38 protein-coding genes, 4 tRNA genes and 2 pseudogenes are annotated in these 43,675 nt (G+C 45.6%); 12 read left to right on the top strand and 32 right to left on the bottom strand.

Annotated elements, in window-relative coordinates; genetic code table 11:
* Window positions 1-302 precede the first annotated feature (302 nt).
* The 8 genes from RH88_RS05390 to RH88_RS05355 all read right to left on the bottom strand — a co-directional run bounded on the left by RH88_RS05390 (window position 303) and on the right by RH88_RS05355 (window position 7,454).
* On the bottom strand, window positions 303-1,559 hold the full coding sequence (locus tag RH88_RS05390) for an HD-GYP domain-containing protein (protein WP_005594013.1): 1,257 nt from the start codon (window positions 1,557-1,559) through the stop codon (window positions 303-305).
* 109 nt (window positions 1,560-1,668) lie between these two features.
* Entirely contained in the window at window positions 1,669-2,076 is a 408-nt protein-coding gene (locus RH88_RS05385) for a VOC family protein (protein ID WP_005594012.1), read from the bottom strand.
* A 72-nt stretch (window positions 2,077-2,148) separates the two neighbouring features.
* Window positions 2,149-3,147 carry a LacI family DNA-binding transcriptional regulator gene (locus RH88_RS05380; protein WP_005594010.1) on the bottom strand — a complete coding sequence of 333 codons (999 nt, stop codon included), beginning with the start codon at window positions 3,145-3,147 and terminating at the stop codon, window positions 2,149-2,151.
* A 108-nt stretch (window positions 3,148-3,255) separates the two neighbouring features.
* Window positions 3,256-3,990, bottom strand: coding sequence for a chitin disaccharide deacetylase (chbG, locus tag RH88_RS05375; protein ID WP_005594008.1), 735 nt, complete (start codon window positions 3,988-3,990; stop codon window positions 3,256-3,258).
* 38 nt (window positions 3,991-4,028) lie between these two features.
* A complete protein-coding gene (locus RH88_RS05370; RefSeq protein ID WP_005594007.1) occupies window positions 4,029-5,351 on the bottom strand; it encodes a 6-phospho-beta-glucosidase in 1,323 nt (440 codons plus the stop codon).
* A 12-nt stretch (window positions 5,352-5,363) separates the two neighbouring features.
* Window positions 5,364-5,672 (bottom strand): PTS lactose/cellobiose transporter subunit IIA, encoded by a 309-nt coding sequence (locus RH88_RS05365; RefSeq protein WP_005594006.1) that lies wholly within the window; start codon window positions 5,670-5,672, stop codon window positions 5,364-5,366.
* A 44-nt stretch (window positions 5,673-5,716) separates the two neighbouring features.
* A complete protein-coding gene (locus RH88_RS05360) occupies window positions 5,717-7,048 on the bottom strand; it encodes a PTS sugar transporter subunit IIC (RefSeq protein ID WP_005594005.1) in 1,332 nt (443 codons plus the stop codon).
* A gap of 100 nt (window positions 7,049-7,148) precedes the next feature.
* On the bottom strand, window positions 7,149-7,454 hold the full coding sequence (locus tag RH88_RS05355) for a PTS sugar transporter subunit IIB (protein WP_005594004.1): 306 nt from the start codon (window positions 7,452-7,454) through the stop codon (window positions 7,149-7,151).
* Between the two features lie 464 nt (window positions 7,455-7,918).
* Here RH88_RS05355 and RH88_RS24085 point away from each other — a divergent pair.
* Window positions 7,919-8,664 (top strand): annotated as a pseudogene (locus RH88_RS24085) (inorganic diphosphatase).
* A 129-nt stretch (window positions 8,665-8,793) separates the two neighbouring features.
* Here RH88_RS24085 and RH88_RS05345 read toward each other — a convergent pair.
* Together RH88_RS05345 and RH88_RS05340 are read right to left on the bottom strand one after the other, a co-directional pair.
* On the bottom strand, window positions 8,794-9,687 hold the full coding sequence (locus RH88_RS05345; protein ID WP_005594001.1) for a DMT family transporter: 894 nt from the start codon (window positions 9,685-9,687) through the stop codon (window positions 8,794-8,796).
* 134 nt (window positions 9,688-9,821) lie between these two features.
* A tRNA-Leu gene (locus RH88_RS05340) sits at window positions 9,822-9,906 on the bottom strand.
* Window positions 9,907-10,099: 193 nt separating this feature from the next.
* On the opposite strand from RH88_RS05340, the gene RH88_RS05335 reads away from it, so the two are divergent.
* The gene (locus tag RH88_RS05335) at window positions 10,100-10,576 is read left to right on the top strand and encodes an RDD family protein (RefSeq protein WP_005593999.1); all 477 of its coding nucleotides are present in this window, start codon (window positions 10,100-10,102) and stop codon (window positions 10,574-10,576) included.
* Between the two features lie 92 nt (window positions 10,577-10,668).
* Here the strand turns inward: RH88_RS05335 and luxS are convergent, their stop codons facing one another.
* The 17 genes and pseudogenes from luxS to pncC all read right to left on the bottom strand — a co-directional run bounded on the left by luxS (window position 10,669) and on the right by pncC (window position 28,433).
* Window positions 10,669-11,187, bottom strand: coding sequence for an S-ribosylhomocysteine lyase (luxS, locus tag RH88_RS05330; RefSeq protein WP_005593998.1), 519 nt, complete (start codon window positions 11,185-11,187; stop codon window positions 10,669-10,671).
* A 17-nt stretch (window positions 11,188-11,204) separates the two neighbouring features.
* Window positions 11,205-11,816, bottom strand: a complete 612-nt coding sequence (locus RH88_RS05325; RefSeq protein ID WP_005593997.1) for a transglycosylase SLT domain-containing protein — start codon at window positions 11,814-11,816, stop codon at window positions 11,205-11,207.
* A gap of 16 nt (window positions 11,817-11,832) precedes the next feature.
* Complete coding sequence (gene gshA, locus RH88_RS05320; RefSeq protein WP_005593996.1) at window positions 11,833-13,398, bottom strand: glutamate--cysteine ligase; 1,566 nt, start codon at window positions 13,396-13,398, stop codon at window positions 11,833-11,835.
* A 108-nt stretch (window positions 13,399-13,506) separates the two neighbouring features.
* Window positions 13,507-16,367 (bottom strand): annotated as a pseudogene (locus RH88_RS05315) (M16 family metallopeptidase).
* A 9-nt stretch (window positions 16,368-16,376) separates the two neighbouring features.
* Window positions 16,377-16,838 (bottom strand): YqaA family protein, encoded by a 462-nt coding sequence (locus RH88_RS05310; RefSeq protein WP_005593995.1) that lies wholly within the window; start codon window positions 16,836-16,838, stop codon window positions 16,377-16,379.
* Window positions 16,832-17,782 carry an NADP-dependent oxidoreductase gene (locus RH88_RS05305; protein ID WP_005593993.1) on the bottom strand — a complete coding sequence of 317 codons (951 nt, stop codon included), beginning with the start codon at window positions 17,780-17,782 and terminating at the stop codon, window positions 16,832-16,834. The genes RH88_RS05310 and RH88_RS05305 overlap by 7 nt, the downstream gene beginning before the upstream one ends.
* A gap of 137 nt (window positions 17,783-17,919) precedes the next feature.
* A complete protein-coding gene (locus tag RH88_RS05300; RefSeq protein WP_005593992.1) occupies window positions 17,920-19,050 on the bottom strand; it encodes a sodium ion-translocating decarboxylase subunit beta in 1,131 nt (376 codons plus the stop codon).
* A gap of 9 nt (window positions 19,051-19,059) precedes the next feature.
* Window positions 19,060-20,838, bottom strand: coding sequence for a sodium-extruding oxaloacetate decarboxylase subunit alpha (gene oadA, locus RH88_RS05295; RefSeq protein ID WP_005593991.1), 1,779 nt, complete (start codon window positions 20,836-20,838; stop codon window positions 19,060-19,062).
* A gap of 31 nt (window positions 20,839-20,869) precedes the next feature.
* The gene (locus tag RH88_RS05290; protein WP_005593990.1) at window positions 20,870-21,124 is read right to left on the bottom strand and encodes an oxaloacetate decarboxylase subunit gamma; all 255 of its coding nucleotides are present in this window, start codon (window positions 21,122-21,124) and stop codon (window positions 20,870-20,872) included.
* 437 nt (window positions 21,125-21,561) lie between these two features.
* Window positions 21,562-21,638: transfer RNA gene (locus tag RH88_RS05285), tRNA-Arg, on the bottom strand.
* A 70-nt stretch (window positions 21,639-21,708) separates the two neighbouring features.
* Window positions 21,709-21,785 (bottom strand) — tRNA-Arg (locus RH88_RS05280).
* 69 nt (window positions 21,786-21,854) lie between these two features.
* Window positions 21,855-21,947: transfer RNA gene (locus RH88_RS05275), tRNA-Ser, on the bottom strand.
* A gap of 183 nt (window positions 21,948-22,130) precedes the next feature.
* Window positions 22,131-22,328: a carbon storage regulator CsrA gene (gene csrA / locus RH88_RS05270; protein WP_005593989.1), complete on the bottom strand. Its 198-nt coding sequence runs from the start codon at window positions 22,326-22,328 to the stop codon at window positions 22,131-22,133.
* 76 nt (window positions 22,329-22,404) lie between these two features.
* Entirely contained in the window at window positions 22,405-23,595 is a 1,191-nt protein-coding gene (locus RH88_RS05265) for an aspartate kinase (RefSeq protein ID WP_005593988.1), read from the bottom strand.
* A 151-nt stretch (window positions 23,596-23,746) separates the two neighbouring features.
* The gene (gene alaS / locus RH88_RS05260; RefSeq protein ID WP_005593987.1) at window positions 23,747-26,329 is read right to left on the bottom strand and encodes an alanine--tRNA ligase; all 2,583 of its coding nucleotides are present in this window, start codon (window positions 26,327-26,329) and stop codon (window positions 23,747-23,749) included.
* Between the two features lie 360 nt (window positions 26,330-26,689).
* Window positions 26,690-27,730, bottom strand: a complete 1,041-nt coding sequence (gene recA, locus RH88_RS05255; RefSeq protein WP_005593985.1) for a recombinase RecA — start codon at window positions 27,728-27,730, stop codon at window positions 26,690-26,692.
* A 214-nt stretch (window positions 27,731-27,944) separates the two neighbouring features.
* Window positions 27,945-28,433 (bottom strand): nicotinamide-nucleotide amidase, encoded by a 489-nt coding sequence (pncC, locus tag RH88_RS05250; RefSeq protein ID WP_005593984.1) that lies wholly within the window; start codon window positions 28,431-28,433, stop codon window positions 27,945-27,947.
* Window positions 28,434-28,517: 84 nt separating this feature from the next.
* Between pncC and mutS the strand changes: the two genes are divergently transcribed.
* From mutS to yacG, 8 genes are all read left to right on the top strand, one after another.
* Entirely contained in the window at window positions 28,518-31,085 is a 2,568-nt protein-coding gene (gene mutS / locus RH88_RS05245; RefSeq protein WP_005593983.1) for a DNA mismatch repair protein MutS, read from the top strand.
* A 262-nt stretch (window positions 31,086-31,347) separates the two neighbouring features.
* The gene (locus RH88_RS05240; protein ID WP_005593981.1) at window positions 31,348-31,806 is read left to right on the top strand and encodes a pilin; all 459 of its coding nucleotides are present in this window, start codon (window positions 31,348-31,350) and stop codon (window positions 31,804-31,806) included.
* On the top strand, window positions 31,806-33,488 hold the full coding sequence (gene pilB / locus RH88_RS05235) for a type IV-A pilus assembly ATPase PilB (RefSeq protein ID WP_005593980.1): 1,683 nt from the start codon (window positions 31,806-31,808) through the stop codon (window positions 33,486-33,488). Before RH88_RS05240 ends, pilB begins: the two co-directional genes overlap by 1 nt.
* Window positions 33,489-33,541: 53 nt before the next feature.
* A complete protein-coding gene (locus RH88_RS05230) occupies window positions 33,542-34,765 on the top strand; it encodes a type II secretion system F family protein (RefSeq protein ID WP_040757853.1) in 1,224 nt (407 codons plus the stop codon).
* Window positions 34,766-34,870: 105 nt separating this feature from the next.
* Complete coding sequence (locus RH88_RS05225; protein ID WP_005593978.1) at window positions 34,871-35,740, top strand: prepilin peptidase; 870 nt, start codon at window positions 34,871-34,873, stop codon at window positions 35,738-35,740.
* 4 nt (window positions 35,741-35,744) lie between these two features.
* Window positions 35,745-36,353: a dephospho-CoA kinase gene (coaE, locus tag RH88_RS05220; protein WP_005593977.1), complete on the top strand. Its 609-nt coding sequence runs from the start codon at window positions 35,745-35,747 to the stop codon at window positions 36,351-36,353.
* Window positions 36,354-36,387: 34 nt separating this feature from the next.
* Window positions 36,388-37,128 (top strand): cell division protein ZapD, encoded by a 741-nt coding sequence (gene zapD / locus RH88_RS05215; RefSeq protein ID WP_005593976.1) that lies wholly within the window; start codon window positions 36,388-36,390, stop codon window positions 37,126-37,128.
* Window positions 37,129-37,203: 75 nt separating this feature from the next.
* Window positions 37,204-37,398, top strand: a complete 195-nt coding sequence (gene yacG, locus RH88_RS05210) for a DNA gyrase inhibitor YacG (RefSeq protein ID WP_005593974.1) — start codon at window positions 37,204-37,206, stop codon at window positions 37,396-37,398.
* 225 nt (window positions 37,399-37,623) lie between these two features.
* Here the strand turns inward: yacG and rplS are convergent, their stop codons facing one another.
* The 5 genes from rplS to ffh all read right to left on the bottom strand — a co-directional run bounded on the left by rplS (window position 37,624) and on the right by ffh (window position 41,222).
* Window positions 37,624-37,977 carry a 50S ribosomal protein L19 gene (gene rplS, locus RH88_RS05205; protein WP_005593972.1) on the bottom strand — a complete coding sequence of 118 codons (354 nt, stop codon included), beginning with the start codon at window positions 37,975-37,977 and terminating at the stop codon, window positions 37,624-37,626.
* Between the two features lie 49 nt (window positions 37,978-38,026).
* Window positions 38,027-38,776, bottom strand: coding sequence for a tRNA (guanosine(37)-N1)-methyltransferase TrmD (gene trmD, locus RH88_RS05200; RefSeq protein WP_005593971.1), 750 nt, complete (start codon window positions 38,774-38,776; stop codon window positions 38,027-38,029).
* Between the two features lie 27 nt (window positions 38,777-38,803).
* On the bottom strand, window positions 38,804-39,358 hold the full coding sequence (rimM, locus tag RH88_RS05195) for a ribosome maturation factor RimM (protein ID WP_005593970.1): 555 nt from the start codon (window positions 39,356-39,358) through the stop codon (window positions 38,804-38,806).
* 24 nt (window positions 39,359-39,382) lie between these two features.
* Complete coding sequence (gene rpsP / locus RH88_RS05190) at window positions 39,383-39,631, bottom strand: 30S ribosomal protein S16 (protein ID WP_005593968.1); 249 nt, start codon at window positions 39,629-39,631, stop codon at window positions 39,383-39,385.
* Between the two features lie 211 nt (window positions 39,632-39,842).
* A complete protein-coding gene (ffh, locus tag RH88_RS05185) occupies window positions 39,843-41,222 on the bottom strand; it encodes a signal recognition particle protein (RefSeq protein ID WP_005593966.1) in 1,380 nt (459 codons plus the stop codon).
* Between the two features lie 182 nt (window positions 41,223-41,404).
* On the opposite strand from ffh, the gene RH88_RS05180 reads away from it, so the two are divergent.
* Together RH88_RS05180 and RH88_RS05175 are read left to right on the top strand one after the other, a co-directional pair.
* Window positions 41,405-42,199 carry a cytochrome C assembly family protein gene (locus RH88_RS05180; RefSeq protein WP_005593965.1) on the top strand — a complete coding sequence of 265 codons (795 nt, stop codon included), beginning with the start codon at window positions 41,405-41,407 and terminating at the stop codon, window positions 42,197-42,199.
* A 128-nt stretch (window positions 42,200-42,327) separates the two neighbouring features.
* Window positions 42,328-43,602 (top strand): HlyC/CorC family transporter, encoded by a 1,275-nt coding sequence (locus tag RH88_RS05175; RefSeq protein WP_005593964.1) that lies wholly within the window; start codon window positions 42,328-42,330, stop codon window positions 43,600-43,602.
* Window positions 43,603-43,675: the final 73 nt, after the last annotated feature.

Genomic DNA, 43,675 nt, shown 5'->3' with positions numbered 1-43,675 from the left:
AGCTTTGCTGCGAGAGTTTCTCTCGAAGCGGAGGTGAATTCTAACGAGATAACTGAAAGAGTCAAACACTTTTTCAATTTAATTTTCGTGGAACCTTTCACCTCTCTGACTAACGCTGAAGCCTTGCGGCGTCTGCCCTGTCAGTGGATGCGCATTATAGGCAGCTGAATTTTATTGGCAAGCACAAAATGCATTTTTTCTTATAAAAAGTGCTTAACTGCGCAATCATTAAACAGCTCCACATTTAACCTCAAGATACCCTCAGATTACCCACCAGTTACCCACAAAATCCTGTTGATAACCTAGTTATCCCCCTCTATAAAGTAAGAGATTCGCGCACGGGGATTTAAGTACTCTTTAATTTTCTCAGGAAGCTTATTTGGCAAGATAGCATTAACTATCTTTATATCCTTCTCTGCGAGATCAATGATCGGCGCTTGGCTTCTTGGCACCGCCGGATCATAAATGAGAACATTCGGATAAAGGATATGAGCAGAATTCACTGAGATCACTAATCCCACCATCTCATTCGACAATTGCACCACAGTTCCTGGAGGATACACGCCCATAAATTTAATTAAGATACTGAGGTTCTCGTTGTTGTAACGAGATTTACAGTTCTTATAAAGATGTGCCAATGCGACATAGGGGATTTTTTGCTGAGCAGCGACTGGGTTATGACAAAGAACATCGTAAGCATTCGCCACCGCAACAATCTGCGTTAATGTGTCTATTTGATCTGCTTTAAGCCCTAATGGGAAACCTTTGCCATCATTCGTCTCATGATGGTTCTCAATCACTCGTTTCGCAGAGTCTGGAAAGCCCTCTATATTATCGGCCAATTCCACTCCATATTTGGTGTGCAACTTAAGGTAGTTTTGCTCCGGCTCGGTTAAAGGTACGGTTTTTCTCAGAATCGCTGTCGGAATTTTAATTTTACCGATGTCATGAAATAGCGCCGCGAAAGCCAATTCTTTAATGGTTGCGGTCTCAAGCTTCTTCGCTTTACCGATCAACATCGATAACACAGCAACATTCAGTGAGTGAAAATAGATGTCTTCAAATTCACTCTTACCATTCATCAAATGTAGCGTAACATCGCCATCACTCATCAAGCGATCGACAATATCGTCAACTAAGACCATCGCTTCATCGACGGCTAATTCAGGACGGTTACGAATTTTCGTCATCACTGCACGCATACGAGCAAGAGAGCGTTCAAACTCTTTTTCACAATTAGCGACACGACGACGATAAGCACTCATGGTTTCAATACGCTGCTGCTTTTCTTGCCATAGTTGCTGGGCGCGTCTATCCATCGCCTCATTAACTGACTCTGTAGGAGCGTTGTCAATTTGCTGTACAGGTAATGGGGGGACGTCACTTTGGTCGACATTAACGTAGACATATTTAATGCCCAAATGACGAATAACTCGAATTTGGTCTTGGCTTTTAAGCTTAAAGCTATTCAGCAGGAAGGGATGTTCGTTCCACTTTACCGGTAAACGAATGTGCAGCCCGGGTTGAATTCGGTCTACCGTAATTTTGATATTTGCCACGTTCTAGATACAACTATGAAACCCAATAAAACGCGGCTAGTTTAGTGCTTATACTCTAATTTTCTAGATAAAAACGTCATTTGTGAGAAGTTAACAGGATTTCCGTCGTTTATTTCACCAACTCACAATGCAGCATCCAGCGAATACCGAACTTATCTTGCACCTTACCAAATCGCGCTCCCCAAAAGGTATCCGCTAGCGGCATCATCACCGCACCGTCACAAGCAAGTTTATCGAACAACTGTTCTTGTAAGTCGAGGTCATCCAATACCAGTGATAACGCAATATTGTTACCAGAAACGTCACTGACTACCATGCCATCAGATAACATCAGCTTCATACCAAAAGCCTCAAATTCAGCATGCATAATCCAATCCGGATTCGCCCCTTCAACCGATTGAGGGGCATCACGGAAATATTGTTTGGTTAGTACCACACCACGAAAGCAGCGTTGATAAAACTCGAGCGCCTCTTCACATTGGCCTGAAAAACACAGGTAAGGGGTAAGTTGATACATAGCTATTCTCCAAACTGACTGTTTTCATTAAAGAATAGCGAAGTATCAACAGATGTAATTAGTACTTTAGTCCTATATTAAGGCGCGATCGGCCTTGCGAATCACTAGCTTAGGCGTAAATTCATGCAGTTGACCGACCTCTTTACCCGCGATCAGATCCATTAGCACTTGCACCGCCGACTGAGCCATATCATTGATAGGAAAGCAGACCGAGGTAACCGCAGGGTATAATTCATTACATCGCTCTACGCTATCAAAGCTAACAATCGAGATATCCTCCGGTACTTTAAGTCCGTGCTCGTGCAAATATTGCATCGCACCAACCGTCATCTCTTCACTACAAGAGAAAATTGCCGTCAATTCTGGATGACGGGTTAATAGCGCTTTAGTCGCATCATAACCACTTTGCGAACCGTAGTTCCCTTCCTCACACCATGATTGAGGGACACTCACTTGTGCCGCAGCCATGGTATCAAGGTAACCTTGCTTACGCTGCAAGCTGTTTTCACGCCAAGTAGGGCCGGTGATACAACCAATTAAGCGGTGATTTTGCTGTAACAAGTGCTGTACCGCCATTGAACTTGCTTTATGGTGGTTGAAACGAATACAACGCTCTTCTAATGACGGAATAACGCGGTCTAGCAAGACAAAAGGTGGGTGCTGTTGTGCAAGTTGGCAGATATCTTCATCAGTCAAATGACGACTATGCAATATATAACCATCGCAACGTAACGCATGAAAACGCTCAACCGCGTCTCTTTCACCCTCTTTAGAGTGGTGGCCTTGAGCGGTAATTAAAAATTTAGCATGTGTATCAAGTTCATTTTGAACTTGTTCCATCATGGCGCCAAAAAAACCCCCAGTATAGTAGGTCACCAATAGACCCATCATGTTACTCGACGAAGTCGCGAGCGAACGTGCAATGGCACTTGGGCGATAGTTCAATTCCGCCATCGCTTGCTCTACTTTCTGCCTGGTTTCCTCTCTGAATTTACCTTCACCGTTAATGATCCTAGAAACCGTCGAACGGTTTACTCCTGCTAAGGCAGCAACATCTTTAATTCGTGCCATATGACCTTCAATAGTTAATACGATTAGAAAGAAAAAAGCTGTCAGTAACGAAAAATTAGGGGGAACTGAAACTGACAGCAGTTATGATACACAGAGATGTAAAAGCGGCTAAGTGAGTACAGAATAATCCGTGACTTGGATATCACGCTCTTGTAAGAAAGCGATGAATTCTGGTGAGGAAAGGGTTGCTAATTCTTGCTCTCGCTGGGCAAGATAGCTGCTCATCGAGCGCAGCTGCGTATCAACGACTGCGGGATGACACATTACTTCCAACACATCACAGTTATTCTCATGCTCTAACATCAATTGCTTAGCACTCGCAACTGAGGTGTGTTGATCGTAGAACTGCTCAGTAAAATGATAACGACAACCAAACTCCTCTTGCCCAGCAAGACCCACTCCACGCAGTGGCACTCGGTATTTTTTTGCCACTTCGTACACCGCTGGGGCGATCTGAGGATGTGTATGGGCATGATGATGGCCATCAATATGGCTCAATGTTAAGCCTAAGCTTAAAAAATGCTCCACTTGGGCCACCACTTCTTCATACACCTCAACCGGGTCAAAATCCTGCTTGCTCCAAAAGCCAGGAATAGCCGGAAAAAGACCGTGTTCACCCACAAGTGATTGATGACCTGTCAGTGGCTTACCAGCTGTAAAGCGCAGATGAAGCCCAACTTTCAATTCCGGCACTTGCGCAGCAAGCGCGACAGCATGGGATTCGCCGGGCATATCGACCATCAATGTCGTCGAACGAACAACACCATGACGGAAGGCTTGTACAATACCGTTATTGACACCGGCAGTAAGACCAAAATCGTCGGCATTAAAAATGACTTTCATCTTTTCCTCAGCTTATTGCTTTGCAGCAAGCACACTCGCTAGAGTGTGGTTAGTTTAAATTGTGGTAAATACTCCGCATTCTCACGAAGAATATCATTGAGGATCGCTTTGGCTCGCTTGATGTCAGGCACAAGAGGATTATTCGCCAGTGCCATCAATGCTTTGTCATAGTCACCAAACACAGCCGCTTCAATCGCCAACTGCTCGTAGGCTTTTACTTGATGCAAAAGACCTTTGATGTTCGCTGGTAGCTCGCCGACAGCAATCGGTTTGGCACCCCAATTACCGATAACAGCACTACATTCAATCACAGCATCGTCAGGAAGCGTATTGATGGCTCCATTATTTGGTACGTTCACCACATGAATGCCATTGCGGTTATTGTAAATACCATCAACCAAGTTAAGTGAAGCATCTGAATAATAGGCACCGCCCCTTTCTTCTAACTCCTTCGGTTTTACATCCAAATTGACGTCTTGATAGAGTTTGAATAGTGATGCTTCGGTTTTCATCACCTGCTCAGCTCGTGTTCCTTGCTCGCCAGCACTTTCTTTCTCTTCCTGCAGCATCGCATCCGTTTGATAGAAATAACGATGATATGGACATGGGATCGCCCCCAACGCTCTAAGAAAGTCAGGATCCCATGGTTCTTCAAAAATATTCTTCATGCTGAAGTTTGCGCCATCACCGACTTTTTCAATTACGGCTTCAGTAATGTCTTCACCATTCAGCCATGCCTTGAGCACCCACACTAAGTGGTTTAAGCCAGCAAATTCCAATTGCAGCTCTTCTGGCTGACAACCCATCATCTCTGCCACCATCATGCGCATCGAAACGGGAACGTTACACAGACCAATGCTCTTGACCTTGGTGTGTTTATTGACAGCTTCAGAAACGAGACCTGCTGGGTTGGTAAAATTCAGCATCCACGCTTGGGGCGCAAGTTCTTCAATATCACGACAGATATCAAGGATTACGGGGATGGTACGTAAAGCCTTAGCAAAACCACCTGGCCCCGTCGTTTCTTGACCAATCACATCATACTTGAGTGGGATGCGCTCATCACTTGCACGAGCCTTTAAGCCACCCACACGAAATTGCGTCATGACAAAATCAGCACCTTTGATCGCCTCACGACGATCGGTACTTGCGCTAATCTTGATATCAGCCCCCACTTTAGCCACCATTCTTGTGGCTAACGCATGGATGATGTCGAGTTTTTCTCTACCTTGATCAATATCCACTAAGTGAATTTCACTCACCGGTAAAAATTCTCGGCGTTTTAACACACCCTCAATAAGCTCAGGCGTGTAGCTACTGCCACCACCAATGATGGCAAGCTTCAAAGCACCTCTAGGCATATTTATTCTCCATTAAGCGACTAACTGCTGATGTAAAGCGACCATTTCTGTCGCCATTTCATGAGCAAGAATGGTTGTCATGAGGTGATCTTGGGCATGCACCATAACCAACGTCATTGGCACTTTGCCTTCTCCCTGATCCGCTTCGATAAGCTGAGTCTGAGTGAGGTGCGCCTTATTTAGGCACTCTTTACCTTGTGCCAACTTCTCTTGTGCTTGGTCAAAATCATTATTACGGGCTAACCTCAACGCTTCGTAACATAGACTGCGCGCTTCACCTGCATTACAAATGATTTCCATCACAACCATTTCCTGGTCCATAAATCCTCCCGATAAAACGTATTTGATACTTACAAAAATTTAAATTAAGCGGTCACACCTTGACCGTTACCTTGTTGCTCTGCTTTCTTTTCCGCGACAGGCAGTTCTTCTGCCAACACCTGCTTCTCAAACATTTTGAAGAATGGTAGGTATAAGAAGAGATCAAGAATCATCAAGCCAATGACCAGCAGTACTGGTGTAAATGTCCAACCACTACCCCAAGAAGCACCAATGATGGCAGGTGTTGTCCACGGTGTTGTCGCCACCCCCATTCCGACAAATCCGGAGTGAACTGCAAAATAAGCGATCGTCGCGTTAACCACTGGAACCAGTAAAAAGGGCAGGAACAAAGTAGGGTTCAACACAAGCGGTGTACCGAAGATCACCGGCTCATTAATTTGGAAGAAACCAGGTACCACACTCATACGGCCAATACTCTTGAGGTGCGCTGAACGGCTAAAGGCCATCAGCAGTACAAGTGCAAAGGTTGCACCTGAGCCGCCAAGGAAGATATAGAAGTCCCAAAACGGTTGAGTAAAGATATTTGGTATTGGCTCACCAGCAATAAAGGCTTCGGTGTTCGCGCCAATGTTGGTAAGAAAAATAGGAGACAGTAGGCCAACAACAATCGCCGCGCCGTGAATACCAGCAAACCATAATAATTGGCATAACAGCAATGCACCGATGATGGCAGGCAATGAGTTTGATGCGCTCACTAGTGGTTTAAACGCTTCAAGAATCAGATCCGGAATTAACATATCAAACTGGGCTTGAACGAAGATACTTAATGGATAAAGGGTCAAAAATACCGCTAATACTGGGATCATCACTTCAAATGAACGAGCAATTGCCGGTGGTACTTGTTCTGGCATACGAATCGTAACGTTGTGTTTTTTCAAAAAACGGTACAGCTCTACGGCGAAAAATGCCGATAGAACGCCCGTAAATACACCCGTCCCTCCCATATGTTGAGTGGGTAGACCTCCATTTGATAATGGTGAAGCCACCAAGAGATAAGACATCAACGCAAGCGCGGCACTGGTAATGCCATCCATTTTGTGGGCTTTCGCCAGACTATGCGCTACACCCAATGTAATGAAGATCGTCATAATCCCCATCGACATATTGAATGGCATCATAATGGTATCAAAGTGTGTCGTAGCAAAATCCAACCATGCGCGACCAAATGCATTTTTGGTATCAGGGTCAAATGGAGGGAAGGCAAAAATTAAAATAAAACTACCGACAATAATAAACGGTATTGAGACGATAAAGCCGTCTCTCATTGCTCTTACATGTGGTTGATTGCCCACTTTAACCGCGAGTGGTGCGATATATTTTTCGACAAAACCAAGTATCGAATCATAAAGATTCATAGTGTCCATCCTTATTTTTGGCGTAAAAAGTCCCACACCCTATATTTCAATAAGGTGTAATCACTTTTTATTTATATTTGTTTTTAACTTATATTGAGAATTAGTTAATTAAGCTCAGTGCTTGTGTGAGCACCTCATCGCCTTTCATCATTCCATAATCTTGCATTGAGATAGCGGCGATATTTTTACCGTGCTCATCAGCGGTTTTCTTCAAGTCTTCAAGTTGAAAACGCACTTGAGGACCAAGTAAGCAAACATCGTATTCTTTAATCGCTTCAGAGAACGCATTGACGGCGAGCGCTTCGATTTGGCACTCGATACCACGAGCTTGCGCCGCTTGTTCCATTTTCTTTACTAGCATGCTGGTCGACATACCAGCGCTACAACAAAGTAAAATCTTCTTCATCATCCAGCTCCTTTATTTGATTTAGAATCAACCCACAAAAACTGTAGCAAAAATGAACAGATCAAAAAAGCGCAACCGGTTGCATTAAGCGTGAACAAAATCCCATTTTATGAAGTTAGGCTTACTTTTTATCGTTGACATTAATTTAAAATCGACTCAAATGAGAATAAATATCAAATGAAAGATTAATTTAAATTTAAACCTTCATTAATTTATTTCGCATAGATTAAATTTAAAACATTCTCCCAGTCAGCAAATATTCACATTGCAGAACACCAACAGCAACCGCTCTATTTTTATCAAAATAGGCCGTAGCATTATCGAATTAACAACTAATTTGTAATTAAACATAAGCAATGACTAACAGTGCATCGCAAGCTTAAATATTACTATTCAATGGTATTGACCAATATTATGAATTCATCATTTAATGGTTTTACTGATTGATATTAAAGCTATTTAGAATGCGATTTTCTTCAAAACACAATAATTCTGTCATGTTAGCTTCATCAAATCAGTCGACTATTCATTCATCTTTTCAAATGGAAATGGCTATGAAAAAACACCTTTTACTTGCCGCGATGCTCATGAGCTCTGCATCAGCGATGGCAACGACCGATTTTGCCCAGATTGATACTTACACCATTAAAGCCAATCATGACTATCTATCGGGGATCCCGAGCACCAATAGTAATGGCACCGTGAATGCCATCATTGAAATTCCAACTGGTGACAATGAAAAGTGGGAAGTTAGCAAGCGCGACGGCTCTATCATTAACTGGGAATTTAAAAACGGTCAGCCGCGTGTTGTTCACTACCTAGGCTATCCTGGGAACTACGGCACGATTCCAAGCACTGCCCTACCTAAATCGCTCGGAGGGGATGGTGACCCATTGGATATCTTAGTGCTCGGTTCTGCAATGGAGAGAGGCAGTGTTGCACCTGTTCGCGTGATTGGTGGTCTAAAGATGCTAGATGGGGGCAGCAGGATGACAAACTGATTGCGGTTCCAGTAGTTGAGCAATCACCTTTTAAAGATGTTGAAACGATCGAAGCACTGCAAGAGCAATATCCCGGCGTCGTAGATATCGTCAAGATATGGTTTGATAACTACAAAGGCCCAGATGGCGAAATAGAAGTGCAAGGAATCATGTCGAGTAAAGAGGCAACTAAAGTACTTAATCAGGCCATTAGTCACTATAAGCCATAGTTCTTTGTCGTATCTCTTAGTCGTATTGACGTCAAAAGCTCACCATAACTGGTGAGCTTTTTCATTTAGAAAATTACTCGATCAAAAGAAATTACACGCCCCTCCCTGCCCCAAAGCACAATGAAAATATCAAGGGACTTTATTTCGTGGCAAGCTTGCTTTTTCATGACGACTAAGCCGCAACTCCCAAAGAGTATGCAATATCAGAGTGAACAGAATCAATCCTCCACCAACGATGTCATTGGTTGAAGGCTCATCGCCAATAATTAAGTACACAAATAGCGGACCAAACAGAATTTCCAATAATAAAATTAAGCCTGTTTGTGCCGCCGGTATGTATTTTGGCGATTGAGAGATACACAGATAGGAAGCCGGCACAATAAATCCGCCTAACACCATGACATAAACAAGATGCATCCCCTGAATATCTAAAGGCATCGCTCCCTTATATAGGGAAAATAACGCGATCATAATACCAGCACAGACCATATAACTCGCGGCATTTTGACCTTTAGTATAGCGCATAACCGTCAGATAAATTGCCGTAGAGATGGCAGTGACAATCGCATAAAGATCCCCTTCGATCTCCCCTGTCTTAGGCGCATAAGCAAAGATCAACCACACGCCGCCAACGGCCGAAATGATCGCAAGTAAGGTATGCAAAGGAAGTTTTTCTTTAAGCACCACAAAAGCGATGATGGCGGTAAATAAGGGAGCGGTATTGACGATCACTAACGTACTAGCGACTTGGGTGTGATCTAAAGAAAGCACAAAACAGACGGTGGAGGCTGTAAATAGTACCCCCATCCCAAGCGCGCTCGCAGGAGGGGGAAGCAACCTTTGCTTGAGTTCTTTCTGGTTAAAAATGAGTAGGACGGCCAGCAGACTGATGGCTTGCATAAGCCCACGCCAAAATAGCAGATTCCAGGGGGAAGAATCTGTCAAACGAACCAGTAAGCTATCGAAACTGAGGATGATGATACCAGCAAGCGCCAGAGTACTTCCTCGTTGCAACGGAGACATAAACACCCCACCACCGATTAACATATCATTATGTATATGGTGAGAGAGTCGATAATGCAAGAAGCTGAATCACGCTAGCCTATAGCCAGATACAACAAAGCCCCGACGTGAGTCGAGGCTTTATCGTTTAAATATGGTACCGGTAGGCGGACTTGAACCGCCACGCCCGAAGGCAACGGATTTTGAATCCGTCGTGTATACCAATTTCACCATACCGGCATTATCTTGGGGCATTGCCCTTTCGATGATTGGCATTATACGTAACAACGCGCGTCGTGCAAGTGTAAAAAACTGAATTACCAACCGTTTGATGATAATTTCGCCATAAAGCACCAAGCTGTGCGCAAGCTCTCTTTTCACAAGCGTTTTGAAACATTATCCTGACGCCTTATTTACCGTTTGAGAACCCATTATGAGCAACCACCAGCCACTTCCATCTGCAGGCTTAATGCGACGCCTAGGCGCGCTGTTTTACGATAGCTTGATTATTATCGCCATTGAGATGTTGGCCGCTGGCGTTGTCGTTGCCGTGTTGCAAGCCTTAATGGCGCTTAATCTGGTCAATATCGCCCCGTATGCTGATATTGGCGACTTCTTGTCGAATAACCCGATCTGGAGTCCTATCTTTACTTTCTACCTTGCGGCAGTTTGGGTGTACTTCTTTGTTTTCTTCTGGACTCGTGCAGGACAAACACTGGGTATGCGCGCTTGGAAACTGCAAGTGCGCAACTTGGATGGTGGTCGCATTACGGTCACTCAAGCATTAATCCGCCTAGCGACGTCTGGATTTGGTTTAGCTAACCTTGCCGTACCACTCGATCCACAAAAGCGGGGCTTTCATGATATTTGGGCCAAGACCCAAGTGGTCGTGCTGCCAAAGGCACAATAGTCGATCTCTGGTGCGAAACACCAATATAAAAAAGGAAGGCCTCGGCCTTCCTTTTTATTTTAAATCAAAACTTGGCGAATAAACGCTATCGATTAATCGACGCGAAGCTCATTGAGCATTTCAGCCGGTAGAGCAAGATCGTCATTCTTATTCACTGAAATGCCCGCGGCGATAATTGCTTGCGCAATCTGTTTCGCTTCTTCTAGTGAGTGCATCGCTGCAGTACCGCACTGGTATTCATTCAGCTCAGGGATTTTGTTCTGACTTTCAACCGTCAACACGTCAGCCATTGCAGCAAGCCATGCCGTCGCAACTTGTTGTTCACTCGGCGTACCAATCAAGCTCATGTAAAAACCCGTACGACACCCCATTGGCGAAATATCAATAATTTCTACCGCATCACCATTAAGGTGATTACGCATAAAGCCGGCGTATAGGTGCTCTAAGGTGTGAATACCTTTCTCTGACAAGATGTCTTTGTTTGGCGCAGTAAAACGCAAATCAAACACAGTAATGGTGTCGCCTTTTGGCGTTGTCATGGTTTTCGCAACACGCACAGCCGGTGCATGCATGCGGGTATGATCGACAGTAAAGCTATCTAGTAGTGGCATTGTCCTTCTCCTGCTGGCTAGAAAAACCAGCTTCTATTGTTTTCCAACTCTTGGCGGCACTGTTTAAGTTGCCAACCGTAATCCTTTGCTTGTTGCTCTACTCGACGAGCGACTTTTATCAATGAGGGCTTAGCTTGATAGGTTTTACGCTTATAACCACCACGACCTTCGTGATAAGCCAGATATTGATTGTAAGGGTCCCATTTTGAAATCCCCAATTGCTTTTGGGTTTCACTGGTATACCAACCAATAAACATCAATGCATCATCGAAACTGGTGCGTGAACCGCCATGACCAGTCGCTTTTTGAAAATCTTCCCATGCAGGATCTTGTGCCTGTGCATAGCCGTAGGCACTGCTCACTCGCCCCCATGGGATAAACCCTAACAGGTAATCTTTAGGGGGTCGAGCATCATGGCGGAAACTGCTTTCTTGCTTAACAAATGCCATCGCAATGTTAATTGGAGTGCCCCATTCTTCTTGCATGTCCACCGCATCATCGTACCAACTAGGGTTTTCACGGAAGATAGAACAGATATTACTTTGATTCGCTGGCGGCGGGGTGGCGCAACCAGCAAGGCTGGTTACGCCAATCAATAGCGCCAGTTTGAGAATCCTTTCTTTGTGCATAATGACAGCTTTATTTCTACTTTAGATAGGCGAAGTAGTCTTCTAGGAATTGTTCAAAGTCTTGAGTGTCTGACGCTTCTAATGCAGCTTGCGCTTCACGAGAGCGAGCGACCTCTTGTTCCATTTTCTCTTGATTGTAATAGCCGTATTGATGAGCAAGATGCTTCTCGCGGTATTGCTTACCAAAAGTACAACCTAGTCCACCAAGGCCACCTAAACGTTTAGTGTCTTCTAGCAATTGACCAGAAATCGTTAGCTCTGGGTTATCAATCCAAGCCATCAGTTTGTCGCATACTGCTTGATATTCATTACCACCGAGTGCTTTATCCATCTGCACAGCCACTTGTGTTAGCTCGGCAAATACGCGTTTCGCCCACTCTTGTAGGGTCAGTGTTTCACCTTTACAGCCGATTTGCAGTTCAAGGCCCACTTTACGACCTTCAACGATGACCTTATTCCAGTTCTCACGCCAGCATGCTTGCTCGCAGAAATCCATTGGGTCGGAATCGGTCAGTGCTGCCCAAGCGAGGAACAAATCAAGGAAGCGGATTTGGTCTTTGTCTAGGCCAATAGAACTGTATGGGTTAACGTCTAATGAACGTACTTCAATGTATTCCACACCGGCACGAGTAAGTGCTTCTGACGGCTTCTCGCCATCTTGGGCTACGCGCTTTGGTCGAATTGGTGCATAAAGCTCATTTTCGATTTGCAATACATTGCTATTTAGCTGACGGTATTCACCATCGACTTTTACGCCAATTTCAGCAAACTCTTGTGAAGGTGTGCGAATAGCACTGTTCAATCCTTCTAGATATTGCTCGATGCTATTAAAGCCGATTTTCAATACGCTTTGCGCACTGTTGGTATAACCCAAGTCGCTTAAACGCAGAGACGTCGCTTGCGGCAAAAACAGCGTTTGGCCGATATTTTCAAACGGTAGTTTGGTGTCACGACCTTTAATAAACGATGGGCACAATGCCGGTGACGCACCAAAGAAGAACGGAATTAACCAACCAAAGCGGTAGTAATTACGAATCAAAGCAAAATAGCCATCTGACTTGGTCGCTTGACGCGCCGCTTCATCTTGCTCGCCATACAACTGATCCCAGAATGTTTCTGGAAAAGAGAAGTTAAAATGCACACCTGAGATGATCTGCATTAAGCTACCATAGCGACGTTTAAGGCCTTCGCGGTATAACGTTTTCATTTTACCGGAATTCGAATCACCGTATTGGGCGAGATTGATATCTTGCTCGTCTCCAACATAACAAGGCATTGAAAGTGGCCACATCTTTTCTTCACCCAATTTGGTTTGAGTAAAGTGATGAATATCTTCAAGTTGTGCTACTAGAGTATCAATGTCACGTGAAACTGGGGTGATAAACTCAAGTAGCGACTCTGAAAAGTCCGTCGTAATCCATTTGTTTGCGTAAGCTGAACCCAATCCATCTGGGTGCTGAGTTGTAGAAAGTTTGCCATCTTGCTTGTAACGCAAGGTTTCTCTTTCCACGCCACGACCGAAAGTCTTAAACACTTCGGGATTACGGGACACTCGCTCTAATCGCGTAGCAAAATCTGTCAAAATGGGATCGCCTATGTTGATTGTTCTGCGTAAAAAACCAGAACTGGCTAGTTAACTTTGAAGAGCGGCAGGGTCTGCCGCTCTACGTATCCACTCTTAATGTGTCCTTTAATGGACAATTTCAAGCTCTTGGACTGGAATCTGTAATGATTCCAGTTGCGGCTTCAAGCGTGTTGCATCACCGACCACGATAATTTGGTAGTCACTTGGGTCAAACCATTTCTTCGCCAAAGCATCGAGGGTGGTTTTATCGACTCGCTCAACAATCTCATTACGTTGCTGTAAATAATCCTCATCTAAGCTATATGAGAGAATACTTCCCAACAAGTTGGTCTTCTGTGAGGGTGTTTCATATTTTAGTGCATCTTGTTGACCGACGGCCAAGCGTAAAAATTTCATTTCTTGCTCTGTCAGGCCTGATTGACTAAAACGCGTTAACTCACTCTGCATCTCTTTAATCGATGCAACCGTCGCGTCGGCACGCACTTGAGCCGAAAATACCACAGCCCCAACCTCACGGTTTGAAGCCAGATAGCCACTTGCACCATAAGTGTAGCCCTTGTCTTCACGTAAGTTTTGGTTCAAGCGGCTATTAAAGTTACCCGCTAGATTAAAATTAGCGAGTTGGGTGAGAAAAACTTCGCCCGTGGCATCAAAAGGTAGGCCCTGACGCACCATGCGTACGATACTTTGCGGTGCTCCCGGCTTATCCACTAGGTAGATTGATTGCCCTTTGAGTGGCTTCACCAATTGTGGTCTCAGCAATGGCGCAGGATCACCATGCCAACCATCAATAAAACGCAATTGTTCGGTGATGGCCTTTTGCTTCATATCACCAACCACGACAATCTGTGTACCTTGTGGCGTGTACTGTTTGCGATAAAACTGCTTCACATCATCCAAGCTCAGCCCTTGAATTGATGAAGCGGTGCCATCGCTAGCACGTTGATAGATCGAACCATCAAACAACACTTGACGTGTTGCTTGCGACGCTAACCAACTTGGCTTTTGATGTTGATAGACCACACCTTCAAGCATCTGTTTTTTAACTCGCGCGAAATCTTGTTCATTAAACGCTGGTTTTGACAGAACCTCTTCAACAACCGCCAACGTTTGTGGCAGGTATTTCTCTAAGCTCGAAATGGAAATTGTACTGGTGTAATTGCCCGCATTAATCGACACATGACTACCAATTTTATCCAAGCGCGTGCTTGTAGCTCTTCCAGACTGGAATCTATCGTTCCTTCTTGCAACATTGCCGCCGTCAGGTTCGCAAGGCCTTCTTTACCTCGTGGTACGTAGCGTTCACCCGCCGGGAAACGAATATCCATCTGCACCGTTGGCGTTTCATCACTAACCGTACCTAGCAGTTCAACACCATTATCGAAGTAGACTCGATACAAGGTTGGCATTTGCGCTTTCACCGGCTCAGCCACCGTTGGCATGATTGCGCGATCAAAATCATCGACTGCATGGCGATAATTGAGATCACCTTCGGTAATTTTTTGATACTCGGGTAGCTGACGCTCTGGAGTGACAAAGCTTGCCGGCGCAACAGCAAAATCAAGTTTACCTTGCGGTACGACACTCAAGGTCACTTTGTGATGACCATTGACGTATTGCTTGTAAGCCGCCATCACCGAGTCAGATGTCACCAGGCGAATATTAGCCAGTTGAGACTGCAAACGGTCCGGTTCACCATAGAAGGTCTCATTGGACGCGAGCTGGCTGACTTTGCCTTTTACGCTTTGCAGCGCAAAGACAGCATCCGCTTCGGCCATGCCTCTAATTTGTTCCAAGCGCTCTTGGCTAATGCCTTGTGCCTCAAACTGTGCCAGCACCTGCATCACTTCATTATATAGCGGTTGCAACTGGCCTTTTTTACCTGATGGCGCCATCGCATAGACATAAAAGTTACATGACAATTCAGCACAATCTTGGAATGCACCTGCATCGACCGCTTTTTGCGTTTTAACTAATTTCTGATAGAGCAGAGAGTTCGCGCCCTCACCCAACGCTGAAGCTAATGCGCTCAGTGCCATTTCATCTTGATGACCGCGATATTGCGTTGGCCAGCCAATCACCACCATTGGTTGCTGAATTTTGTCCTCTAAGGTGATGTATTTATCTTGGTTTAGCTGCGCAGGTTGCTTCGGCGCATTTTCAACCGCAGGGCCTTCTGGAATAGAACCAAAATACTTGTTTACCCACTCGAGTGTCTGATCGACATCAATATCACCACCGATGGTCAAAACGGCATTATTAGGCCCATACCAACGTAGGAAGAATGCTTTGAGATCGTTAACGTCCACACGGTCAAGATCCTCTACATAACCAATAGTTTGCCATGAATAAGGGTGGCCTTCCGCGTACATCGCCTCACCCATTTTTTCCCACATCAAACCATAAGGGCGGTTATCAAAGTTTTGTGCACGTTCGTTTTTAACCGTATCACGCTGAATTTCAAATTTTCGTTGTGAAACGGCATCAAGCAAAAAGCCCATGCGATCAGATTCAAGCCACAACATTTTTTCCAGTTGATTGGCTGGAACGGTTTCAAAATAGTTGGTTCTATCGCGGTTGGTGGTGCCATTTAAGCTGCCACCGGCTTCGGTGATCAGACGAAAATGTTCTTGATCACCAACGTGCTCGCTACCTTGGAACATCATATGTTCGAAAAAGTGTGCAAAGCCGGATTTACCAATCTCTTCACGTGCTGAACCAACATGGTAAGTCACATCAACATGAACCAGCGGATCGGAATGATCAGGGGTTAAGATCACCGTCAGTCCGTTATCCAGTTGGTATTTGCTGTATGGGATGGTTGCTTTACCAGCAACCGCATCAACCTCTTCGATTAAGGTGACACCTTGTGGCAGCGAGGAAAAAAACGGTACGGAATAATCGATATTGCTGGTGCAGCCAGCGAGAGTGGCCAGAGAAAATGCACCAAGTAAAAATTTCTTCATCGTATTTCCTTAGAAAAAACCGTAATAAAGCGCGGTAAGAAGTGTGTAACGGAATGCTTTGCCAATCAAAATAAGCCAAAACGATGGCCAAAATCGCATCCGTAACCACCCTGCCGCTAAACATAAAGGATCACCAATGATCGGTAACCAACTAAACAGCAATGACCAGTAGCCGTATTTCTGCAGCCAATGCATGGCTTTATGACCATGCTTTTCATTCTGAGTTCTATTAGGCAGCCACAGCCCTAACCAATAATTGGTTAAACCACCTAAAGTGTTGCCGATAGTCGCAACAGCAATAATCATAACGGCAGAATATTGGTTGAGGCTTAGCGTCGCAATCAACCCAGCCTCAGATCCACCGGGTAATAAGGTTGCACTAAGAAAACCACTAAAAAAGAGTACCCATAGGGCTGAATCTGAAAACCATAAAGCGAAAGATTGAAACGCGGTATTGAACGTTTCTAGCATTGCATATCCAACAAAATTTTTCCTCGTGTGTGCCCAGTTTCCATTTGTTTATGGGCCTCCACTACCTGATCCATTGGGTAGATATGATAAATTTCTGTTTTCAACAAACCGATACTCACCATATAAAGCATGGTATCTAATTGCTGAGGGTTGGGATCGACTAACATTCCCGTCGCATCGAAGCCGAGCAAGTGCGCTTTTTCACAGATCAATTCTGCACTTAAAGTGGGTAGTGTTACCACTTTTGCCCCATCTTTAAGGCACTTCAATGCATCTAACGCCGCCTCACCACCGACAAGATCAATCAACACATCGGCTTCTTCAACGCGTTCAGAGGCCGGCGAAAAACGATAATTAACTGCATGAGCCCCTAATGTGGCTAAATAGTCTAAATTGGCTTCACTGCAAGTGGTAAACACTTCCGCTTTGGCTGCGACCGCTAACTGCACGGCAATATGCCCTACGCCGCCTGCACCAGCAAGGATCAATACTCGCTCTCCTTCTTGTACAGAGGCTTTGTCCAGAGCCTGTACCGCGGTTTGCCCTGCCAGAGGTAGTGCTGCCGCCGCTTCAAGCGTTACTGATTCTGGTACTGCACTTAGAGCACTTTCCGCTACGGTAACATATTGGCTGTAGCCACCACCTTGCAGTGGAAAACCAATAAAGCCCGCCACTTTATCCCCCACTTCTAACTGCTGTACATCCGAACCACATTGATACACTTCACCAGAAATATCGTAACCGAGTACCCAAGGTAGATTATCTTTATTCTGTGCGGCAGCCCATCCTAGGCCCGCACGCGTTTTTACATCAATCGGATTGACCGCTGCAAAGGCGACTTTAACCACCACTTCGCCTGCTTTTGCACTCGGTATTGCAGCTTGTCGGATACTGAGCACTTCTGGCTCGCCAAACTGTGGGATGACAACCTGTTTGTTTTCCATATCAACCAGTCCTTATTGATGTAAAAAGGGATGCCGAAGCATCCCTTGAATATATAACATTTGCTTTGCTTTAGTTAACCACTTGATCGCAATTTAACCAAGTTATTACCTAAATGATCAGCAACTTAGCGAGTAAGTTAACCAACTAGCGCCAACAAAATACCCGCCGCTACCGCCGAGCCAAGTACGCCAGCAACGTTTGGTCCCATCGCGTGCATCAGCAGGAAGTTTTGTGGGTTTGCTTCTAGGCCAACTTTATTGACCACACGCGCCGCCATTGGTACCGCAGAAACCCCCGCAGCACCAATCAATGGGTTGATGTCTTCTTTGGAGAACTTATTCAATAGTTTCGCCATTAAGACACCACCGGCCGTACCGATACTAAATGCCACTGCACCTAAGCCTAAGATACCCAGCGTTTCTAAGTTCAAAAACTCTTCCGCTTGCAGCTTTGAGCCAACACCGAGACCAAGGAAAATGGTCACAATATTGATTAACTCGTTTTGTGCAGTCTTAGACAAACGATCGACCACACCAGCTTCACGCATCAAGTTACCAAGACAGAACATACCTACAAGTGGTGTCGCTGACGGTAGGAACAAAATCGTCATCATCAACACGGCAAGAGGAAACAGGATCTTTTCTGTTTTCCCTACGTGACGCAGTTGAGCCATTTTGATTTTGCGCTCTTCAGGAGTCGTCAATGCCTTCATGATCGGCGGTTGAATGATCGGCACTAGAGCCATATAGCTATAGGCTGCTACAGCAATTGCACCAAGCAGATCCGGCGATAACTTACTGGCGAGGAAGATTGCCGTTGGGCCATCTGCACCACCAATAATGGCAATCGATGCTGCATCTGGCATGGTGAATTCCATCCCAGGAATATAGTTAAGTAGAATCGCACCGAATAAGGTAGCAAAAATACCAAACTGAGCAGCAGCCCCTAGCCATAAGGTTTTGGGGTTAGCAATCAGCGCACCAAAGTCCGTCATTGCCCCTACACCCATAAAGATCAGCAGCGGGAATATGCCCGTATCGATACCCAAATAGTAGATGTAGTAGAGCATGCCGCCTGGCTCAGTAAAGCCAGCATTAGGGATATTTGCCAAAATGGCACCGAAACCAATCGGCAACAAGAGTAAGGGTTCAAACCCCTTACGAATGGCTAAATACAGCAGAGTACAACCAACTGCGATCATGCACAGTTGGCCAAACTCAAAGTTAGCAATGCCGGTTTCTGCCCAGAGAGTCAATAATCCTTCCATGGTACTCCCTTACGCTAAGCTTAGTAGCGGCGAGCCGACAACAACTGAATCACCTTCTTTAACATGAAGATCTTGTACGATGCCGCCACGTGCTGCGCGGACTTCCGTTTCCATCTTCATTGCTTCAAGAATCAGTAATACATCGCCTTCAGCCACTTCTGAACCACTTTGTACATTCACTTTAAAGATATTACCGGCTAATGGTGCTGGTACCGCTTCTGCATCCCCAGCGGGTGCGGCTGCAGGCGCAGCTTTCGCTGATGCTGTACTTGGCGCGACCGACTGTAACTGACCTTGCGGGCCAACTTCAACATCGTACACTTGGCCATCAACTTTAACGCTGTAAGTTTCAATTCCACCTTGAACGGGTGCTGCAACAGAAGCGACAGGAGCTGGCTCATTACCTGGTGCAGGCTCGAAAGCTTCAGGGTTATGGCGATTTTTAAGGAATTTGAGGCCCACTTGTGGGAACAAAGCGTAAGTCAGTACATCGTCGACGGTATCTTCTGCTAGAGAAATACCCTCTTCCTTCGCTTTAACTAATAAATCATCCGTCAGCGTATGTAATTCCGCTTTTAGCAAATCAGCAGGGCGACAAGTAACAGGCTCTGCACCATCCAAAACTTTCGCTTGTAGTTCAGCGCTCACTTCCGCTGGCGCTGCGCCGTATTCTCCTTTTAAGACGCCCGCCGTTTCTTTGGTGATGCTCTTATAGCGCTCGCCGGTTAATACGTTGATCACTGCTTGAGTACCAACAATTTGCGATGTTGGCGTTACCAATGGGATATAACCAAGATCTTGACGGACGCGAGGGATCTCTTCGAGTACCTCATCCATACGATCGGCTGCGCCCTGCTCTTTTAGCTGAGCTTCCATATTGGTCAACATACCGCCAGGTACTTGAGCAATCAGAATACGCGAATCAACACCCTTCATTTTGCCTTCAAATTTCGCGTATTTTTTACGTACTTCACGGAAATAAGCGGCGATAGGCTCAAGCTGCTCTAAATCTAAGTTCGTGTCGCGCTCTGTGCCTTGCAGCATTGCAACCACGGTTTCTGTTGGAGTATGTCCATAAGTACAGCTCATTGAAGAGATCGCGGTATCGAGAATATCAATGCCCGCTTCCACAGCTTTAACAGCAGTTGCAGTAGAAAGACCCGTGGTAGCATGACAGTGGAGTGCTAATGGCACATCACAAGAAGCTTTAATACGTGTAATCAACTCTTCCGCTTCATAAGGACGCAGTAGACCAGACATATCTTTAATGCATAGTGAGTGACAACCAAGATCTTCTAAGCGCTTAGCAAGGTCAACCCAAGTCTCAATCGTGTGAACAGGGCTCGTCGTGTAAGAGAGCGTGCCTTGAGCATGCGCACCAACGTCTACCGTCGCTTTGACTGCTTTCTGGAAGTTACGTACATCATTCATCGCATCAAAGATACGGAAGACATCCATGCCGTTGGCATGTGCGCGTTCAACAAACTTTTCAACCACGTCATCAGCATAGTGGCGATAACCTAAAAGGTTTTGGCCACGCAGTAACATTTGCATCGGGGTGTTTGGCATCGCTTTTTTCAGTTCGCGCAAACGCTCCCATGGATCTTCACCCAAGAAACGGATACACGCATCAAACGTAGCTCCACCCCAAGTTTCCAAAGACCAGTAACCAATTTTATCCAGCTCAGCGGCAATCGGTAACATATCTTCAATGCGCATACGCGTTGCAAATAACGATTGATGGGCGTCACGAAGTACCACATCGGTTAAAGCTAGTGGTTTAGACATGCTCATTAACTCCTTTTAAATCCTTTTTATGCTATTTCGCGGTCGAGGTACGGTACTGGTGTACCGCAGCGGAAATTGCCGCTACTACCTGTGGGCTTACAGCTGAAGATGATTGAACTTTTTTATTTTGTTTGGGGGTAGAGATCGGCTCAGGCACCTCTTCCGGTACTAATCTAGACATTAACCGAACGAGATATACGAGAATTGTGAGGAAAATAAATACCACCGACATTCCCGTTAGCATGAGAGTGGCAGCATCTAATAGTTGGCTTCCAATAGTGTCCATTTAGCGTCCTTTCTTTGTCATCCTGACAATAGCCTAAACAGTGTCTTGGGCGGTATCGAACCTTACTGCTTATGCAACTAAGCACCTATTGCGTGCTATCAATTGTCGAAAGATACATTCATTGATCCCGACAAGAGGTCTAGGATTATCTCGATTGGTTAAAGTTTGTCAATTTTGTTTAAAGCAGTCTTAACGATAAAGCACATTTCTAGGGAAATATTCGTCACACAAGTCACATAAAGCTGAAATATATCCGTCAAAAAGAATAAATAACTACTTATTATCTAACGTTATTCCAATTAGCGAATACTTGCTGCGATAGGCTTAAAAATTCTGAAATAAATACTTTCAAAACAATAAGTTGTATAGGAAGAGTGAACGAAATGATAAAATTTTGTTAATAAAAAAGCCTCGCATTTCTGCGAGGCTTTAGAAGGTGGTGCGCCCTGGAGGATTCGAACCTCCGACCGCCTGGTTCGTAGCCAGGTACTCTATCCAGCTGAGCTAAGAGCGCACGGGTTTCGTTATCAATAGTTCGTTAGAACTCGCTATCAACAACAGGGTTAATGATAACCCTTAAAAAGTGGTGCGCCCTGGAGGATTCGAACCTCCGACCGCCTGGTTCGTAGCCAGGTACTCTATCCAGCTGAGCTAAGAGCGCACATTTTTTTACTCTTTTTCCAATGGAAAAATTTCAACGCTAATTTGGTTCCGAAGAACCGTGCAAGAATGGCGGTGAAGGAGGGATTCGAACCCTCGATACGGTATTAAGCCGTATACTCCCTTAGCAGGGGAGCGCCTTCAGCCTCTCGGCCACCTCACCGTCTTGCGGAGGCACATATTACGATTTACCAAAAATATGTCAAACATTTTCTTGGTAAAAATAGCAAAAAGTCATTCAACCGTTGGCTATTTAATCAAAGCGGTGTTTATTCGAGCTTGCACGAACAAATAACTGCTTTTATTCACAAAAAAAGCTGACGCAATGCCAGCTTTTTTAAAGTAATTAGAAGTTGCCTGAAGTTGGGGCACTATTACCTTTTTCTGCCTGAATACGCATGTAGATCTCTTCACGGTGAACAGACACTTCTTTCGGAGCATTAACACCGATACGTACTTGGTTACCTTTAACACCTAGTACAGTTACGGTGACTTCATCACCAATCATTAGAGTTTCACCAACACGGCGAGTTAAAATTAGCATTCTGTGCTCCTTGAGTAATCTCTTAAAAATCTTGCTACGAAGCTATTATCCAACAAAAGTTATATTTTCGTAAACTTTATTCGTTTAACGAGGCATGTTTTTGTAGGCAAACGAGTGCTTCACTGGAAGCAATATGAGCATGGTGCAATATGTTGGCTGCTTTGTCGATACTCTCAGGCGATATAGCCAAAGTAATCGACAGCCCATCTGATGCAACATGGATCGTTTTGATACTTTGTGCAGCGAGCAACTGGCAAGAACGCTCGGCTGATCGTTCAGCTTGCAATCCAACCATAGTTAACAAACCGATAGGTTCACTATTACTAATTTTTTGCTGGAACGCTAGCTCAAGCTTAGTGTAATCATCCTGTTTTATCACTATGGCTGACCATTCTGGATGTTCGATCACATTACCGATCGTAATCCCTAACAATTGACACTGTTTTTGCACATTTAAAATACGTTCACTCTCTATGTGAATCAGACACATATCACGTAAAATAGCTAAGCCACTCATCGGGCGATGACAATTCTCACCTTTCACCAGCGTGCCACTATTGAGATCAAAGCTCGATAACACTCGCAAAGGCACTTGATGTTGCCATGCATATTGTACGGAAGGTAGGTGTAGCACCTTCGCCCCATGACGTGCCATGCACTCCATAGAAGGAAAATCAATTATCGGCATTCGCTGCGCTTGTGGGACCACTCTTGGGTCGCAACTATAGACACCATCCACGTCGGTAAAAATCTGGCACTCTTGTGCATTAAGCGCCCCCGCGAGCGTGACAGCGGTGGTATCTGAGCCGCCACGGCCCAACGTGGTAATATCGCCCTGCTTTGTGACACCTTGAAACCCTGCGACAATTACAATTTGCTCTTGTGCTAACAGTTCCAAAATCGGCCCAGCATCAATATGGCTAATCGTGGCATCATTATGGCGATTATCCGTCGTGATCTTGGCTTGTACGCCCGTCAACGAAGCAGCAGCATGCCCAAGTTTATTAAGCGTCATAGCTAACAGTGCCATCGACATCTGCTCACCAGCAGCCAATAGAACGTCTAACTCTCTCGCCGCAGGCACAACATCCACCTGCTTAGCTAAGCTCATTAGTCGGTTGGTTTCTCCAGACATCGCCGAGACAACCACAACGACCTGATAGCCTTGTTTTTTACTATTGATTATGTGTTCTGCAACTGCGTGAATTCTTTCGATTGAACCGACAGAGGTTCCACCAAACTTTTGCACAATCAGGGGCTTTTTCACCAGCCTTCACCTTCCTAAGAACCGAGTTCACTGTGCCATTTGTCCGAGATAACAAACGGCGATTCAATCGGTGAGAATTAAATTCTAATCTCTACTCACTACAAAAAAAACGCTCAACCAATTGGTTGAGCGTTGATTTCAATTTTATGGTTTATAGTCGCTCTGCAATCCAAGCATCGACTGTCGCTAGTGCCGCTGGTAGAGCCGCAGCATCAGTACCACCCGCTTGCGCCATATCAGGACGACCGCCGCCTTTACCGCCAACTTGCTGTGCAACCATGTTAACTAATTCGCCCGCTTTTACTTTACCGACTAAATCTTTGGTTACACCGGCAATCAAGCCAACTTTATCATCAGCAACGTTACCCAACATAATGATGCCACTGCCCATTTGGTTTTTCAGTTCATCAACCATGCCACGCAGTGCTTTGTTGTCAGCACCATCTAGCTGAGCAATCAATACTTTCACACCAGCGATGTCTTTCACTTGGTCAGTTAAGCTTGCGCTTGCTTGAGAAGCCAACTTGTCTTTCAACTGTTGAATTTCTTTCTCTAGCGATTTCGCTTTGTTTGCTGCTTCTGCCAGTTTTTCTTCGTATTTAGCCGTTTGCGCTTCGATCACATCCAGAGCCGCTTCACCAGTGACCGCTTCAATACGGCGGATACCTGCTGCAATACCACCTTCAGAGGTGATCTTGAATAGGCCGATGTCACCTGTGTTAGCCGCGTGGATACCACCACAAAGCTCAGTTGAAAACTCACCCATTGAAAGTACACGAACTTCGTCATCGTACTTCTCACCAAACAATGCCATTGCGCCTTTTTGTTTCGCAGACTCAATATCCATTACATTGGTTTCAATGTCGTGGTTGCGACGTACTTGCGCATTCACGATACGCTCAACTTCTTTAAGCTCTGCCGCGGTTACACCTTCAAGGTGTGAAAAGTCAAAACGTAGGTTGTCTGCTTTTACTAGTGAGCCTTTCTGCGTTACGTGCTCACCCAACACTTTGCGTAGCGCTGCGTGTAATAGGTGCGTAGCAGAGTGGTTTAATGTAATCGCTGTACGACGAACCGCATCAACCATCGCATGCGCTTTATCGCCTTTAGCGAACACGCCTTCTGCCAATACGCCGTGGTGAGCGATCGCATTGCCTAGCTTTTGCGTATCTTCAACAGTGAACAAACCTGATTCAGTTTTCAGTACACCTGCATCACCTGATTGACCGCCTGATTCTGCGTAGAATGGCGTCTCTTCAAGAATGATGATCGCTTTGTCACCTGCCGACAGTGAATCCACTTCATTGCCTTCAACAAACAATGCCGCGATGACACTTTCACCTTCAGTGCCAGTGTAACCAGAGAATTCTGTTTCAACGTCAGTCTTAATTGCCGCGTTGTAGTCAGTACCGAATTGGCCTGCTTCACGAGCACGTTGACGCTGCTCTTCCATCGCTTTTTCAAAACCTTCTTCGTCAATCGCGAATTCACGTTCACGTGCAACGTCGTTAGTCAGGTCAGCTGGGAAGCCATAAGTATCGTAAAGTTTAAATACGGTTTCACCGTCTAGTACGCTACCGTCAAGGTTATCTAACGCTTCGTTTAGAATTGCCATGCCACGTTCAAGAGTGCGTCCGAAGTTCTCTTCTTCGATACGCAGTACTTTCTCAACCAACGCTTGTTGACGTTTCAGTTCTTCACCAGCCGTACCCATAATCTCAGCAAGTACACCAACCAGTTTGTGGAAGAACACACCTTGTGCGCCAATCTTGTTACCGTGACGAACGGCACGACGAATAATACGACGCAGTACGTAGCCACGACCTTCATTTGAAGGCATTACGCCATCAACGATCAGGAATGAACATGAACGGATGTGGTCAGCAATAACACGTAGCGATTGGTTAGAAAGGTCTTCACAACCAATCAGTTCAGCCGTTGCTTTAATCAATGCTTGGAATACGTCGATTTCGTAGTTTGAATGAACGCCCTGCATGATTGCAGAAATACGCTCAATACCCATACCGGTATCAACCGATGGTTTTGGTAGCGGTTCCATTGTGCCGTCAGCTTGACGGTTGAACTGCATGAATACGTTATTCCAGATCTCGATGAAGCGGTCGCCATCTTCTTCAGGCGTACCTGGACGGCCACCCCAAATGTGATCACCGTGATCGTAGAAGATTTCAGTACATGGGCCACAAGGACCAGTATCACCCATTTGCCAGAAGTTATCTGACTCAAATGGCTTACCACCTTTCTTGTCGCCGATACGAATAATACGATCGGCAGGAATACCAACTTTCTGGTTCCAGATGTCAAAGGCTTCATCATCGGTTTCGTAAATAGTCACCAATAGACGATCTTTTGGTAGCTGAAGGGTTTCAGTCAGGAATTCCCAAGCAAACGCAATCGCGTCTTCTTTGAAGTAATCACCAAAACTAAAGTTACCTAGCATTTCAAAGAAAGTGTGGTGGCGAGCAGTAAAACCAACGTTTTCTAGATCGTTGTGTTTACCACCAGCACGTACACAGCGTTGAGCCGTAGTCGCTCGAGTGTAGGCGCGTTTTTCTAAACCTAAGAAACAATCTTTAAATTGGTTCATACCTGCGTTAGTGAAAAGCAGGGTTGGGTCGTTATGCGGTACTAACGATGAACTTTCTACGATTTGGTGTCCTTTGCTCTCAAAGAACTTAAGGAACGCGTTACGAACCTCATCTGTGCTCATGTACATGCAGCTCTTCCTGAAAATAGTCGAGATAGAATTTTGCTGTATTGTACACATAAGCAAGCACTAGATGCTAGTTTCGCCATTGCTCTATTTGTGGGGTTTTTGTGGCGTTTTTCTGACCTGACGGGGAAAAGTGCGTCAATTGCTACTAAAACAATCTATTAGGTTCAATACTCTCGCTTGCTGAACTCAGTGCGGATTTCATCTTAAAAAGATTGTCATAAAACGCACACCGATTTTTCGGTGTAAACCGAGAATATGATTTGTCTACCAGTGACAAAAAGCCCCACTCAATGAGCAGGGCTTTGATGACTCTAAAGTGAGTGTCTAAACTGTGTTTTCTCAACGATTATTGTTAAGGGTTTAGAACTCTTCTTCTTGTGGCATTTCGCCAACTTCTGGCTCTTCTGGTTGAGCTGGGGTCAATAGCATTTCACGTAGTTTGCTATCGATGGTTTGCGCCGCTTCAGTATTCTCTTTTAGGTACTTACACGCGTTCGCTTTACCTTGGCCGATTTTGTCACCATTGTAGCTGTACCATGCACCCGCTTTTTCAATCAGCTTGTGTTTTACACCTAGGTCAACCAACTCACCTTCACGGTTAAAGCCTTGGCCGTAAAGAATCTGTGTTTCAGCTTGTTTAAATGGTGCTGCGATCTTGTTCTTAACCACTTTAATGCGTGTTTCGTTACCCACCACTTCGTCACCATCTTTGATCGAACCCGTACGACGGATATCAAGACGAACAGAAGCGTAGAATTTCAGCGCGTTACCACCGGTTGTGGTTTCTGGGTTACCAAACATCACACCAATCTTCATACGGATTTGGTTGATGAAGATACACATACAGTTTGACTGCTTAAGGTTACCGGTTAGCTTACGCATCGCTTGAGAAAGCATACGAGCTTGCAGACCCATGTGGCTGTCGCCCATCTCACCTTCGATTTCTGCTTTTGGTGTTAGAGCTGCTACTGAATCGACAACCAAAACATCAATCGCACCTGAACGTGCAAGTGCATCACAGATTTCTAGCGCTTGCTCACCCGTATCAGGCTGAGAAACTAACAGAGCATCGATATCAACACCTAGCTTCTTCGCATAGATAGGATCAAGTGCGTGCTCAGCATCAATAAACGCACAGGTTTTACCTACACGTTGCGCAGCCGCAATCAGTTCTAGTGTTAACGTCGTCTTACCTGAAGATTCTGGACCGTAAACTTCAACGATACGACCCATTGGTAAGCCACCAGCACCCAATGCGATATCTAGAGAAAGTGAACCAGTAGAGATGGTTTCAACATCCATTGTACGGTTATCACCAAGGCGCATGATTGAGCCTTTACCAAATTGCTTTTCAATCTGACCTAGCGCAGCGGCGAGCGCCTTCTGTTTGTTCTCGTCCATCACTTTCTCCAAACTACCCATCATCACCGATGAATAAAAATTTTTGTTGAGTCCTGTCCAGTGACACTGAACAGTCAATGAGTGTCATTATACTGTTGATTCATACAGTGTCTATAGCTGTGTGACTTTTTTTTGATTTCGCTCGATAGAGTACTGATCTAACAACAATTTTAAACTCGTAGTCGCGAAATCATGATCTTCGACTCAACTTTTATCAATGTTCTGCCAAATAGTCACACAGTGTTTTTAACGCGTATTCAACTGCTTGTGAGCGCACGGTATGGCGATCCCCACCAAAACACACCGTTTCGACCACTTGCCAACCCTTGGTATCAGCCCAAGCAAAACAGACCGTCCCCACAGGCTTCTCTTCACTGCCACCACCAGGCCCTGCAATTCCGCTGATCGATACCGCGATGGTGGCATTTGAATACTTAAGTGCGCCAGCCACCATTTCTAACACTACCGATTCGCTAACCGCGCCGTATTGTTGCAACGTTTCGGCGTGCACTGCCAACATTTCCATCTTAGCTTCATTGCTATAAGTGATAAATGCTCGATCAAACCATGCTGAGCTACCCGCAATGTCGGTTACTGCAGTGGCAACACCACCGCCTGTACACGATTCTGCAGTAGCAAGCACTTGGTGATGTTTCGCCAGTAATCTACCCAGCTCGGTACTCAATATTTGATGTGATTCCATATTCAAAATCCTGATTGTGACTTTTCGCTTGAGATCGATTGACGTATCCTAAGCCGCAATTGTCATAAACGAAAGAAGTTAGCCGTGAAAGCCGAACAAAAACACACCCCAATGATGCAGCAATATCTTAAGTTGAAAGCCGAAAATCCTGAGATCATGTTGTTCTATCGTATGGGTGACTTTTATGAGCTTTTTTATGATGACGCCAAGCGCGCTTCGCAATTACTGGATATCTCGCTGACTAAACGCGGCGCTTCTGCAGGTGAACCCATTCCAATGGCTGGCGTGCCTTACCATGCCGTAGAAGGCTACCTTGCTAAGCTGGTTCAACTGGGTGAATCCGTTGCTATCTGTGAGCAAATTGGCGATCCAGCCACCAGCAAAGGGCCTGTTGAACGCAAAGTGGTACGTATCGTTACACCAGGCACCGTGACTGATGAAGCACTATTGTCTGAGCGCGTCGACAACTTGATTGCCGCTATCTATCAACACAATGATAAGTTTGGCTATGCGACACTCGATATTACGTCTGGCCGTTTCCAGCTAACCGAGCCAGAAACTGAAGAAGCAATGGCAGCCGAACTTCAGCGTACCTCCCCTCGCGAACTGCTGTTCCCGGAAGATTTTGACGCGGTGCACTTGATGGCTTCGCGCACGGGTAATCGACGTCGCCCTGTATGGGAATTTGAGATCGATACGGCGAAGCAGCAGTTAAACCAACAGTTTGGTACGCGCGATTTGGTTGGCTTTGGTGTGGAGAATGCCACATTAGGCTTATGTGCCGCAGGCTGTTTGATCCAATACGTTAAAGATACCCAACGTACGGCGCTGCCACATATTCGTTCACTGACTTTCGACCGACAAGATCACTCCGTGATTCTGGATGCCGCGACTCGCCGCAACCTAGAGATCACTCATAACCTTGCTGGCGGCTTAACTAACACTCTCGCTGAAGTGCTGGATAAAACGGCGACGCCTATGGGTAGCCGAATGCTCAAACGTTGGCTACACCAGCCAATGCGCTGCGCCGATACGCTCAATCAACGCCTTGATGCGATCAGTGAAATTAAAGATTTGAGCCTGTTTGGCGATCTACTGCCTGTGCTTAAACAGATTGGCGATATTGAACGTATTCTCGCACGACTCGCTCTACGCTCTGCACGCCCACGCGACCTTGCCCGTCTGCGTCACGCAATGCAGCAACTTCCAGAATTGGCTACCGTCATTAACGACCTTAACCACCCTTACCTCGCTAAATTGGCTCAATACGCCGCACCGATTGATGACGTTTGTGATTTACTCGAGCGCGCGGTTAAAGAAAATCCACCCGTCGTGATCCGAGAAGGCGGCGTGATTGCCTCCGGCTATAGCGCTGAGCTTGATGAGTGGCGTGATTTAGCTGATGGCGCGACCGAGTACCTCGATAAACTCGAGCGCGAAGAGCGTGAGCGACATGGCATTGAGACACTCAAAGTTGGCTACAACGCGGTACACGGCTTCTTTATTCAAGTCAGCCGAGGACAAAGCCACCTAGTGCCGGCACACTATGTACGTCGCCAAACGCTGAAAAATGCCGAGCGCTATATCATTCCTGAATTAAAAGAGCATGAAGACAAAGTACTGAGTTCAAAATCAAAAGCCCTATCGATTGAGAAAAAACTTTGGGAAGAGCTGTTTGATCTCTTAATGCCGCATTTAGAGCCGCTACAAAACTTGGCCTCGGCAGTCTCTCAACTTGATGTACTGCAAAACTTAGCCGAGCGTGCTGATAGCTTAGATTACTGTCGACCAACGTTAACCACACAACCGGGGATCAATATTCTCGGCGGTCGCCATCCTGTGGTTGAGCAAGTGATGGACGAGCCGTTTATCGCTAACCCTGTTGCGCTAAATGCTTCGCGCAAAATGCTGATCGTCACCGGCCCGAACATGGGGGGTAAATCAACTTACATGCGCCAAACTGCTTTGATTGCATTGATGGCACATATCGGTTCTTACGTACCGGCCGAAAGTGCTCAGATTGGTTTGATTGATCGTATTTTCACTCGTATTGGCGCATCAGATGATCTTGCTTCCGGCCGTTCAACCTTTATGGTGGAGATGACTGAAACCGCTAACATCCTGCACAACGCGACTGAACGCAGTTTAGTGTTAATGGATGAGATTGGCCGCGGTACCAGTACCTACGATGGCCTATCACTTGCGTGGGCGAGTGCAGAATTTCTTGCCAAGCAAATTGGTGCGTTAACCTTATTTGCCACGCACTACTTTGAACTCACTGAGTTGCCGAACCAGATCCCTCATCTTGCCAATGTCCATTTAGATGCGGTTGAGCATGGCGACAGTATTGCCTTCATGCACGCAGTTCAAGAAGGTGCGGCGAGTAAATCGTATGGTCTCGCCGTGGCAGGGCTTGCCGGTGTACCTAAAGCGGTGATCAAACAAGCACGTACCAAATTGACCCAATTGGAACAATTAAGTGTAGCAAGTAACACTTCAATGCCTGTTAGTAGTGCGGTTGATATTGCCAACCAACTCAGCCTAATTCCTGAACCGAGCGAAGTAGAAGAGGCGCTGGCCAATATCGATCCTGATGATCTAACACCACGCCAAGCATTAGAGGCACTCTATCGTTTAAAGAAAATGCTATAGCATCGTTTTCATGATTCAGTGCTAAGTAATCAATAACCACAATGCCGCGAGTAACATCGCGGCATTTTTATTTCTTCCTACCCCATTTGTAACCTTGGCAAAGTCATTAGTGATAGCGATGGGTTTCAAAACAGAACGAAAACACCTTGTAACAACCAGTCTACACTCGCCTTCGCTGCTCGGAATTCCCGTCACTGCATTTCTCTTTGTTCATTTACTCGGCCAATCTAGCGCCTGCCTCACAACCAAAATGGAGCTTCACATGAACAATACGTCAACTCGCTCTCAACGCGGTTTTACTCTTATTGAATTAATGGTCGTCATGGCGATTGTCGCTATATTGGCGGTGTTCGCGGTTCCTGCCTATCAAGACTACACCAAGAAAGCGACCATGGCGGAGTTTCCTACCATCGCCGCCCCAGTAAAGCTAGCCGTTGAAATGTGCGCACTGGAAAAAGCCTCAAGTACCAGCACGTTTGCCGCTAACTGCAGCACTAGTGCAGGACATGTACCAAGCGCGGCAATCAACAACATCAGTGTTACCGCGACGAATGTCTCTGGCGCAATACAAGTGATCGCTCAAGCAACAAGCGATAAAGGCCCGGTGAAATCTGGGGAAGAGTTCATTCTCAGCGCGACGTACAGCGATCAGGGCATTACTTGGGCGGCCAGTTGTACAGACGCCGGTGGCAATGCACAAAGCGCCTACTGTCCAGATTAATGAGTCATCATTTAGCGACGCTGCTTTCTCAACAAGGCCTACTTGCTCACACGCAAGTAGGCCAGCCACCTTTTACCTCAAACCATCCTTCTGGCTTTGATCCGTCGATACTAGAATTCATTAGCGCAGATAAATTAGCCGCTGTGGTAAGCCAATTATTCAAACTGCCACAGGTTAATATTGCTCACTATGAGTATCGTACGGTTTGTGAAGAACTGGGGTTGAGTACACTGATCCAAAAACACCTTTCATTACCACTTGCCAAAACCAATGGCACGCTCACGCTGGCAGTGGTCGATCCGACACTGGATGTGATTGAAGACGAGTTTCGTTTTGCGACTGGATTGCAGATTGAATTAGTGGTGACTGACTACAATGCTATCAAGAAGGCCATTTATGCCCTCTATGGCCGAAGCCTTCAATCCACCACAACCGCGAAGAAAGAGATCAATGCCCTCGAACTGGCACAGCTAGTGAATGTCAGCGAAGAGGAGTTTGATCGAGAAGAAGATTTGAGCCTAGATGACGCCCCCGTCAGTCGCTACATTCATCAGATATTACTCGAGGCGATACGCAAAGGGGCTTCTGATATTCATTTTGAACCGTATGAAAAGCATTACCGGATTCGCCTACGCTGCGACGGACTACTCGTAGAAAGCCACCAGCCAGCTTCTCAACTTGGCCGCCGCCTCTCCACACGGTTGAAAATATTAGCCAACTTAGATATAGCTGAACGTCGACGACCGCAAGATGGCAGAAGCAAGGTGAAGCTAAATGCTGATAGCGCCGTGGATATGCGAATCTCGACGCTACCCACTTTATGGGGTGAAAAGGTGGTGCTGCGATTATTGGAAAGCGGTATCAACCTGCTTGATATTGACCGACTCGGCTATAGCCACCAGCAAAAACAGCACTACTTAAAAGCACTCAAACAACCACAAGGGCTGATATTGTTTACTGGCCCAACAGGCAGCGGTAAAACCATCTCACTCTATAGTGGGCTAAATCTTCTTAACACGACGCAAGTCAATATTGCCACCGCAGAAGATCCAGTAGAGATCAATCTCAGCGGTATCAATCAAGTCCAAATTCAACCGCAAATCGGCTTCGACTTCGCTTGCGCACTGCGATCTTTTCTTCGTCAAGATCCAGATATTGTTATGGTCGGCGAAATTCGTGATGTTGAAACCGCTGACATTGCGATCAAAGCGTCACAAACGGGCCACTTGGTTCTTTCCACTTTGCACACCAACTCCGCAGCTGACACCATCGTTCGTTTAGCGAGTATGGGGATTAAAACTTATGATCTTGCCGCCTCACTGACGCTGGTGATGGCCCAGCGCTTAGTCAGAAAACTCTGCGCGTATTGCAAAGAGCCAGCAAAACGAAACATCGATGCTAAGGACGATTTACTCGGACCCGTCACTGATCAGCAGTATCAAGCCAATCAGCACGGTTGTACTCAATGTAATCAGGGTTATCAAGGCAGAATAGGCTTGTTTGAAGTGCTGCCAATAAACGCCAAACTGCAACAAGCGATATTGCAATGCGCGACTGCAATTGAGATTGAAGCGCTCGCCAAAAGTGAAGGCATGATGAGCTTACAACAATCCGGTATTGCCGCACTCAACGCTGGCAAAACCAGTCGCCAAGAATTACAACGCGTGTTGCTATTTGGCTAGCGGACTCTGACAAGCTGTGGCCCTCTTAACTGAAATAAATCACCTCTAACACTATGAATAAAAAATCACAGCACCGGTTGAAAATCTATCGCTGGAAGGGAACCAACTCTGTGGGTCGGCGTGTCACGGGTAAATACTTGGCATTCCGTGAGAGCGATGTTCGTCAGCGATTAAAGCAACAAAAGATCCGCATCAATCAGTTAACCTCACACAAACTTTCTTGGCTTCAGCGCCAACTCGAAACGGTTAAGCCCAAAGAGATCACCTTACTTACCCGCCAATTAGCCACCATTCTCGATACTGGAATTCCGCTCGTTCAAGCGCTCAAACTGGTCAACGACAACAGCAAAAAATCCGGAATGCTCGCCCTACTCCTAACGATAACCAGCCAAGTTGAAGCAGGCCTTCCTCTCAGCCAAGCCTTAAAAGCAACGCATCAGTTTGATTCTCTTTATATCGATCTTGTCGCGACGGGGGAAGCGACAGGACAGCTCAACCAAGTGTTTTTCCGTATCGCCGAACACCGTGAAAAATCTGAGCACCTCAAAGCCAAAGTAATCAAAGCAATGATCTACCCTTCTATCGTTTTACTCACCGCTTTGGCCGTCAGTTGGGTGATGTTAACCATCGTCATTCCTGAATTTGATAGTATGTTCCAAAGCTTTGGCGCTGAACTGCCTTGGTTTACTCAACAAGTATTATCGCTGTCCTACTTTGCTCGTGAACAGGGCGGAACGATCGCCATAAGCATGGTCAGTTCTCTACTGCTCTGCAAATGGGCTCAAGCACGCTCATCTCGCTGCCGGATCTACTTGAGCCGAACCAGTTTGCGCCTCCCTCTCATCGGCCCAATCATCAGTAAGGCGGCAATCGCTAAGTTCAGTCGCACCATGGCCACCAGCTTTTCAGCTGGCATTCCAATATTGTCTTGTTTGAAATCAGCCGCAAAAACCACCAATCAGCTCTATTACCAAGCGGCTCTTGAACGAGTGCTAAAAGATACCGCAGCAGGCATGCCGTTTTATCTCGCCATGCGCGACAGCGATACTTTTCCTGAAATGCCATTGCAAATGCTGATGATTGGCGAAGAGGCAGGTAAGCTTGATGAGATGCTGATTAAGATCGCGACCATCTATGAAAAAGAAATCGATGACACCGTTGATAACCTAGGCAAAATCATTGAACCGGCCATTATCATTTTTCTCAGTATCGTGGTCGGTAGCCTCGTTATCGCTATCTACTTACCAATATTTAATTTAATGAACGTTATAGGCTAAGATAGCAGCTTATAAAATTACTCAAGTCACTATAAATCTCTACACGACAGATCTCGACGCGACTTGCGTATCAGCCATCGCCTTAAAGCACTTAATGAGTTATCTATGGAACTGTTTGTTTATTACCCTTGGCTCTTCCCACTTCTTGCGACGGTGTTTGGTCTTATCGTTGGCAGCTTTCTCAATGTGGTCATCTACCGCTTACCGATTATGATGGAGCGCGAGTGGCGTCACGATTGTGCAGAAAGTTTTCCCGAATACAAAATTGAAGTTCCACAAGAGACATTTAACCTCAGCGTCCCACGCTCAGCTTGCCCGAGTTGCCATACCCAGATTCGCGCCATCGATAACATTCCTGTTATCAGCTGGCTACTGCTAAAAGGCAAATGCCACAACTGCCAAAGCAAAATCAGTGCTCGCTACCCTCTGATCGAGTTGCTCACGGGAGGCTTGTGCTTGCTGGTTGCCACCACCTTACCCGCCAGTTATTTCACTATCGCGCTGCTGTTTTTTACCTTCGTTTTAGTCGCAGCGACGTTTATCGATCTTGATACCATGTTGCTGCCTGATAGCCTGACTCTACCACTAATGTGGAGCGGCATTGCCTTAGCCCTGTTTGGCATCAGTCCAGTGAGCTTGCAAGATTCGGTCATTGGCGCCATGGCAGGCTATTTGTGCCTATGGAGTGTCTACTGGGCTTTCAAACTCATCACCAAAAAAGAAGGTATGGGTTACGGTGATTTTAAATTGCTTGCCGCGCTAGGCGCCTGGCTTGGCTGGCAGTACCTGCCGATGATCATCTTAGTCTCATCTTTGGTGGGATTGGTGTTTGGTCTTATTCAATTACGTCTACAGAGCAAAGGCATTGATAAAGCGTTTCCATTTGGTCCTTACTTAGCCATTGCTGGTTGGATCGCCATGTTATGGGGGGAGCAGATCCTCCATGGCTACTACCGTTTTCTACTAGGAGCGTAATTCGATGCCTTTTGTGATTGGCCTGACCGGCGGCATTGCGAGCGGAAAAACCACTGTTGCCAACCTTTTCCAGCAACAATTCGGTATTGATATTGTCGATGCTGACATCGTCGCCCGTGAGGTGGTTGAGCCAGAAAGTGCTGGCCTCAAACAGATCGTCCAACGTTATGGTGCTGCAATTTTATTGGATGATGGCACTCTCAATCGCGCGCAGCTGCGCGACATCATTTTTGCTGAACCGAACGAAAAACAGTGGCTAGATGCGCTATTACATCCGATGATCCGCCAAAGAATGCTCGAGCAGCTTGATAACACCACCACACCTTATGCTTTGCTGGTGATCCCTTTGATGGCGGAGAATAATCTGCAAACACTCGCCAACCGGGTTTTGGTGGTCGATGTCGATGAAAGTAGTCAAATTGAACGCACCATGTTGCGTGATGGCATATCACAGCAACAAGCTCAATCGATTGTTAATTCTCAGGCAACAAGAGCGCAACGCTTAGCGATTGCCGATGACGTGATTAAAAACCACTCAAAAAACCAACAACTTTTGTACCAAATCACAGAATTACATAAAAAGTACCTAGAAATGTGTAGGGAAAATCGGTGAGAATAAAGCGACAAAATTTCAGGGCTGCATGTAAATGACCACTCACTACTTTGAACACCCGCTGAACGAGAAAACTCGCATCTACCTTCGTGTAGAGGCGCTGTTACATCAGCTCGATGTGTCCGCAAAATTCAGTGACGATTTGCAGCACCTGAATTTCTTCCGCGCCTTATTTGACCTGTTGGAAATCTTCGAACAAATTCAGCTGAAAAGTGAATTGGCTAAAGATATTGAGAAGCAGCGACAGACTTACCGTAACTGGCTCAATTTCGATGGTGTTGACCAAAACACCTTGCAAGAGATCCTGCAAGAAGTCGATCAAGTACATAGCCAATTAATGGCGGCAGAGCGTTTTGGTCAACGCTTGAAAGAAGACCGCTTTCTCAGTGCCATTCGCCAACGTTTTAATTTGCCCGGTGGCGCATGCTGTTTTGACTTGCCAGCGCTGCACCATTGGCTGCATCTTTCTAATCAAGAGAAGCAAGCCGATGCCAGTAACTGGATGGAGTCTCTCGGTGCGTTATCTAATGCGTTGCAGCTGTGGCTTAAACTTACACGTGAAACAGGCCGCTTTATTACTCAGCAAGCGCACAACGGCTTTTATCAAAGCGATGCGGAAGAAGCGAATATCTTACGCTTAAATATCCCAATGCAATATGGTGTTTACCCAATGATCTCTGGGCATAAAAACCGTTTCGCGATCAAATTCATCGAGTTTAAATCAGGCCAAGCTTTTGCTGGTGATGTGGCATTTGAGCTGGCAGTTTGCTGCTAAGCAATACATCCCCAGCTTACCTCTACAACGTTAGTTGCTATACTGGCGATAATCTTTACTGTACGAATACTATTTATGACTAAAATTACTAAAGTTCCATGCCCACAATGTGGCACTGAAGTCGTTTGGGGTGAGCAAAGCCCGCACCGTCCATTTTGCAGCAAGCAATGCCAGATGATTGATTTTGGTGAATGGGCAGATGAAGAAAACAGCATTGCTGGCGCACCAGATATGTCTGACAGCGACGGGTGGTCTGAGGATCAGTACTAGAGCGAGAAGCGAGAAGCGAGAAGCGAGAAGCGAGAAGCGAGAAGCGAGAAGCGAGAAGCGAGAAGTATTTTTAAGGGTTGGCGTTCTGCGTCAACCTTTTTTATTTTCGCATCTCGAGTTCTATAGCGCAGCGTTCTAGACTCTCGTAGCAAGGCGTTCATTATTGTAAAAAAAAGCGGAGACCAAATGGTCTCCGCTAATACTATGAGAACGCTAGTTATAGCATTACTTCTTAGTAAGTTTCTCTTTAATACGAGCAGACTTACCAGAACGTTCACGTAGGTAGTACAACTTGGCACGACGTACTGCACCACGGCGTTTAACTTCAATGCTATCAACAACTGGAGAGTGAGTTTGGAACGCACGCTCAACACCTTCACCGTTAGAGATCTTACGAACAGTGAAAGCAGAGTGTAGACCACGGTTACGGATTGCGATTACAACGCCTTCAAAAGCCTGTAGACGCTCACGATCACCTTCTTTTACCTTAACTTGTACAACAACAGTGTCACCTGGTGCGAATTTAGGTAGGCCTGTTTTTAGTTGCTCTTCTTCAAGAGCCTTGATGATGTTACTCATTTTAATAAATTCCTAGAATAAACTGATACTTAATAAAATAGGTTACTGCTTACTTTTCACCGGCGCGATGCGCTTTGATGAATTCAGCCAGTAATTGTTCCTGTTCGTCAGTCAGAGCTAGGTTTTCCAGGAGCTCTGGTCTTCTTAGCCAAGTACGGCCTAGCGATTGCATTAATCGCCAGCGACGAATGTCCTTATGATTGCCTGACATCAGTACCGCAGGTACTTCTTTGCCATCCAATACTTCAGGGCGCGTATAGTGAGGGCAATCTAACAGGCCATTTGCAAAAGAATCTTCTTCTGCTGACGCAAAGTCTCCAAGTACACCAGGGATGAACCTTGATACTGAGTCAATTAACGTCATGGCTGGTATCTCACCACCCGTCATCACAAAATCACCAATCGACCATTCTTCGTCGACTTCAGATTGAATGATGCGCTCATCTACCCCTTCATAGCGGCCACAAATAAGAAGCAAGTTCTCGTTCGTTGCCAACTCTTCAACCCCAGTTTGGTCGAGCTTGCGACCTTGAGGTGATAGGTAAATCACTTTCGTCTTTCCCGGTGACGCCTGTTTTGCTGATTGAATGGCATCGCGCAAAGGCTGAACCATCATCAACATCCCTGGACCACCACCGTAAGGTCTATCATCAACAGTGCGATGTTTATCTTGAGTGAAATCACGAGGATTCCATGTCTCAATCGATAAAAGACCTTTTTTAACCGCTTGACCTGTTACTCCAAAATCAGTAACAGAACGGAACATTTCAGGAAAAAGGCTAATTATGCCAACCCACATGTGTTCTCTCGCTCTGTAGTTTTGGAATTAGAATCCAGGATCCCAGTCAACTTCGATCCGTTGAGCTTCGCGATCAACTTTGATGATCACTTGCTCTTCAAGAAACGGGATTAATCGTTCCTTTTGTCCGAAAGCATCTTTTAGATTAGCTTTAACAACCAGAACATCGTTTGAGCCAGTTTCTAGCATGTCGGTAACAACACCTAGATCGTAACCTTTAGTGGTTACTACTTGCATACCAAACAATTCGCGCCAGTAGAATTCTTCTTCTGACAGTTCAGGAAGTACCGCTGGGTCAATAGCAATTTCAAAGTTGGTTAGCAGTTGCGCGTTTTCACGAACATCCAACCCTTCTAGTTTACATACATAGCCTTGGCCATGACGTTTCCAGCTTTCTACTTTGTACTCAACCCATTCGCCTTTTTGGTTTAAAAACCAAGGGCTATAATCGAAAATACTTTCAGCATTGTCTGTGTAGGAGAAAACTTTAAGCCAGCCACGAATACCATAGGTAGACCCAAGTTTACCCACAATGATTCTGTTATCTTGCTCACTCATAGTTTCTTCACCCTTCATCGACATAAGCTATTTCTCTATAAAAAAGAATTAAGCCGCTTTTTGAGCGTCTTTAACTAGCTTAGCTACGCGGTCAGATAGAGATGCGCCTTGACCAACCCAGTGGTTAACGCGATCTAGGTCTAGACGTAGACCTTCTTCTTGACCTTGAGCAGTAGGGTTAAAGAAACCTACTTTCTCGATGAAACGGCCAGTTGAAGCGTTACGGCTATCCGCAACTACGATTTGGTAAAATGGACGCTTTTTAGCGCCGTGACGTGCCAAACGAATGGTAACCATGTCGTCCTCTTTGCTTTCTCAAAAATAAAATTAACCCCAATAACCGTCTAATTTATTAAACAGTTTGGGGTCTCGTGCCAAAATAAAGCTCCGGAATTTTACTCTTATTCAGGAGCAATGCAAGGTGTTTAGCTATTTTTTCACCACCACAAATTGGGAAATAAGTATGTGATTCAGCTAACACCTTGAAACTTCATTTGTGTTTGTATGATTAACGACCAAACGGGTTAAAACCACCACCCATGCCGCCGCCCATCATACCTTGCATGTTACGCATCATGCCTTTCATGCCACCCTTCTGCATTTTTTTCATCATCTTCTGCATCTGAGTGAACTGTTTCAGCAGACGGTTTACATCTTGTACTTGTGTACCCGAACCGGCTGCGATACGTTTTTTGCGTGAACCTTTGATCAGTTCAGGACGTTGACGCTCTTTCATCGTCATCGAGTTAATGATCGCTTCCATCTGGTGGAACATTTTGTCATCAACTTTATCTTTGACGTTGGCGGGTAAGTTGCTCATACCTGGCAGCTTATCCATCATGCCCATCATGCCGCCCATGTTTTGCATCTGACCAAGCTGCTCACGGAAATCCTCCAAATCGAAGCCTTTCTTCTCTTTGAATTTTTTCGCTAGCTTTTCGGCTTTCTCAGTGTCGACATTGCGTTGCAGATCTTCAATCAGTGACAGTACGTCACCCATACCCAAGATACGTGATGCCACGCGATCAGGATGGAATGGTTCTAGTGCGTCGGTCTTCTCACCCACACCCAAGAACTTGATTGGTTTTCCTGTGATATGACGAACCGATAATGCCGCACCGCCACGAGCATCACCATCAACTTTCGTCAAGATAACACCGGTTAGTGGAATAGCATCACCAAACGCTTTCGCTGTATTCGCCGCATCTTGACCGGTCATTGCATCAACAACGAATAGGGTTTCAACAGGCGTAATTGCCGCGTGAAGATCTTGGATTTCCGCCATCATCACTTCATCAACCGCCAAACGGCCTGCCGTATCGACAATCAATACATCGTAGAATTTCTTCTTCGCATGATCGATGGCAGCATTGGCAATATCAAGTGGCTTCTGATCTGGTGAAGATGGGAAGAAATCAACACCGATATCGGTCGCGAGTGTTTCTAGCTGTTTAATCGCCGCTGGGCGATAAACATCGGCAGAAACAACCAGTACTTTCTTCTTCTCACGCTCTTTAAGCAGTTTTGATAGTTTACCAACAGAGGTGGTTTTACCCGCACCTTGTAGGCCGGCCATCAAGATGACTGCTGGCGGTTGAGCAGCAAGGTTTAGCGCCTCGTTCGACTCACCCATAACCGCTTCAAGCTCAGCTTGAACGATTTTGATAAATTCTTGGCCTGGCGTAAGAGATTTAGACACCTCAACACCAACAGCGCTTTCTTTAATACGTTGAATGAAATCACGTACCACTGGCAATGCAACGTCTGCTTCCAGCAATGCCATGCGGACTTCACGTAAGGTATCTTTTATATTGTCTTCAGTCAGACGACCTTTACCACTGATGTTCTTCAGGGTTTTGGATAGGCGATCCGTTAAATTCTCAAACATCCTTTACTCTTCGCTAATTTCGGCGACATATTACTGTGAGTATACCTTAGCCAACCCTAGCTTGGCACTAGCCGATTAGAAATTGATATCTCATCTCTCACAATTGACCTGATATAAGCCATGGCTCAAGCGATAGATGCAAGGTATAATTTGTTAAAAATCGACCAGCTTAATTGAGAGTAATGGATAACTTAATCGCTGTAAGCGCAGCAATACTCTATGTATTAGCCATCGCGACTATCATTCCCGGCCTTGTTCAACAAACGGGGATACGCGCCAAAACTGTTTTAATCAGTGCTTTGCTAGCGCTGTTTTTTCATGCCTGGTCTCTCAGCGACCTTATTTTCTCCAGTTATGGTCAAAACCTCAGCATTCTCAATGTGGCCTCATTAATTAGCTTTATTGTTTCGCTCGTCATGAGTGTGGCAATGCTGAAAACTCGCATCTGGTTCCTATTGCCGGTTGTTTATAGTTTCTCTGCCATTAATTTATGTGCGGCAACTTTCTTGCCAAGCTCATACATGACGCATTTTGAGAACGACCCGAAATTATTGATCCACATTTCGCTCGCGCTGTTCTCATACTCCACGTTAACCATTGCTGCGCTCTACGCACTCCAATTAGCTTGGTTGGATAACAAGCTGAAAGCGAAGAAAGCCTTCGCCATCAACCCCAACGTTCCACCGCTGCTGCTGATAGAACGTCAGTTATTCAAAATCATTTTGATTGGTAACTTGCTGCTCACAGCCACTTTGGTGACTGGTTTCAGCTTTGTGCACGATATGATTGCACAAGGCAAAGCGCACAAAGGCGTGCTCTCTTTTATCGCTTGGGTGATTTACTCGGTACTGCTTTGGGGACATTACCAAAGAGGTTGGCGAGGAAAAAAAGTCACTTGGTTTGCAGTTGCTGGCGCGACAATCTTAACGTTAGCCTATTTTGGCAGCCGTTTTGTCCGCGAGATTATTCTCAACTAAATCTAATCAAGCACACTCAGTGTGCTTTTTTATTACCACCATCAGGTACAGCATACTGTATTTGAAATTGACTTCACGCTTCAGTTAGGTCATAAATTAGCCAAGACTTCACAAGGAAACAAAGCGTTTTGAACGACATATCAACGGGTATCTTATTTGCGCTACTCGCGTGTCTTATTGTTATATCAGGTTATTTTTCAGGTTCAGAAACGGGCATGATGTCCCTGAACCGATACCGCCTCAAGCATCTATCCAACAGTGGTCATAAAGGCGCCCGCCGTGTCGAGAAGCTGCTTGATCGCCCTGATCGCTTAATCGGTCTTATCCTTATTGGTAACAACCTCGTTAATATTCTTGCTTCTGCGATTGCCACCATTTTAGGCATGCGCCTCTACGGCAATTTGGGCGTTGCGATCGCGACTGGCGCACTAACGTTGACCATTCTAGTCTTTGCCGAAGTCACCCCTAAAACCTTGGCGGCGCTGTATCCTGAGCGCGTCTCGTATGCCAGCAGTATTGTCCTGACAATTCTGATGAAGCTACTCTCACCAGTGGTGATTTTTGTCAATTTCATTACCAATGGCTTTATTCGTTTGATGGGGATTAAGGTTAGTCACGACGGCGATGACCACTTAAGTTCTGAAGAACTGCGCACGGTGGTTAATGAAGCAGGTAGTCTTATTCCTCGTCGTCACCAAGACATGCTGGTTTCAATTCTCGACCTAGAGCACGTTACCGTGAATGACATCATGGTGCCACGCAACGAAATCACCGGTATCGATGTCAATGATGATTGGAAATCCATCGTGCGCCAATTGACCCACTCTCCACACGGCCGCATTGTGTTATACCGAGACCAAATTGATGAAGTGGTTGGGATGCTGCGTCTACGTGAAGCTTCGCGCATCATGTTAGAGAAGAATGTGTTTGATAAAGAGACGCTATTGCGTGCGGCTGATGAGGTCTATTACATCCCAGAAAGCACACCACTCAACGTTCAGCTACTCAAGTTTCAACGTAATAAGCAGCGCATTGGGCTTATCGTAGACGAATATGGTGACATCATTGGCTTGGTTACCTTAGAAGATATCTTGGAAGAAATCGTTGGTGAGTTTACTACCTCAATGACACCAAGTTTATCGGAAGAGATCGCCCCACAAGAAGATGGCAGCTTTTTAATCAATGGCAGTGCCAATATTCGCGATATTAACAAAGGACTTAAATGGCAACTGCCGACCAATGGCCCGCGGACATTGAATGGGTTAATTCTGGAACATTTAGAAGATATTCCTGAAAGCCATTTAAGTGTGCAAGTCGCTGGGCATCCGATGGAAATCGTCAAAATTGAAGAGAACCGCATTAAGCTGGTGAAAGTCTCCCCCGCACTATCAAAGGCATCGTAAGTAATTTTTTAAAACGAGCGCATTTTCTGCCACTGAGTTTTCTGCCACTAAATAGACGAATATAAAAAAACGC

Source organism: Vibrio scophthalmi LMG 19158, assembly GCF_000222585.1.
In the GTDB taxonomy this organism is placed as follows: Bacteria; Pseudomonadota; Gammaproteobacteria; order Enterobacterales; family Vibrionaceae; genus Vibrio; species Vibrio scophthalmi.
Note: the sequence above shows the minus strand (reverse complement) of the source record. Positions and strands in the feature narration are given on the sequence as shown.

What these genes read in the sequence shown, in the direction of transcription:
- RH88_RS05385 (WP_005594012.1), bottom strand. Translation starts at nt 2,076, where the DNA reads ATGTATCAACTTACCCCTTACCTGTGTTTTTCAGGCCAATGTGAAGAG.
- RH88_RS05380 (WP_005594010.1), bottom strand. Translation starts at nt 3,147, where the DNA reads ATGGCACGAATTAAAGATGTTGCTGCCTTAGCAGGAGTAAACCGTTCG.
- chbG (WP_005594008.1), bottom strand. Translation starts at nt 3,990, where the DNA reads ATGAAAGTCATTTTTAATGCCGACGATTTTGGTCTTACTGCCGGTGTC.
- RH88_RS05370 (WP_005594007.1), bottom strand. Translation starts at nt 5,351, where the DNA reads ATGCCTAGAGGTGCTTTGAAGCTTGCCATCATTGGTGGTGGCAGTAGC.
- RH88_RS05365 (WP_005594006.1), bottom strand. Translation starts at nt 5,672, where the DNA reads ATGGACCAGGAAATGGTTGTGATGGAAATCATTTGTAATGCAGGTGAA.
- RH88_RS05360 (WP_005594005.1), bottom strand. Translation starts at nt 7,048, where the DNA reads ATGAATCTTTATGATTCGATACTTGGTTTTGTCGAAAAATATATCGCA.
- RH88_RS05355 (WP_005594004.1), bottom strand. Translation starts at nt 7,454, where the DNA reads ATGAAGAAGATTTTACTTTGTTGTAGCGCTGGTATGTCGACCAGCATG.
- RH88_RS05345 (WP_005594001.1), bottom strand. Translation starts at nt 9,687, where the DNA reads ATGTCTCCGTTGCAACGAGGAAGTACTCTGGCGCTTGCTGGTATCATC.
- RH88_RS05335 (WP_005593999.1), top strand. Translation starts at nt 10,100, where the DNA reads ATGAGCAACCACCAGCCACTTCCATCTGCAGGCTTAATGCGACGCCTA.
- luxS (WP_005593998.1), bottom strand. Translation starts at nt 11,187, where the DNA reads ATGCCACTACTAGATAGCTTTACTGTCGATCATACCCGCATGCATGCA.
- RH88_RS05325 (WP_005593997.1), bottom strand. Translation starts at nt 11,816, where the DNA reads ATGCACAAAGAAAGGATTCTCAAACTGGCGCTATTGATTGGCGTAACC.
- RH88_RS05310 (WP_005593995.1), bottom strand. Translation starts at nt 16,838, where the DNA reads ATGCTAGAAACGTTCAATACCGCGTTTCAATCTTTCGCTTTATGGTTT.
- RH88_RS05305 (WP_005593993.1), bottom strand. Translation starts at nt 17,782, where the DNA reads ATGGAAAACAAACAGGTTGTCATCCCACAGTTTGGCGAGCCAGAAGTG.
- RH88_RS05300 (WP_005593992.1), bottom strand. Translation starts at nt 19,050, where the DNA reads ATGGAAGGATTATTGACTCTCTGGGCAGAAACCGGCATTGCTAACTTT.
- oadA (WP_005593991.1), bottom strand. Translation starts at nt 20,838, where the DNA reads ATGTCTAAACCACTAGCTTTAACCGATGTGGTACTTCGTGACGCCCAT.
- RH88_RS05290 (WP_005593990.1), bottom strand. Translation starts at nt 21,124, where the DNA reads ATGGACACTATTGGAAGCCAACTATTAGATGCTGCCACTCTCATGCTA.
- csrA (WP_005593989.1), bottom strand. Translation starts at nt 22,328, where the DNA reads ATGCTAATTTTAACTCGCCGTGTTGGTGAAACTCTAATGATTGGTGAT.
- alaS (WP_005593987.1), bottom strand. Translation starts at nt 26,329, where the DNA reads ATGTACATGAGCACAGATGAGGTTCGTAACGCGTTCCTTAAGTTCTTT.
- recA (WP_005593985.1), bottom strand. Translation starts at nt 27,730, where the DNA reads ATGGACGAGAACAAACAGAAGGCGCTCGCCGCTGCGCTAGGTCAGATT.
- pncC (WP_005593984.1), bottom strand. Translation starts at nt 28,433, where the DNA reads ATGGAATCACATCAAATATTGAGTACCGAGCTGGGTAGATTACTGGCG.
- RH88_RS05240 (WP_005593981.1), top strand. Translation starts at nt 31,348, where the DNA reads ATGAACAATACGTCAACTCGCTCTCAACGCGGTTTTACTCTTATTGAA.
- pilB (WP_005593980.1), top strand. Translation starts at nt 31,806, where the DNA reads ATGAGTCATCATTTAGCGACGCTGCTTTCTCAACAAGGCCTACTTGCT.
- RH88_RS05230 (WP_040757853.1), top strand. Translation starts at nt 33,542, where the DNA reads ATGAATAAAAAATCACAGCACCGGTTGAAAATCTATCGCTGGAAGGGA.
- RH88_RS05225 (WP_005593978.1), top strand. Translation starts at nt 34,871, where the DNA reads ATGGAACTGTTTGTTTATTACCCTTGGCTCTTCCCACTTCTTGCGACG.
- coaE (WP_005593977.1), top strand. Translation starts at nt 35,745, where the DNA reads ATGCCTTTTGTGATTGGCCTGACCGGCGGCATTGCGAGCGGAAAAACC.
- zapD (WP_005593976.1), top strand. Translation starts at nt 36,388, where the DNA reads ATGACCACTCACTACTTTGAACACCCGCTGAACGAGAAAACTCGCATC.
- yacG (WP_005593974.1), top strand. Translation starts at nt 37,204, where the DNA reads ATGACTAAAATTACTAAAGTTCCATGCCCACAATGTGGCACTGAAGTC.
- rplS (WP_005593972.1), bottom strand. Translation starts at nt 37,977, where the DNA reads ATGAGTAACATCATCAAGGCTCTTGAAGAAGAGCAACTAAAAACAGGC.
- trmD (WP_005593971.1), bottom strand. Translation starts at nt 38,776, where the DNA reads ATGTGGGTTGGCATAATTAGCCTTTTTCCTGAAATGTTCCGTTCTGTT.
- rimM (WP_005593970.1), bottom strand. Translation starts at nt 39,358, where the DNA reads ATGTCGATGAAGGGTGAAGAAACTATGAGTGAGCAAGATAACAGAATC.
- rpsP (WP_005593968.1), bottom strand. Translation starts at nt 39,631, where the DNA reads ATGGTTACCATTCGTTTGGCACGTCACGGCGCTAAAAAGCGTCCATTT.
- ffh (WP_005593966.1), bottom strand. Translation starts at nt 41,222, where the DNA reads ATGTTTGAGAATTTAACGGATCGCCTATCCAAAACCCTGAAGAACATC.
- RH88_RS05180 (WP_005593965.1), top strand. Translation starts at nt 41,405, where the DNA reads ATGGATAACTTAATCGCTGTAAGCGCAGCAATACTCTATGTATTAGCC.